A 54,639-nucleotide genomic window follows, 5' to 3' on the forward strand; every position below is an offset into this window, starting at 1 on the left:
GCGCAACCCAATGCATCCGCGTCCTCGGCGGTGTCGTCGATGATTCGGGTGAGCATCTCGGAGATCGTGACCGGCCCGTCCTTCGATGCAAAGATGCAATCGGTGCCGTAGCGCTGGGCGCGCCATTTATTCTCGACTGCAATGGCGCGCTCGACCACCGTGACCTGCTTCGACAGATGGGGCCGCAGATGGAGGTGGCGTGTCAGGCAGCGGTAGAGCGAGGCGATCGCGACGGCGTCCTCGACCAGCGTGCAGGTATCAGGCGCGCGCAGCTCCAGCGTCGGATGCTTCATGGACGGCCGCATCGCCCACCAGATGTGGCTTTCGTCGGGGATCACGCCGGAGCGCTGGAGGGCGCCGATATACGCATCGTAGTCCTGCCTGCTTTCGAACAGCTCGGGCAGGCCGGTGCGCGGCAATTCGGAATAGGCGGCGAGACGATAGCCCTTCAGCCCCGTCTGGTGCGAATTCCAGAACGGCGAGGACGCTGCGAGCGCGATGAACAGCGGCAGATGCGGCAGCATCGCCCGCATCACCGCCATCCGCTTCTCGGGATCCGGCAGTTGAACATGCACATGCATGCCGCACATCATGTTGCGGTGACCGATGCTGCGCAGGTCCTCGATCATCTCCTCGTAGCGCGGCTTCGGACTCGGCTGTGACATGCGCCAGACCGCGGTCGGATGCGTGCCGCAGGCCATGATCACGAAACCATATTGCGCGGCGACGTTGGCGACCTCGCGGCGCAGGAACCTCAGCTCCTCCCGTGCGTCATTGACATCGACATGCACGTTGGTCGCGACCTCGAGCTGGGATTGCAGCATCTCGCGCATGGCCTGGCCGCCGGTCGACCAGTTCGCCGATTCGAACAGTTCGTCCGGCGTCTGGATCGCGACCTCGAGGGTGCGGCGATCGGCGAGGAAATATTCCTCCTCGATGCCGAAGGAATAGTCCGCTGCCTTGCCGCGTCCGCCGGCCGAGCGGATGACGACGTGCTGCTTGTCGTCGGACGGATCCAGCCGCAGCAGTTTCAAGACGTCCAAAGCAAATGTCATCGAGCCACCCGGCGATGGTATTACCTGCGGGCAACAATCCGCCGGACAGGGGCCGGTTCCGCATCGGATCCACCGGAAATTGCAAGATTGAACGGAACAATTTTTGTGCTTTCGGATGCGCGCGCGATCAGGGCGTGGTTCGCAGGCACTTCCGTCCAGTCCGTTTCCTTGTCGAACGGCTCGGATACGACGACGACCTGATCGCCGGCCTCCCGGAAATAGAGCGTGTTGGCGGCATCGTTGACGGCAACGCGGAACGCGTAGAGATCGCGGCCGTTGGCGATCGCGCTGGTGAAGCGCAGCCGCTCGCGAAGCTGGCCTTCGTTGACGAGGCCGACAAGCGATTGCAGCACGGCCCGCGTTGCGCCAAGCGGATCGCGGTCGAGACCCGCGCCCATCATGGCGAGGAACACGGCTTCCGAGTCGGTCGTGCCGAGGCGCGAGGGATAATAGGCGTCGGGAATCAGCGCTTCGACCTTGCGCCGCAGCCGGCTCCAGCTGCCGACGAAGCCGTTATGCATGAACATCCATTGGCCGCAGGCAAACGGATGACAGTTCTGTCGCGTCACCGCGGTGCCGGTGGCGGCGCGCACATGGGCGAAGAACAGATGCGAGCGCAGATGGCGGCAGAGGTAGCGCAAGTTTTCATCCGACCAGGCCGGTCGCGTCTCGCGATAAAGGCCGGGCTCCGGATGCTCGCCATACCAGCCGAGACCAAAGCCGTCGCCATTCGATCCCGCCGTCGACTGCAGCGAGCGGATGCTCTGCGCGATCAGCGAATGCTCGGGCTCGGTGACATAAGGTTCGAACGAAGTGGTCTCGCCCCGGTATGCGATCCAGCGGCACATGCGGCGTTCCTGTCAGGATTGCGTGCTGAGATGCACCAACACGCCCGACAGGACGATGGTTCCCGGCCGTGAGTGCCGGGAAGTGCCTGTCAGGTTGGCAGCGGAATCAGTGGCGCGACTTCGCGATCAGCATGGTTCTCGCTTGCCGCAAGACCTCGCGCGACGCCGATGCGATCGGCCTCGGGCCGGTTCTGGCTCATCTTGCGCTTGCCTTCGAACCGCACGACCGGAATGCGCAGGCCGACGATCCCGCGCAGTTGCGCGGCGATAAAGTCCGCAGGCGCATCGCTGACGGCCCAGGGCTTTGCGCGCGCGCCTTCGTGCCTGCTGGTCAGCCGCGTCACGACGTCGAGCAGGCGCTCCGGCTCCTGAAAGAATTCCACCGGACCATAGGCATGAACAGCGATGTAATTCCAGGTCGGCACGACCTTCTCGGTCTCCCGCTTGGTCGCGTACCAGGACGGCGTCACATAGGCGTCGGGACCCGAGAAGATCGCGAGCGCATCGCCGATCGGCGGCAGCTTCCATTGCGGGTTGGCTCTTGCGACATGCCCGTACAGCACGCCATGCTCGCCTTCGCTCTCGTCGAGGAAGAGCGGCAGCGGCGTTGCGACCGGTCCTTCCGTGGTGGCCGTGACGAGGCTCGCGAGCCGCGCAGCGCGAATGGTCGCGCGGATGCTCTCGATGTCGTCGTCCTTGAAAGCCGGGGGGATATACATTGGCGTGTCTCCGTTCTTGATACGGAGATAGCTGGAATCTGGCCTGTCATAAACTGCCAGTTTCGTCGAATATCATCAGTCCAGTTCGGCAGCTGCCTGCGCGAGAAGCTTGCAGCCCCGTTCGATCTGCGCGACCTCCAGCGCCGAATAACCCATGACGAGGCCGACCGTCTTCCGGGCAGCGCGCGGGCCGGCGAACAGCGCAGAGACGGGATAGATGCCGACGCCCCTGGCGCGGGCCGCTCTTATCAACGCATCTTCATTCTTCAGCGGCAGGTCGTCGAACCACGCCACCACATGCAGGCCGGCGGCCGTGCCCTCGATCCTGACGCGATCGCCGAAGCGGCGGCGCATGGCGTCGAGCAGAGCTTGTTGTCGCTCGGCGTTGCGTCGCCGCACGCGCCTGACATGGCTGTCATAGGCCCCGCTCTCCAGCATCGCGGCCAACGCTCCCTGTTCGATCAGCGGCGTATGCCGGTCCATGATCTGTTTGGCGGCGGCGAACGTGGAGCGCAGTGCCGACGGCACCACGAGATAGCCGATCCGCAAGGTTGGGGAGAGCGTCTTGGAGACGGTGCCGAGATAGATCACGTGGTCGCTGCCTTCAAGCGCGTGCAGCGGCGGGATCGGCTTGGTGTCGTAGCGATACTCGCTGTCGTAATCGTCCTCGATCACGTAGGCGTCGTTCTTGCGTGCCCATGTCAGCAATTGATGCCGACGTCCGATCGGCATGACGCCGCCGAGCGGATATTGATGCGACGGCGTCACATAGGCGAGGCGGGCGGCGATGCCATCGAGCCGCTCGGTCTGAAGCCCTTCCGCATCGACGGCAACAGGCATCGTGGTCGCGCCCGTCGCCGCAAAAGTGTGCCGGGCCATCTGGTAGCCGGGATCCTCCATCACGAAGCGGTCGCTTGCATCGAGCAGCAGGCGCGCGCAGATATCGAGACCCTGCTGCGAGCCGTTGACGACGACGATCTGGTCGACCTCGCAGCGTACGCTGCGCGATCGCCACAGATAACCCTGGAGTGCGGTTCGCAGCCGCAGCGAGCCGCAGGGATCGTCATAAGCCAGCCGTTCGGGCTTGCGCGCCATCGCTGACGTCACGGCCTTCCTCCAGGCCAGCACCGGGAAGTCGGAGGGCGACAACTCGCCATAACGGAAATTGGCGACGAGCCCGCGCGGCGGTTCGGTCCAGCGCGGCGGGTCCTGCCGCAGCCGTTCGCCGAAGGCCGACAGCCGCACCTTGCGCATCGACGGCCGCGATGCCGCGCGCGTGCGTCCGCGCTCGACGACGGCGCGTGCGACGCGCGGCCGGGCACCTTGGCGCGTCTCGATAAAACCTTCGGCGGCGAGCTGCTCGTAGGCAACGGTGACAGTCGACCGCGCCACGCCCATCTCATCGGCCAGCGCCCGCGACGACGGCAACAGTCCGTCAATGCCGTACACCAGCGATAGGATCTGGTCCCGCAGCACCTCGTAGATCTGGCGTGCGCCCATGCGGCTGGCGCGGGGGGCGGGATCGGTTCTCTTCTGCATCATCCACATTCCAGGCCGGCATGCGTCCGGGCCGCCGAGGTAGGAATGTGTTTCTAGCCCTGTTCGCCCAGCGTTTCGACGAAAGCCTTGCCGTAGGGATAAAAATGCTCCTTGCGGCCCTGATCCCAGAGCGCCTTGAAGCCGGGCGCGGTGATATCCCAATCCGGACGGCAGGTCATGCTGACCGCCCTGAGATCCTGGCGAAGCTCTTCGACGGTCGGACGACCGAAGAACCAGTAGCCATTGTAGATCTTGTGGATGCGCAAGGACGGCTCCAGCACGATGACATGCGGAATCATCGGATTGTGGATGGGGTCGGTGTATTCGGCGATGTCGAGATCCTTCTGAACGATCCGCCGGGGATCGGAAAGGAAGGGCCAGTGCGCGCCGACGCCGCTGCGATATTCGTTGGTCTGGGTGATGGTATCGGTGGTGATGGTGACCAGCCGGCAATAGCCCACCTCCATTTCGCGATGGAGTTGGAGCAACCCTTCGGCCTGGCGGCGATCCTTCGGACAGAACCCACCGCGCCCGAGCACAAGCACCATGGGATCGCCGCCCTGAAGCGCGGAGAGCTTGTGATGCTTGCCGGTATGGTCGCTGAGCTCGTAATCCGGGAAGGTCGCTCCCGGCACCATGTCAGTTCGCATGAAGCCCTCCCATGTGTCGCGGCTACGCGGACGCCTTTAGAGATCAATGACGACATCGCCTTGCGGTCGTGCGCAGCAGATCAGGACATTTCCGTCCGCCGGTGTGTCGAGCGGATCGGGCTGATAGTTGACGTCGCCTGCAACGAGCCCGCTCTCGCAGTTGTGGCATACCCCGGTCCGGCACGACCAGCGCACCGGGATATCGCAGGCCTCAGCCAGTTCGAGCAGGCTGGCGTAGGAAGGACCCCAGCAGACATTGAGGCCGCTCCGGGCAAAGGACACCATGGGCCCCGGGCCCGGCTCTCCCGTCGGCACATGTGCAGGTCTCTTCGGTGATGCCGCGATGCCGGGGGTCAGCGATGGCCCGGCGCCGAACAGCTCGGTGTGGATGCGATCGGGCGTGACGCCCAAAGCAGTCAGACTGGCCGTGAGGTCGCTCATGAAGCGGGCGGGGCCGCAGAGATAGAAGTCGCCGTCTTGCGGCAGATCGAGTTGTTGGAGCAAGGGAAGATCGAGATGCCCGGCGCTGTCGAAATCGACCGCGGGACGATCCTCGGGATCGGGCGTGCTGTAGCAGACATGGCTGTGATGATGATCGAGCCGGGCCAGCAGTTCACGCGCCTCCGCGGCGAACGCATGTTCGCGGCCGTTGCGGGTGCCGTGCAGCCACCAGACATGTCGCGGCGATCCTTCCGCTGCGAGCGCCTGAAGCATGGCGAGCACCGGCGTCACGCCAATGCCCGCGCTCAGCAGGACAACCGGCCGCGTGCCTTGCCGTAGCGTGAAACTGCCGCGCGGCGCGCCGAGTTGCACGACGTCGCCGGGTTGGAGTTCGTCGGCGATGTAGGTGCTGGCGATGCCGTGGGCTTCGCGCTTGACGCTGAGGCGATAGGACGCCGGGTCGGCATGGCTCGATAGCGAATAGCTGCGTGTCATCGTTGTGGCCGCGGAGGGCCCGAGCCTGATGATGACGAACTGACCGGGTAGGGCGACCGCCGCGGGATGTCCGTCCGCCGGCTCAAGGGTCAGCGAAGTGACGTTCTCGCTTTCAGCGATCTTGCGCGAAACGCGAAATGGACGGAAGCCGCGCCAGGCCGGAGGCGGGGTCGCCGTCGGGCCGAGCCCGGCATTTCCCGTTGTGGTGGGTTGTGCGAGCATTGCCTCGAAGGAATGACGCCAGCCGCGGCTCAGTGCCGGGATTTTCAGCGCACGCTCCAGGCGCTCGCGCGGGTGAGGGGGCAGGTAAAGCAGCGCGTTGATCTCGGACACGCTCATGCTTTCGGGGCCGCTGGCGACTTTGGTGATCTCATCGCCGGCCTCGACGTCACCTTCGTCGATCACGCGAAAATAGAATCCGGGCCGGCCGTGCTTGACCAGCAGCGCGGCCATGTCAGGCTCGTCCATGCGAATGCCGAGCCGGTAGCAGGTGACGCGCGGTTGCGTCACCTCGAACAGGGCCGAGCCGATTTTGTAACGATCGCCGATGCAGACCTCGGTGTCGGCAAGGCCCGCGACGGTGAAATTTTCGCCGAACTGACCTGCGACGAGGTCCGACCGACCGAGATGGTCCTGCCAGTAACGATAGGCCTCGTCCTGGTAGACATACACGGCGCGCTGTTCACCGCCGTGACCGGCGGTATCGCCCTGGCCGTCGCCATCGATGTTGAGCCACCGTACCCTGCGCAAACCTTCGACCGGAGACTTCCAGACGCCGGTATGAACCGTCCTGCCTTGCCAGGCGATGTCGCGCGGCAGGCCGACATTGACGGACAGCAAACGTGCCATGTCTGTTTCCCGATATAGCCAGCGGTCCGGGAACCTCGCGAATGCCGGATCGCTGCAAGGCAAATCTGCACCCAGGCGCGCGTCCTGGCCTGTTAGTCGTTGTTAGACGTTGCGAGGCAGCCTTGCCGCCGGCGGTTTGCGCTCCGATGTTGGAAGCAGAAATCGCAAGACAGGAGATCGCGAGTGAGCGAATTCGTCCTGACTTACGACGACGTGCCGTCCTACGTCGTCAGCATCATGGAATTTCGCGACGGTTTGGTGGCGCACGAGACGCAGTATTTCGGCGACCGGTTCAATCCGTCGCCGTCGCGCGCGCATCTCGTGGAGCGGGTGGGGTAGCTGACGCGTACGCACACCGTGATGGCGAGCGGAGCGAAGCAATCCAGAGCTCTTCCGCGGTGGGAGACTGGATTGCTTCGCTCCACTCGCCATGACGGCATTCATCGTGGAACCGATGCGGCGGCTGGTCGCACGTGCGTCCCTTGATTCCTGCCCGGCTATCTTTATCTCTGGAGAGAACAAGAATCCGGGCCCCTCTGGCGAGGACGCTGACCATGTCAGCATAACCTCGCGATGTCGGATGACCTGTCCCGCGCGAATGCGATGGATCGGCCGATTGTCGGGCCTTCTTGAGTTCTCTCCGACCCAATCGTCCCCATCACAGCTCCGTGCGGCCATTTCGCAAGATAAGGGAGCATCGATGTCTGACGCCACTAGTTCAACCCCGATCGAGATCGAAATCACCGAGCCGCGCAGCTTCAACGAGCAGGCTGCGGCAGCGCTGGTGATATCAGGCGCGCTGGTTGCCGTGGCCGATCGGCGCGTGTCGCCGGTCGAGCGCGACGAGGTAATCCGCTTCATCAGGGAGCGCGGACTTGCGCCGCATATCGGCGACGATCGCCTGTCTGCGATGTTCGACGAACTGGCCGAACGGCTCGAGGAGCCTGATTTCGCCAATGTCGTGATCGAGACGCTGCGACCGGTCTCCGACCTGCCGCTGTCATCCCACCTCATCGAGCTGTCGGAACGCGTCGCGGCCGCGGACGAGGATGTGCATCCACATGAGGTGCAGGCGATCAAGCTGCTGCGCCTGCTGACGCTGGTGTTGCCGCGCGCGAAGCCGGTCGGATCGGTTGCGGTCAACGCGGCCGCCAGGGAGTAAGCATGAGCGCAGCCTCGGACGAGCAAAGCACGAGATCCCGGGACAACGGCAGCCAGCCGGCCGGCGGCGACCCGCGGCTCGATGCGCTCGTTCATCGCCTGCCGCCGCGACTTGCCGGCATCGTCGACTATCTCCTGCAACCGTCCAGCCGCTGGATCCGGATTCCCGCGGGCGCGCTGCTCGTCGTCGGCGGCGTGCTGTCGTTCCTGCCGGTGCTCGGCATCTGGATGCTGCCGCTCGGATTCGCGCTGCTCGCCGAGGACGTTCCGGCGCTGCGGGCCCTGCGTTCAAAAATCTTCGACTGGATCGAGCGCCGCAAGCCGCACTGGCTGGACCCGGCCGCTCCCAAGAATAACCAATCATGACTGAATTCATCACGACCGATGCGCTCACCGCGCTGCTCCAGGTCGTTCTGATCGATCTCGTGCTCGCCGGCGACAACGCCGTGGTGATTGGCCTTGCCGCCGCCGGCCTTCCGGCCGAGCAGCGCCGCCGCGCCATCGTCGTCGGCATCATCGCGGCCACGGCGCTGCGCATCGTCTTTGCCGGCGTCGCGACCCAGCTTCTGCAAGTGATCGGTCTGCTGCTCGCCGGCGGCGTGCTGCTGCTGTGGGTGTGCTGGAAGATGTGGCGCGAGCTGCGCGAACAGGCTGCGCATGCCAACCAGCTTGCGTTCAGCCATGGCGGCGGCGCGACCAGCGCGCCGGTATCGCGCAAGACGTTCAAGCAGGCCGCGCTGCAGATCGTTGCCGCCGACGTGTCGATGTCGCTCGACAACGTGCTCGCGGTCGCGGGCGCCGCGCGCGAGCATCCCTACATCCTGGTGTTCGGCCTGCTCCTGTCGGTTGCGCTGATGGGCGTTGCCGCCGATCTGCTCGGTCGCGTGCTCCAGAAGCAGCGCTGGATCGCCTATGTCGGTCTCGCCATCATCGTCTACGTCGCTTTCGAGATGATCTATCGCGGCTCGCTCGAGCTCGCGCCCGTCATCGCAAGCCTCTAAGTCCCACCTTCGTTTTCCTGCCTTCGCCTTCCTGGAGTGATCGATGTCGTCCGAATCCAAAGCAGCTTTGGCAAGTCCGCCGATCGGCCTGTTCCCGCGGCTGATCTTCGGCTCGCGCTGGCTGCAATTGCCGCTCTATGTCGGCCTCATCGTCGCGCAGGCGGTCTATGTGCTGCTGTTCCTGAAGGAGCTCTGGCACCTGGTCGCGCACTCGTTCGATGCCAGCGAGCAGCAGATCATGCTGGTCGTGCTGGGCCTGATCGACGTCGTCATGATCTCGAACCTGCTCGTGATGGTGATCGTCGGCGGCTATGAGACCTTCGTCTCGCGCCTGAATCTGCGCGGCCATCCCGACGAGCCGGAATGGCTGAGCCATGTCAATGCCAGCGTGCTCAAGATCAAGCTCGCGATGGCGATCGTCGGCATCTCCTCGATCTCGCTGCTCAGAACCTTTATCGAGGCCGGCAATCTCGGCACGGCCCGCAGTAACTTCACCGAAACCGGTGTGATGTGGCAGGTCTTGATCCACCTTACCTTCATCATCTCCGCGATCGGCATCGCCTGGGTCGACCGCCTCAGTGAGAATGGGCACCGGAAGGAAAACGGTCACGCCTGAGGGCGGACGCTGCGAAAGCAAGCAAAAAGCCCGGGCGCTCTCACTGATGCGCGAACGCGCCCGTAAAATCACGGCCTCGCGCCAGCGTCTCGGACGGCGCTTCGCCGAAAGCTCGCTTGTAGCCCATCGCAAAGTCGCCGAGATGCCAGAAGCCGTTGCCGAGCGCGGCGGCCTTCACCGTCAATCCGCTGCCCCCGGTCATGAGCTGGATGCGAACGGCCCACATCCGCTTGAGACGCAGGTAGTGGTGCAGGCTCACGCCGTGCACGGCTTGCGTCGCGATCTGGAGCGTCCGCGCGGACACGCCGAGCGCGGTGGCGAGGTCGTCGCTATAGAGCGGCTTGCTGCCGAACAGCTCGACGACTTCGTCGAGCTGTTTGATCAGCTTGCGGTGCTTGTCGAACGAACCGCGGCGCGGCGCGCGAGCCTCCGCCGGCACGAGGACCTCGTCGAGAGCTGCGAGCAGCGTCTCCTGGATCGGACGGTTGAGCGCTTCGAATTGCCGTGCATCCTCGCAAGCCGAAGCCAGCGCAAACGTCTTCTGAAAAATGACGCGCAGGCGCGCCATCGGATCGTCCTGCGTGCGGACATAGGCGAGACCGCTGTTGAAGTCCGCCCAGCCGCGATGCCGCATGTCCGAATTGAAGCGCAGCATGACATAGGTGTTGGGTTGCTGCTCGATGCTCTCAACAGGTGCTTTGCCGCGCATCACCGCGATCGTCGAGCTGTCGACTTCGGTGCCGTTGGTGATGGAGTGAAAGGAGAAGGGGACAACGAGGCCGATGCCGTTGTCGGTCCCGATCTCGGCGTCGTACCGCCGCGCAAAGGCGCGTTGGAGCACGAACAGCCCGGCCTGAAGCGGCAGGATCGCGCGCGACAGCGAGAACTCGCGCGGACGAAGCGGCGTCGAGGTGCCAAGGCCGAGCACCTCATGGGCGCGAAACTCGCTGAAATCCGAGAAGCGCTCGATGTGCAGGACTCGCGATGGCTTCAGCCGGTCGATCGGCATGTCGGATCCCTGGGGGGCATCGGTTGTTGGGGGCTGGAGCTGGAACAATTACCAGACGGCCAACCGCTGTTCCTATCCCGGAAACTACTGCCATTTCAGCAACGATTCGTGATGCGCGCGATTGCAGGGGACGCATGCAGTCGGGCGATGTGCGAAAACTTCGCGTTCTCGGATGCGTGGCGGGGCGCGTCCATCGGGGATTGCACACAGCCGCCTCTGCATCAGCCAGGCATTGATGTTAGCCGACACCAAGCTGCAGGGTTGCTTCACTTAAAAATTTCACAAACCGTCGGATGCCCATCGACGATGGGATCCGCATCCTGTGTTGAGACAGCGTGCCACCAGGCGTCCAGGGCGCTGCGGTCGCAGCCGAGCTTGACGCTCATGCCGCCGGCGAACTTGATCCAGTCGGCGAAGTGATCCTGCCCGACCGCGATCAGCACGGGAATGTCGGCATCGAGCGCGCGCTCGATCAGGTAAGACAGGCCCTTGCCGTCGCGCTCGCGCTTGCCGAAGCGGTTGATGATGACGAGGTCGGCGCCATGCGAGAGCGCGTCCGCGATCCGAGTGCCCGCATTCTGCAGCCGCGCGAGATCGAGGCGGCAGCCTTGAGCCGTCGGATCGAAATCCTGCGCGAGCAGAAGCTTCTCGCCGCTGTGAAGCAGAATGGCGGAGAGGCTGGAATCGGCGCATTGGCCGGCCTGCACCATGCCGATGACGCGCTTGCCTCGGGCGATCAAATCGGCGGCGAAATCGCGCAGGGCGGCGTCGGGGTCCTGATGCTTCTCGTAGACGAGGGCGGCGAGGTCGCATTGCGCATCGAACATGGTCCGCCTCCGTTTTGCTTATCAGAACAGATCGGGGCCGCGGCGGTTCCGCCGCGACCCCGGCTTTCGGATCAGGGCGCGGGCGGGCCGTTGATGATCTGGAGCTGGGTGAATTCGGCGAGGCCTTCCTCGGCGAACTCGGTGCCGATACCCGACTGCTTGGCGCCGCCGAACGGAATGTGCGGGGCCATGTCGAGATGCTTGTTGATCCAGACTGTACCGGACTCCAGGCGCGTCGCAACCTCATGGGCGCGGTTGATGTCGGATGACCAGACCGAGGCGCCGAGGCCGTAGGTCGTGGCGTTGGCGCGGCGGATCACGTCATCCTTGTCGGAATATTTGATCAGCGGCAGCACCGGCCCGAACTGCTCCTCGTCGACCAGCTTCGAGCCTTCCTTGATGTCGCGCACGATGGTGGGCTCGATGAAATAGCCGGGCCGGTCCATCGCGGCGCCGCCGGCCACCACCTTGCCGTTCTTGTGCGCGTCCTCGAGGAACGTCTTCACCTTCTCGTACTGCATCTTGTTCTGCAGCGGCCCGAGCTTGGTGCCCTGCTTGGAGCCGTCGTCGACCACGGTGCTCCTGGCGATCGCAACCAGTTCGTCGCAGAGCTCGTCATAGACGGACTCATGCACGTAGAGCCGCTTGATGGCGAGGCAGACCTGGCCGGAGTTCTGGAACGCGCCCTCGAAGATGCCGGGCGCGACCTGCTTCGGGTCGACGTCGTCGAGCACGATGCCGGCATCGTTGCCGCCGAGCTCGAGCGTGATGCGCTTGAGCGTCTGCGCCGCGCTCGCCATCACCTTCTGGCCCGTGGCGGTGGAGCCCGTGAAGGAAATTTTGCGGATGTCGGGATGCTTGGTCATCTCGCCGCCGAGATCGTTGGCGTCGGTGATGAAGTTGAGCACGCCCTTCGGCACGACGTCTTTGATCAACTCGGCGAAGCGAAGGGAGGAGAGCGGCGTGGTCGGCGCGGGCTTCACGATCAGCGTGTTGCCGGCGATCAGCGCAGAGGGCAGCTTGAACGCGAGGATCAGGAGCGGGTAGTTCCAGGGGATGATGGCGCCGACGACGCCGAGCGGGCGGCGATAAGCCTCGACCTTGCGGTCGCCGGAGGCCTCGATGACCTTCATCGGCAGATCGAGCGAGCCGAGATAGCGGAAGAACGCGGCCATGCCGAGCACTTCGCCGGTGGCGTCCGCCAACGGCTTGCCCTGTTCGCTCGTGAGCAGGCGCGCGAGCTCGCCCGAATTGGCCTCGATCACATCGGCCATCTTCATCACGACCTTGCGGCGATCCTCGATCGAGGTCGCGGCCCAGGCCGGGAAGGCGGCCTTCGCTGCGGCGACGGCGGTATCGAGCTGCGATTTCGAGGCGCGCGGGCACTGTGCCACCACCTCTTCGGTCGCGGGATTGAGAACCGGCATCATCATGTCGCCCGGCACCATCTTGCCGTCGATGAGAAGATTGAAGTCACTCATAGGCTTTGCGCTCCCTTTGCAAAACGGGCCGTTCGGGCCTCGTTATATCGAGGCATATATCACGATCGGGCCCGGCGGGCCATGGCGGTGGAATCGATCAATTCCGGAAAAAGCGGCTGGACGCGACTGGACTAGTCGATATATCGTAACGGATATAGCGAAGTGCGTTTCGGGACTGACGATGGAAATCAAGGTGAGGCAGCTCACGACCTGCGAGGTCGCAGCCGATGGCGGTGCGATCTCGCTGGGCTTCGAGGATGTGTCGGGGACCAACGCCGCCGTCAGCGTCTCGCTCAACCAGGTCGGCGCGCTGATCATGACGTTGCCGGGCTTGCTCGAAGCGGCGCTCAAGGTGCGCTACGGCGACCAGAGCCTGCGCTACGCCTATCCGCTGGCGTCCTGGGTGCTGGAACAATCCACCGACACGAGCCAGCGCATCATCACGTTGGAGACCGAGGACGGTTTCAAGGTTCGCTTCTCGATCCCCAGGGACGAGCAGAGCCTGCTGGGAGAAGCGCTGACCCAGCCAATGCCTGAAATGACCGTGCGGCCGAACTGACAGCTAGGAGGATTTGCGCGAACGGGTGATGTCGCCCTTGAGCGCTTCCAGATCCTTGTGCACCGCGCGTGCGGCGTCGCGCTCGATCTTCCGGTAGCGCGCCACCAGTTTTTCGCCGAACGCCGTCAGCATTGCGCCGCCGCCGTTCTTGCCGCCGGCCTGCGGCTCAACGGCGGGATGTCTGCAGATCCGGTTGATCTCGTCGACGAGATCCCAGGCACGCTTGTACGACATGTCCATGGCGCGGCCGGCTCCTGAGATCGAGCCTTGTTCGCGGATCTGCTCCAGAAGTTCGATCTTGCCTGGCCCGATCCGGTCCTCGCCGTCGAGGTCGATGCGAAGACTGAGCTGGGGAAGCGATTTGGCGCTCGCGCGCGGCATGCTGCGGTCTCTTGAATGGTTCTAAACGCAGATTGCCATTCTTGCCCGTCGCGAACAAGGTGAATGCGGAATGCCGCGCTCACCGCACGGCATGCATCTCCAGAAATGCCTTCACGCCGGTCACGGTGCCGGTGTCGGACGCCGTATAGCCGGGCAGGGTGGCGATCGCCGCGCGGAAATCGTGACTGCGGATGATGTCGAGGATGCGCCGCATCGGCTCCGTCTCGAGAAAGGCGCGCTTGCAGACGAAGAAATAATCCTCGGTGAGGATGCGAATGAAGTCGAGGCCGAATTGGCGGGCGGCCGCCTCGACACCGAAGCACGCATCGGCCATGCCGCTCGCGACATAGGCCGCGACCGCGGCGTGGGTGAATTCGATCTGCTGGGCGCCGTTGATCTTGCTTTCGTCGGTGCCGTTTGCCGCGAGCAGTTGATCGAACAAAAGCCGTGTGCCGGAATCGTGATCGCGGTTGACGAAGCGGACGTTCGGCTTGGTGAGATCATCGAGTGACGCGATGCGCAAGGGGTTGCCGCGCGCGACCATCAGCCCCATCTCGCGCGTCACGAAATTGATGACGCGATCTTCGCGCGGATCGAGCCATTCACGTGCGGCCTTGATGCCTTGCGCGCGCAATGCGCCGTGCGGCAGATGCAGGCCGGAGAGGTCGCAGGCGCCCTGCGCCAGCGAGACCAGCGAATGCTGGTTGCTGACATAGCGCAGATCGACGCCGATGCCCGGCTCGCGGTCGAGAAATTCGCGCAGCTTTGCCACCGCAAAGCCGTGGCTCGCATGCACCCGGATCACGGAAGGGCGCTGCTCGAGGAACGGCTTGATCTCGCTCGCGAGTTCCTGCGCGAGGTTTTCGAGCTGCGGGCCGAGCCGCGCCTGCATGCGCTCGCCGGCCCACACCAGCCGCTCGCCGAACGGCGTGAGCTTCGAGCCTTTGCCGCGCTGGGTTTCGACCAGAGGCGTTCCGAAGAACTCCGACCATTGCTCGATCAGATTCCACACATGCCGGTAGGACAGCTGTGCGTCGCTCGCCGCGCTCGTGATCTTCCCGGTCTTCCGGATCTCGTTGAGGACGCCCAGCATGACGACGACGGTGCGCGGGCTGCCCTCGCGGCGAAACCGCCAGACGGCCTCGATCTCGATCTGAAGCATCCGATCTCCTTATGAACTGCGCTTCATATATTGGGTTTTCATTTGCAAACCATATCATATTTACTCGCACAAATTGGCGCCTAATCTGGCATACCAGATCAGGAGGAAATATGATGTCTGTTGCATATGACTTTGTGCATTCCCCGGCCAGCGAGTTCATGGCCCGACCGCAGCATCTGCTCATCGACGGCCGCCGCGTCCCCGCCTGCTCCGGACGCATGTTCAAGTCCCTCAATCCCGCCACCGGGCAGGTCATTGCCACCGTCGCCGAAGGCGGCGAGGTCGATGTCGAGCATGCGGTCGCCGCCGCGCGCCGCGCCTTCGAGGGCCCGTGGCGCACGATGCGCGCCTCCGAGCGTGGCCAGATCCTGCTGCGCTGGGCGGATCTGCTCAGGCGTAACGCCGACGAGATCATCGAGCTCGAGTCGATCGATGCCGGCAAGCCGATTTCGGCGACAATGCGCCAGGACTTTCCGGCTGCCGTCGACACGCTGACCTACTACGCCGGCTGGGCCGACAAGATCGGCGGCGACGTCGTGCCGGTGCGCGACGATGCCTTGACTTACACCATGCGCGAACCGGTCGGCGTGGTCGCGGCGATCGTGCCGTGGAATTTCCCCCTGATGATCGGGATGTGGAAGCTCGCGCCGGCACTGGCCTGCGGCTGCACCATCGTGATGAAGCCGGCCGAGCTGACCTCGCTGTCGGCGCTGCGCATCGCCGAGCTCGCACTCGAAGCGGGCCTGCCGAAGGGCGTCTTCAATGTCGTGACGGGGCCGGGCCGCGTCGTCGGCGACGCTCTGGTCAACCACCCCGACGTCGACAAGGTGACTTTCACCGGCTCGCCGGGCGTGGGCCGCGGGATCATGAAAGGCGCCGCCAGCAACTTCAAGCGCGTGTCGCTCGAGCTTGGCGGCAAGTCGGCCAACGTGATTTTCGACGACGCCGATCTTGAAGCGGCCAGCAAGGCTGCGGCCTCCGGCATCTTCTTCAACGCCGGCCAGGTCTGCTCGGCCGGCTCGCGCGTGCTTGTGCAGGAGAAGGCTTATGACGAGGTCGTCGAACGTCTCGCCGCGCGCGCGAAGTCGATCAAAACGGGCGATCCGCTCGACCGCAAGACGGCGCTGGGACCTGTGATCTCCGAGAAGCAGATGAGGTCGATCCTCGACTATGTCGACATCGGCCAGAAGGAGGGCGCCAGGCTCGTCGCCGGTGGCGAGCGGGTCGGCGAGCGCGGCTATTTCATCAGCCCGACGGTGTTCGCAGATGTCGCCCACGAGATGCGGATCTCGCAGGAGGAAATCTTCGGCCCCGTCGTCAGCGTCATCAAGTTCAAGGACGAGGCGGATGCCTTGCGGATCGCCAACGGCACGGCCTACAGCCTCGCCGCCGGCGTCTGGAGCCGCGACATCGGCAAGCTGCAGCGCTTCGCCAAGCGGGCGCGCGCCGGCACGGTGTGGATGAACACCTATGGCTACACCGACGTACGCCTGCCCTGGGGCGGCGAGCGCGACTCCGGCCTCGGCCGCGAGCACGGCACTGCCGCGCTCGACAATTTCACCGAGCCCAAGGCTGTGTGGATGAATCTGGCCGTTTGATAACCTCCCGATCGGCCAATCCTGAGCCCGCCTGACCCCGGTCAGGCGGGCTCTCTTTTTGAAATCGATCAAATTGTCTGCATTCCGCTCAGCGGGGGCAAACCCTGCGGACAAGAAGGCCAGCGCCTTAAACCTCGGCTTTGGAACCGGCGTGCATCCTCACGCAAAAAGCCGGGGCATCAACATGTCTGTTCTCAAGGAGGTCGTCGCAGCGGTCGCGGGAGTCTACGCGCTCCTGTTTGTCTGCGACGCATTGTTCGGGGTTGGCGAAGCACGCTTCGACGATTCCTATTACAGCGCCAGCTTCTACGCGCCGAAGCCAAGGGAATTCCGTTTCGCAGACGGGACCACGCCGGCCGCACGCGTCAGCGACGCCTTCGCGCAATTCTCTGCAGCCGAGGCCAGGCCGAACAAGCGCTACTCGTCGCTGACGACGATCATCCGCTAGGCGCGTTCGGCCGCATGGCCGCCGGAATGCTGTCCGGCGCGCTGTGGGATCAGCAGCAGGCAGACCACCATGAACGCCGCGATCACGGCGGAGGCCAGCGGCCGGCTCAGCGCCAGCCCGCCATGATCGAGCGGCTTGTCGAGGAAATCGCCGACGGTCGCGCCGAGCGGACGCGTCAGGATGAACGCGATCCAGAACAGCGTGACACGTGAGATGCGGGTCCAGACATACAGCGCGGCGATGACGGCAAGCCCGGCCGCAAAGATCAGCGCGCCGCCGCGATAGCCCATGTCGCCGGTATCGGCGATCCAGTCGCCGAGCGCGGTGCCGAGTGTCTGCGAGAAGGTGATCGCGCCCCAGTAGAAGGCCTCGACCCGCGGACTGCTGACGCTGTTGACCGAGATCGTTCCCTCCGCGCGATACCAGAGGCCGAGCACCAGCACGAGACAGGCGAGGAGCAGCGTCGATCCGCCGGTGTAGCCGATGCCGAGCGAGCGGTCGGCGAAATCGGCCATCGTGGTGCCGAAGGTGGTCGAGGCCACGATGGTCGCCCAATACAACGCCGGGTGAAACTTGCTCGCGCGGATCTGCGCGGCGACGAGAACGATCATTGCCGCCAGGAACAGGCATGTGCCCGCGAGATAGCCCCAGTTCAACGTCATCGTGACGGTGTCGCCGCCAGTCTCGCCCAGCGTCGTGGCAGCGATCTTGATGATCCAGAAGCCGAGCGTGACTTCGGGGACCTTGCTTTCGCTGACGAGGTTGCTGTTCGTGTAATCGTCCATGATATCCTCTTTGCTGTGCCGACCGCGAACCTGTGCTTGCGGCTGGCAGGAAGCGATGTGTGCCAGCCTCAAGCCTTGGCGACGCCATCCATGACGGCGAGCAGATCGGTGATCGCCTGCTTGCACTTTGCGGCGTCCGGCGTGCTTGCGCGCAACGCTTCCAGCGCGCGGTCGATCGCCTTGTCGACGGTGTGCCAGTCGGCCGCCGCGCGCGGCTTCAAGCCCGCTTCGGCTTCGTCCCACTTGGTCTCGAGATCCTTGATCCTGGTCCTGGCGCCGGGGAGGTCGCCCCTGTCGATCAGCGCGGCGACATCGACAACGATGGTGCGGAAAGGCGAGAGGTCGCCGAGCTTCGCGGTCGCGGCTTTCGCGAGCGGCACGAAAACGAACCGCTGACTTGCACGCATGTTGGGTTCGCCGGTGAAGGTCGTGAGCAGGCCGACGGCTACGGCGGTAGCGAGTTTCATCACGCTAATTCTCCTGGTGTGGCTCCTGCACCATGCAGGCAGCGTTGAAGTTTGCGTTGGAATTACTGCGCTGGATCAGCCCGGCGTGCTCCTTCGCCCTCGAACGTCACCCAAGCGACGAGGCCGACGATCACGGTGAGGAAGACGATGCTGGTCTGGATGGTCCCGAGCCCGATGCCGCCATACTCGCGGGCCTGTGACAGAAGATCGCCGAGGGAGGCGCCGAGCGGACGGGTGAGAATGTAGGCGAGCCAGAAGGTGAGGACGGGGTGGCCACCGATGTAATAGGTCGCAGTGACTGCCACGATCAGCACGCCGAAGGCGACGACGCCGAGCTGGAAGCCGAGACCGAGCGCTTCCGTCGCAAGATCACCTGCCGCAGTGCCGAGCGCGAAGGTGAACAGGATCGCTATCCAGTAGAACAACTCGCGCTTGGTTGTGACGATGCTGTGAATCGACAGCGTGCGCTCGGCGCCGTACCAGACCGCAAAGGTCGCCGCGAGCGCGCAGGCGAAGGCGGCGGTGCTGATGTAGAGACTGATCTCGAGCTTGTCGGTGAGGAGATCGGTAAGCTGTGTGCCGACGATGCTGACGAGCACGACGGTGAGCCAGTAGATCCAGGGTATATAGGCGCGGCGGCTGAACTGAAGCAGGAGGGTGGCGATGAGCAGGCCGGTCATGAAGATTGCAGTCAGGCTGGCGCCGAGGCCGACATGTACCGCGAGATAGTCGGCGCCGGTTTCGCCGACGGTGGTCGATAGGATCTTGATGACCCAGAAGATCGCGGTGGCCTCTGGAACCTTGTTCAGCATCCGTCCTGCGCCAAGACCCGAATATTGCGACACGCCCAAATCTCCCGAAGCCAAAACGATGCGGGACCGTCGCGCCGCGGACTTAGGTCCGACTTAGGGACAGGAAATTTCCTGATAGGGTTGCTTTCGCCGCAATTTGGGCCGGCTGGCGCCTGCTAATTCTGCGCTAAGTCGGAATGGCCATGATTGACAGCCGGATGGTCCGGTGCGTTTTGAGGATCAATTTTTGCGGGTTCTGTTGATCGAGGACGACAGGATGGTCGGCGCAGCTGTCGAGCAGGCGCTGAAGGATGCTGCCTATGCGGTCGACTGGGTCAGAGACGGCGAGACCGCGCTGGTGGCGGCCGCAAGCGAGTCCTACGAGGTGCTGCTGCTGGATCTCGGTCTGCCGAACGTGGATGGCCGTGACATCCTGAGGCGGCTGCGCGCCGACGGTCGCAAGCTTCCCATTATCATCGTGACGGCGCGCGATGCCATCGACGACAGGATCGAGGGCCTCGACCTCGGCGCTGACGATTATCTCGTCAAGCCGTTTGAGATCCGCGAATTGCTGGCGCGGATGCGTGCGGTCACCCGGCGCGAGGCCAGCGGTTCGCCGGCGCTGCTCGGCAATGGCACGCTCAGTCTCGACCCCGCGAGCCGTGAGGCGTCGTATCTGGCAAAATCCGCAGTGCTCACCGCGCGCGAGTTCGCGCTGCTGCAGGCGCTGCTGTCGCGCGCCGGCACGATTCTGGCGCGCAGCGAGCTGGAGCGGCAGATCTACGGCTGGAATGAGGAGGTCGCGAGCAACGCGATCGAATTCCTGATCCACGCCGTGCGCAAGAAGCTCGGGGCCGACGCGATCCGCAACGTGCGCGGCGTCGGCTGGATGGTGGACCGCCCATGATCAGGTCTTTGCGGGGCCGTCTCTTCGCTGGCCTGACCGCAATCATTCTGCTGACGGGCATCATCGGCGGTCTGTTCGCCTATCATTGGGCGTTCAACGAGGCCATCGAAATGCAGGACTCCGTCCTGATCCAGATCGCGGGCCTCGTGCAGACGGGCAGCCTCCCCGGTGGCCGCGAGTTGCATGGTGTTGATGAAGATGCCGAGGTGTGGTTGATCGATCAGGCGTCCGAGAGCGATGCGAAGCTCTGGAGCCTCAAGGACGGTCTCTCACTGGCAAAGCGCAAGGGGCAACCGATCCGCGTGCTGCTGCGGACTCAGCCCGACGGCACCAGGTTCGCGGTGGCGCAGCGCACCTCCGTGCGCGATGAGATCGCGAGCGACATGGCGTTCCGCACCGTGCTGCCGATCGCCGCGCTCATTCCCTGCCTGTTGCTGGTCACCGCCATCGTCATCGCGCGCTCGCTGCGGCCGATGGTGCGCCTTGCCGATGATCTCGACAGCCGCCGCGCCGACGACATGACGCCGCTGCCGGCCGGGCAAATGCCGAGCGAGCTCCGTCCCTTCATCGGTTCGATCAACGGTCTGCTCGCGAGGGTGCGCGGCATGATGGATCAACAGCGGCGGTTCGTGGCGGATGCTGCGCACGAATTGCGCACGCCAATCACGGCGCTGAGCCTACAGGCTGAGAATCTCGATCCGGTCGATTTGCCGGCAAATGCGCGCGAGCGCGTCGCGGCGCTCCGGCAGGGCATCGGCAGGACGCGACATCTGCTCGACCAATTGCTCGCGCTCGCGAGACAGGATGCGGGGCGGCCTGACACCGCGACAATGCCTGTCGTGAGGCTGGATGATGTTGCGAAGCAGGTCGTCGCCGATCTGCTGCCAGGGGCGGCCGACCGTGGCGTCGATCTCGGCTTTGCGCGCGTCGAACCCGCGATGGTCCGCGGTGAGGCCGTGATGCTTGCGGCCGTGGTCCGCAATCTCATCGATAATGCGCTACGCTTCACGCCGCAAGGCGGCCGGATCGACTCGCGTGTTTATCGCGACGGCGATACGGCGATCCTTCAGATTGAGGACAGCGGGCGCGGCGTGCCTCCCGAGGAGATCGGCCGCATCCTCGAGCCGTTCTTCCGAGGGCAGCGGCCTGAAGGCGATGGTGCTGGCCTTGGCCTCTCGATCGTCAAGCGGATTGTCGATGGACTCGGCGGGTCGATTGAAGTCGCGAACACGACCGAAAGCGGACGGACCGGATTGCGTGTTCTGGTCAGGCTGCCCACTGCGTCTGCCTGACCCTCACTGCTCCTGGACCCATTCCGCGACGCCGCGCCACAGCGTGTCGCGGTGCTCGGGGCGGAAGAAGCCGAAATGGCCGATCGCCTTGGCGCCGACGTCGGACGGCTTCACCGTCACCACCTCCGGCTTGATCGCGGTGAAGCCTGATGTGAGCAGCTCGACGGCGGGCCGCGTCGCCCAGGGATCGTCGGAGAAACAGAGCGCGCGCAGCTCGCCCTTGAACTTCGCAAAATTCTCCAGCGCCGGCAGTTTGGAATCGAACAGATAGCGCGGGCTCGAGACCCACTCGGCCCATTGCAGGAAGACGCCCTTGGGCAAATCCTCGCCGATCCCGGCCCAGCCCGGCGCGTAGCCGAGCGCGTGGACGAGCGGCACGCCGACGAAATTCATGAACGCGAAGACGCGATATTTCTCCGGCGATGTCATCAGCCGCCATGTTGCGGCCTGCGAGGCCACGAACGCGGCGCGCGAAATCTCGCCGTTGTTCTCGATCAGCCCGAGCGCCTGGCCGCCATAGGAGTGGCCGACATAGGCAAGCGGCAGGGTATTGTAACGCTCGCGCATCCAGCGCACCGCGGCGGTGACGTCTTGCGCGGCCCAATCCGACATCGAGGCCTTGAAGCCGACCAGCGATTTCGGCTGGTTGTAGCCGACCATCGCCGGCTGCCGGGAGTCGCCGATGCCGCGATAGTCGTAAGTGAGAACCGCGCAGCCGCGATGGGCGAGGTAGGACGCAAAGCCCCTGTAGATCTTGCGCGGAACGGCGGTCGCCGAATTGATCAGGACGGCATGCCGCTTGGTGCCGCGCGGCAGGAATAGAGTGCCGGTCAGCGCATACCCGTCGGTGGCCGGGAAGCTGATCTCGTCGATGAAAACGTCGTCCAGTGGCGCGTCCATGGATGGAAGCTGTCTTGCCGGTTTCCTCTGCCACCCCTAGCAAATGCGAATTCAGCTTTGCCCGCAAGGGTTTGCATTGCGAAATGGATTTACAACTGGCGGTGTCGCGCCAGCCTGTGTATAAGGCGGCCCTCGCAACCCACAGATCAGGTTGCACTTTTTGCTTCACGGAGAGATTGCGATGTCCGAGCGGTGGACGCCCGAGTCCTGGCGCAGCAAGCCGGTGCTACAGGTGCCCGATTATCCCGACGCCAAGGCTCTGGCCGACGTCGAGGCGCAGCTTGCAACCTTTCCGCCGCTGGTGTTCGCCGGTGAGGCGCGCAATCTGAAGAAGGCGCTGGCGCGCGTTGCGGCCGGCGATGCCTTCCTGCTCCAGGGTGGTGATTGCGCCGAGAGCTTTGCCGAGCACGGCGCCAACAACATCCGCGACTTCTTCCGCGTGCTGCTGCAGATGGCGGTGGTGCTGACCTATGCCGGCGCCGTGCCGGTGGTGAAGGTCGGCCGCATCGCCGGCCAGTTCGCCAAGCCGCGCTCGTCGCCGACCGAGAAGGTGGGCGGCGTCGAGCTGCCGAGCTATCGCGGCGACATCGTCAACGACATCGCCTTCACCAGGGAAGCGCGCGTGCCGGATCCGCAGCGGCAGCTGATGGCTTATCGCCAGTCGGCCGCGACGCTGAACCTGCTCCGCGCCTTTGCGACCGGCGGCTTTGCCAATCTCGGCAGCGTGCATCAATGGATGCTCGGCTTCCTGAAGGATAGTCCGCAGTCCCGCCGCTACAAGGAATTGGCCGACCGCATCTCCGAGGCGCTCAACTTCATGCGCGCCTGCGGCCTCGATCTCGAGAGCCATCCGGAGCTGCGCGCCACTGATTTCTATACCAGCCATGAAGCGCTGCTGCTCGGCTACGAGCAGGCCATGACCCGCGTGGATTCCACCACCGGCGACTGGTACGCGACCTCGGGCCACATGATCTGGATCGGTGATCGTACCCGCCAGCTCGACCACGGCCATGTCGAATATTTCCGCGGCATCAAGAACCCGATCGGGCTCAAGTGCGGTCCGTCGCTCAAGCCCGACGAGCTGTTGAAGCTGATCGACGTGCTCAATCCCGACAACGAGCCGGGCCGGCTGACCCTGATCAACCGTTTCGGCTCGGACAAGGTCGCCGATCATCTCCCGAACCTGATCCGCGCGGTGAAGCGCGAGGGCAAGGTGGTGGTCTGGTCGTGCGATCCCATGCACGGCAACACCATCACCTCGACCACGGGCTACAAGACGCGACCGTTCGATCGCGTCCTGTCCGAGGTGAAGTCGTTCTTCACGATCCATGCTGCCGAGGGCACCCATGCCGGCGGCGTGCATCTGGAAATGACGGGCCAGGATGTCACCGAGTGCATCGGCGGCGCCCGCGCCATCACGGACGAGGACCTCAATGACCGCTACCACACGGTCTGCGATCCCCGCCTGAATGCCGAGCAATCCATCGACATGGCCTTCCTGGTCGCGGAGCTCCTCAAGCAGGAACGCGTCGGCAAAGCCAAGCCGATGCCGTTCGCAGCGGGGCTCTAGGACCTTGCTGCGCATCTGGAAGGCCACGATCAATTCCCGCAACGGTCTGGCCTTTGCGTTCCGCTCGGAACAGGCCGTTCGCGAGGAGATCTTTGCGCTGATCCTGTCGCTGCCGGTGGCCTGGCTGGTCGCGGCAAGCGCGACGCGCGCGGTCGAACTGGTCTGCTCGGTCGCGTTCGTGCTGGTGGTCGAACTGCTCAACACTTCGATCGAGAAGCTCGCCGACCGCCTGACGATGGATCACGACAAGCAGATCGGCCGGGTCAAGGACATGGGGTCGGCCGCGGTTGGCGTTGCGCTGCTGATGGCCGGCGCATTCTGGATCATCGCCATCATCGAGCGATTGGGGTTCCTCTAACTCGAGGACGGCGGCCATGACCGAACGTCTCAGCGCCTTCGCGGTCACGCTCGCCCAGCTCAATCCGACCATGGGCGACATCGAGGGCAACGCCGCGAAGGTTCGCGTCGCACGCGCGCGCGCCATCGCCGACGGCGCCGATGTCGTGCTGTTTCCGGAATTGTTCATCGCCGGCTATCCGCCGGAAGATCTGGTGCAGAAGCCGGCCTTCCAGGCTGCCTGCCGCTCGGCCATCGAGGCGCTCGCGCGCGAGACCGCCGACGGGGGCCCGGCGTTGCTGGTCGGCACGCCCTGGGTCGAGGACGGCAAGCTCTACAATGCCTGCGCGCTGCTCGACGGCGGGCGCATCGCTGGCCTGCGCTTCAAATGCAATCTGCCGAACTACGGCGTGTTCGACGAGAAGCGGTTGTTTGCGCGCGGTCCGGCCGCCGGCCCGGTGACCGTGCGCGGCGTGCGGATCGGCGTCCCGATCTGCGAGGACATCTGGCTGGAAGAGTCCGAGGATTACGAGAACGTGGTCGAGACGCTGGCGGAGACCGGCGCCGAGATCATTCTGGTGCCGAACGGCTCGCCCTATGCCCGCGACAAGAACGATGTGCGCTTGTCGGTGGCGGTGGCGCGGGTCACTGAATGCGGCCTGCCGCTGGTCTATCTCAACCAGGTCTGCGGCCAGGACGAGCTCGTGTTCGACGGCGCGTCCTTCGCGCTCAATGGCGATCTGTCGCTCGCCGCGCAATTGCCGGCGTTCGCAGAGAGCATCACCACGCTGCGTTTCACCAGGACTGGCGGCGATTGGCGCTGTACCGGACCAGTCGCCGAGCAACCCGAAGGCGACCGCGCCGACTATGCCGCCTGCGTGCTGGGCTTGCGCGACTACGTCGGCAAGAACGGCTTTCCCGGCGTGCTGCTGGGCATCTCCGGCGGCATCGATTCCGCGCTGTGCGCCGCGATCGCGGTCGACGCGCTCGGCGCCGATCAGGTGCACGGCGTGATGCTGCCTTATCGTTATACGGCCGCACACTCGATTGCCGACGCAGGTGAGCTCGCCGGTCATCTCGGCATCCGCTACGAGGTGCTGCCGATCGCTGAAGCGGTGGGCGGGTTCGAGACCATCCTGTCCGGCCTGTTCAAGAACCTGCCGGCTGATATCACCGAAGAAAACCTCCAGGCCCGCACCCGCGGCACGCTGCTGATGGCGATCTCCAACAAGATCGGGCTGATGGTGGTGACAACGGGCAACAAGTCGGAAATGTCGGTCGGCTACGCCACGCTCTATGGCGACATGAACGGCGGCTTCAATCCGATCAAGGACATCTACAAGACGCAGGTGTTCCGGATGGCGACGCTACGCAACGTGTGGAAGCCCGATGGTGCACTGGGGCCCGCGGGAGAAGTGATCCCGCCCGATATCATCACGCGTCCGCCGACGGCTGAGCTACGCGAGAACCAGACCGATCAGGATTCACTGCCGCCTTACGATGTGCTCGATGCGATCCTCGAGCGGCTGGTCGAACGCGAGGAGCCGCTCGACCAGATCATCGCCGCAGGCTTCGACCGCGAGACGGTGACCCGCATCGACCATCTCCTCAACGTCGCCGAATACAAGCGCCGTCAAGCCGCACCCGGCGTGAAGGTGACGCGCAAGAACTTTGGCCGCGACCGCCGCTATCCCATCACCAACCGCTTTCGCGATCGCGGCGAGAAGCTTCCCGCACCCGACGAAACGCTGGTGTCGCGCGGCAGCAAGGCGTCGATCGACGCGTTCGAGGGGTAGGGCAGGCTAATCTTGCGGCTTCCCTTCGTATCCGCGGGCGCGATGGGCGTTATTGCGCCTTCGCCCCTTGCGGGAGAGGGCAGTACCGCCGTTGAAGCGATCTCGATCGGGTGAGGGGTACTGTCGGCATACTCTCATGTGCATTTGTGAGCGCGGAGAGAACCCTTCATCCGGCGCTTCGCGCCACCTTCTCCCGCAAGGGGAGAAGGGAAGTAAGAAGTCCTGCTACTTCTGCTGCGGCAGGAAGGTCGGGCCGACCGAACGGATCGGCTTGTTCTCCGACGTGGTTGTGGTGCTCGATTCCGCAGGCGGCGTCGCGGCCGGCGCGGCGGCCGTTGCCGGTGCAGGGGCCGCGCCTTTCTTTGCAGGCGCGCCTTTGCCGAGCCGCTGCTGCTGCATTTTCTTGGCGCTTTCCTCGGTGACGATGATGTCACCCTGCTGCTCTGCCGCGGCCTTGTCGTCGGCCGATTTCAGCGCGTCGGCCCAGCTCTGGCCAGCCGCCTTGCAGGAGCAGGACGGGTTGAACTCGCTGCGGAATTTGAAGGCGGTCGGCAGCGACGTGTAGGGCTGGCCGCTGATGGAGACCGCGGAGTTCATGTCCTCGCCGGGATTGCGGTGGGCATAGAGAACGGCTTCCGCCGCCGGGCACAGCGCCTTGCAGGTCTTCTCGTCATCGGGGAAGCGCGCCGGCACGGTCGCAAACGAGATCGGGAAATAGGCGCCGTCGCAGGTGCGCACGCACACGGTACGATAGGTGCCGGACTGCGGGCCGAGATCGGCGGGCGGGACACCCGGCTGCTGATTGTTGGGGTTGTTGCCGCCGCCAAACAGATTGCTCAGGAAGTTGCCGCCGCCCTGTGACTGCGCGGCATTGGCGTATTGCGGGCCGCAATTGTTCTGCGCGAGCGCAACCAGCACCGAGCGGCGCTGGCTGTCCCGTTCAGGGCTGCCGCCACCGGGACCGCTCCGCAGGCGTTCGAGACTGCCGGTGATCTGATCCAGATTGGCCCGCATCTGCTGGATCTGGGTGTTGACCGGACCGCATTGCGCCGACTGGCCGTTGAACAGCGAGAAGAAGCCGGAGGATTCGCAGCCCATGCGCTTGGCCTGCATGGTGACGCGGTCGAGCTCGGCCTGCTGGCGGGTCTGCGATTCCTGGTAACGCCGGATCTGGTCCTCGCGCGCGGGATCGCCGTTGCCGCCGCGATCGAGCGCAACCAGCTGTCCTTCCAGCCGCACGCACATCGGGTTCGTTCCGGGCCCGCCCTGGGCGGGCGGCGGCGCGCCGGGCGGGCCGGCCTGTGCAAAGGCGTCAGTGGCGAGCACGACGCTGAGAAGCACGGTGCAGGCAAGGAGGGAGCGGGGACGGGACAGGGACAAAAATTCAGGCATATCCGCCATTCTAGCGAGGTCACGGCCGGGCGTGATTTGGGGGGCCGATGCGCGCCCTCCAATAGCCGCTTCCCGCGGCATCGTCACGTCGTTTCAGGGGCCGTAAACGGGTCCTAAGGTCCACCAGTTCCGAAGGAATTCAGCGCTGGCAGGTGATTGCGACATATTCGTCGCAATGGCCATGGGAGCAGTTTGCGCCGGATTTGGGGACAGAGCCGGTAATTTCGTCGGGATCGACCCGGCGGTAGGCCGATGCCTGCGCAAAGTCTCGTGACTGGCAGTAGGTGCGGGCAACGTGCGCGCCGCATTTCTCGCCCTTGGCCAGGCACTGGTCGACGCCATAGCCGTCGGCCTGGTTGGCGATGATGAAGACGCGGGTTTCGGCGAAAGCGCTGGATGCCGCAAGGATGGAGGCGCAGGACATGAGCGCGAGCAACGATCGCATGAAAACACCTTGGGGCAAAAAGCAGGAACTGCCGGTTCCAGAATGGGCTCAAATGGTTAAGGATGATGAACCATCAAGGCGGGCGGCCGCCCATTGTGGACATAAAGCGGCATTTTCGCGGCTCTCTTGACGCCAAGGCCCTTCGTGGCCCATATGACCGCCATGAACGGTCTCCTCGCCATCTGCATTATCTGCCGCGAGATTACGAGCTAGCGATTCGCTGGCTGGAGCCGTCTTTTCTCAACCACATTGAGAGCACTGGACGCCCGGCCAACAGCCGACGGGTGTCCATATGGAATTGCGTCTTTACGATACGCTGAGCCGGGAAAAGCGCAGCTTTGTGCCGCTCGATGCGAAGAACGTCCGCATGTATGTCTGCGGACCGACCGTGTATGACTTCGCCCATATCGGCAATGCGCGGCCGGTGATCGTGTTCGACGTGCTGTTTCGGCTGCTCCGCCATCTCTATGGCGAGGCGCACGTCAAATATGTCCGCAACATCACCGACGTCGACGACAAGATCAACGACCGCGCCGCGCGGGACTTTCCGGGCCTGCCGCTGAACGAGGCGATCCGCAAGGTCACCGAGCAGACCGGCAAGCAGTTCCACGCGGATGTCGATGCGCTCGGCGCGCTGCGGCCGAGCGTCGAGCCGCGCGCGACCGAGCATATCGTCGAGATGCGCGAGATCATCGAGCGGCTGATCAAGGGCGGGTTTGCCTATGCCGCCGAGGACCACGTGCTGTTCTCGCCGCAGGCGATGAACGCGGCCAATGACGGACTGCCGCGCTATGGCGCGCTGTCGAAGCGGTCACTCGACGAGATGATCGCCGGCGCACGTGTCGATGTTGCGCCCTACAAGAAGGATTCGACAGACTTCGTGTTGTGGAAGCCGTCGAAGCCGGGCGAGCCGTCCTGGCCGTCGCCGGCCGGCATCAAGACCGAGGGACGTCCGGGCTGGCACATCGAGTGCTCGGCCATGGCGTGGAAGCATCTCGGCGAACAGTTCGACATCCATGGTGGCGGCATCGACCTCGTGTTTCCGCATCACGAGAACGAGGTCGCGCAGACCTGCTGCGCCTTCCACCAGCAGCGGATGGCGAACTACTGGATGCATAACGGCTTCCTCCAGGTCGAGAGCGAGAAGATGTCGAAGAGCGTCGGCAACTTCATCACCATCCACGAGCTGCTCGCGGACTGGCCGGGCGAGGTGCTGCGCCTCAACATGCTGAAGACGCATTACACCTCGCCGATCGACTGGACCATGAAGTCGCTGGAGGAGAGCGCCAAGACGCTCAACGACTGGTATCGCTTTGCGGCCGACGTCGCGCCGTCGAAGCCGGCGGCATCCGTGCTCGATGCCCTGCTCGACGACCTCAACACGCCGCAGGCGATCGCGGCGCTGCATGGGGTGCGCAACGCGTCCGATGCAGCCGGCCTCTCGGCTTCGCTTCGTCTGCTCGGCTTCCTGTCCGAGAGCGTGGCGCAATGGGAGGGCCGCAAGCAGCAGGCGAGCGGTGTCGATGCCGGCGAGATCGACCGCCTGCTCGCCGAGCGCACGGCGGCGCGTGCGCGAAAAGACTTCAAAGAGTCCGATCGCATCCGTGACGAACTCGCCGCCAAGGGCATCGTGATCAAGGACGGCAAAGACGCCGACGGCAAGCCGGTGACGACCTGGGAGCTCGCGTGATGGCACAAGCGCACCCCAAGCCCGGCTTGCGGCCGTTCTTGCAGGCCGACGTGCCGATGCTGGCCGCGATCTTCGCTGCGAGCATCGGTGAGCTGACCGGTGACGACTACACCGAGGCGCAGCAGGAAGCCTGGATGGCGTCGGCCGACACCGAGGAGTTCGGCAAGCGGCTGGCGTCCGACCTGACGCTGATCGCCACGCTCGACGGCTCGCCCGTGGGCTTCGCCTCGCTGCGCGGCGCCGATCATATCCGCATGCTCTATGTGCATCCGGCTGTGAGCCGTCAGGGCATCGCGACCATGCTCGTTGACGCACTGGAGAAGCTTGCGGGCGGCCGCGGCGCTGCGGCGCTCACGGTCGATGCCAGCGACACCGCGCAAAACTTTTTCGCCAAGCGCGGCTATACCGCCCAGCAGCGCAACAGTGTCACCATCAACGACGAATGGCTCGCCAACACCACCATGAAAAAGACGCTCGGCAGCGGACCCGCGTCGGGAGCGCTGCAATGAGCAAGGAGCGTCTTTATCTCTTCGACACCACGCTGCGGGACGGCGCGCAGACCAACGGCGTCGATTTCACGCTGACCGACAAACAGGCCATCGCGGCGATGCTCGACGATCTCGGCATCGACTATGTCGAGGGCGGCTATCCCGGCGCCAATCCGCTCGATACGGAGTTTTTCGGCAGCAGGCCGAAGCTCAGCCACGCGCGCTTCACCGCTTTCGGCATGACGCGGCGGGCAGGGCGCTCGGTCTCCAACGATCCCGGTGTCGCCGGGCTGCTGGAAGCCAAGGCCGATGCAATCTGCTTTGTTGCGAAGTCCTCGGCGTATCAGGTGCGCGTGGCACTGGAGACGACGAAGGAGGAAAACCTCGCCTCGATCCGCGACAGCGTCGCGGCCGCGAAGGCTGCGGGTCGCGAGGTCATGCTCGACTGCGAGCACTTTTTCGACGGCTACAAGGAAGATGCGAGTTTTGCGCTGGCCTGCGCCAAGGCCGCCTATGAGGCCGGTGCCCGCTGGGTAGTCCTGTGCGACACCAATGGCGGCACCATGCCAAACGAGGTCGAGGCCATCGTCGCCGAGGTGACGAAGCACATCCCCGGCGATCACGTCGGCATCCACGCCCATAACGACACCGAGCAGGCGGTAGCGAACTCGCTCGCGGCTGTGCGTGCCGGCGCTCGGCAGATCCAGGGCACGCTGAACGGGCTCGGCGAGCGCTGCGGCAACGCCAATCTCTGTTCGCTGATTCCGACGCTGAAATTGAAGAAGGAGTTTTCGGACGCCTTCGAGATCTCCGTCACGCCGGAGAATCTGGCGACGCTCGTCAAGGTCTCGCGCACGCTCGACGACATGCTCAATCGCGTACCGAACCGGCATGCGGCGTACGTCGGCGAGAGCGCCTTCGTCACCAAGACCGGCATCCACGCCTCCGCCGTGATGAAGGATCCGCAGACCTATGAGCATGTGCTGCCGGAGACGGTCGGCAATCATCGCAAGGTGCTGGTCTCGGACCAGGCCGGCCGCTCCAATGTCATCGCCGAGCTCGATCGCGCCGGAATCGCTTACGAAAAGAGCGATCCGAAGCTGACCCGGCTGGTCGAGGAGTTGAAGGAGCGCGAGGCTCAGGGCTACGCCTATGAATCCGCCAACGCCTCGTTCGATCTGCTGGCGCGACGGACTCTCGGCAAGGTCCCGCATTATTTCGAGGTCGAGCAATTCGACGTCAATGTCGAGCAGCGCTACAATTCGCATGGCGAGCGTGTCACCGTGGCGCTCGCCGTGGTCAAGGTCGACGTCGCCGGTGAGCATCTGATCTCGGCGGCCGAAGGCAACGGCCCCGTCAACGCGCTCGACGTCGCGCTGCGCAAGGACCTCGGCAAGTACCAGAAGTACATCGAGGGCCTGACGCTGATCGACTACCGCGTGCGTATCCTCAATGGCGGCACCGGCGCGGTCACGCGCGTGCTGATCGAGAGCGAGGACGAGAACGGCGATCGCTGGACCACGGTCGGCGTGTCCCCGAACATCATCGACGCCTCGTTCCAGGCGCTGATGGATTCGGTGATCTACAAGCTCGTGAAATCGGGCGCGCCGGCGTAGGCTGCTGCGGTGGTGGTACCGGCGCCGTTACAGGGGCCGTCATTGCGAGCGAAGCGAAGCAATCCAGAATCTCTCCGCGGGGACAGTCTGGATTGCTTCGTCGCAAGTGCTCCTCGCGATGACGTGGAGAGGGAAGCCAAGGCATGATCGACCACATCTCCGTCGGCGTCAGCGATCTCGAACGCTCCGCCAAATTCTACGAAGCCGCGCTCGCTGCCCTCGGCCTCACGCGCCTCGTGGCGCGCCCGCGCACGATCGGCTTCGGCAAGACCTACCCGGAGTTCTGGATCAACTTACGCGAAGCGATGCCGCATGTGCCGCCGGAGAGCGGCACGCATATCTGCCTGCGGGCAAAAACAACGGCCGAGGTCGATGCATTCTATGCCGCAGCACTTGCGACCGGCGGCGCATCCGACGGCGCACCGGGCATCCGCCCGCATGATCGCGTCCGCTACTACGCGGCCTTCGTCCTCGACCCCGATGGTAACCGGATCGAGGCAGTGACGTTTCCGCAGGACTGATTACAGCTTGCGCGCGACGTCAGGGGCGAGCTGCTTTTCCGCCTCGGCAATCTGGGCCGCCGCCGACTTCAGCTTCGGCAGGATGTCCTCGACGCGATCGGCCTTGAGGATATCGACGGAAAGGCCGGCGCGGATGAACTCGGTCTGGCGCATGTGCGACAGCAGCGAGAACAGCGGCTCCCAGAAATTGTCGAAGTTGGCGAGCAGCACCGGCTTGGCGTGACGGCCAAGCTGCTTCCAGGTCAACTGCTCGACCAGCTCCTCCAGCGTGCCGACACCGCCCGGCAACGCCACGAACGCGTCGGAACGCTCGAACATCAGCCGCTTGCGCTCGTGCATGTCGGGGGTGACGATCATTTCCTGCACCCGGGTCAGCGCGTTCTCGCGCTTGCGCAGGAATTCAGGAATGATGCCGGTGACGGTGCCGCCGTGATCCAGCACGGAGGTCGCGACCGAGCCCATCAGGCCAAGCGAGCCGCCGCCATAGACAAGCCGGATGTTGTTCTCGGCGAGCGCCTTGCCGAACGCCTTGGCGCCTTCGGTGAAGTGGGGGTTGGTTCCGGGACCGGAGCCGCAATAGACACAGACAGTTTTGATCGTGCTCATTGGTGCCATGATGCATTGCAGCGAAGGGGCGTCAAGCCCCTCAGATGATTCGCGTCACCCGGGAATCTACCGGTAAACGACGACAAACAATCGAAGATTCGCCATCTGGCGGGGTGCGCTTCGGCCGGGAAGCTTCTATATGACGAGCGAAAATCGCAAATCGCACCGCGCCCGCATCCGGCGGGCCTTTCAGGTTTCTTGATGAGCCCACCCCCTTCGCCAGACGTCCCCGACGTGCCCGATCAATCCGGCGGACCGCTGGAGCGGGCCACCCTGATGGGCACGCTGGCGCATCTGTGGCCCTATATCTGGCCGGGCGACCGTTTCGACCTGAAGATGCGGGTGGTCTGGTCGATGGTGCTGCTGCTCGCCGCCAAGCTGATCACGCTGACGGTGCCGTTCAGCTTCAAATGGGCGACGGACGCGCTCACGGGCGCCAATACCGCGCCGGTGCAGGCAGGCAACTGGCATCTCTGGGTGGTCGCATCGCCCTTGCTGCTCACCGCGAGCTACGGCGTCATGCGCATCGTGATGGCGGTGCTGACGCAATGGCGCGACGGCATCTTTGCCCGCGTCGCCATGCATGCGGTGCGCAAGCTCGCCACCATCACCTTCGTCCACATGCACGAACTGTCGCTGCGCTTTCATCTCGAGCGCAAGACCGGCGGACTGACGCGCGTGCTCGAGCGCGGCCGCGAGGGCATCGAGGTCATCGTGCGCATGGTGATCCTGCAGCTGATCCCGACCATCGTCGAGGTCACGCTGCTGATGGCTGTGCTGCTCTGGCAGTTCGATTGGCGCTACGTGGTCGCGACCCTGATCACGGTCACACTCTACATGTACTACACCTACATCGCGACCGAGTGGCGGATCGGCATTCGCCGCAAGATGAACGATTCCGACACCGAGGCGAACACGAAGGCGATCGACTCGCTGCTCAACTACGAGACCGTCAAGTATTTCAGCGCCGAGGCCCGCGAGGCGCAGCGCTACGACAAGTCAGTCGCGCGCTACGAGGAGGCGAGCGTTCACACCTACACCTCGCTCGCGGTGCTCAACACCGGCCAGGCCGTGATCTTCACCCTGGGTCTGACCGCGACCATGCTGATGTGCGCGATCGGCGTGCGCAACGGCACCAACACGGTCGGCGATTTCGTGCTGGTCAACGCCATGATGATCCAGCTCTACCAGCCGCTGAATTTCATGGGCATGGTCTATCGCGAGATCAAGCAGGCGATCATCGACATCGAGAAGATGTTCAATGTGATCGGCCGCGAGGCGGAGATCAAGGACGTCCCCAGTGCGCAGCCGCTGGCAGTCTCTGCCGGCACGGTGCGCTTTGAGGACGTGCGCTTTGCCTATGAGCCGACGCGACCGATCCTGAAAGGCATCAGCTTCGAAGTGCCGGCCGGCAAGACGGTCGCAATCGTCGGCCCGTCGGGTGCGGGCAAGTCGACCATCTCGCGTCTGCTGTTCCGTCTCTACGACATCTCCGGCGGCAAGATCCTGATCGACGGGCAGGACATCCGCGAGGTCACGCAGGCAAGCTTGCGTGCCTCGATCGGCATGGTGCCGCAGGACACGGTGCTGTTCAACGATACCATCCGCTACAACATCCGCTACGGGCGCTGGGACGCCAGCGATGCCGAGGTCGAGGAAGCCGCGAGCTTGGCGCAGATCGACCATTTCATCCGCATGTCGCCGATGGGCTACGAGACCCAGGTCGGCGAGCGCGGCCTGAAACTGTCGGGCGGCGAGAAGCAGCGCGTCGCGATCGCGCGCACGGTATTGAAGGCGCCGCCGATCCTGGTGCTTGATGAGGCGACCTCGGCGCTCGATACCCACACCGAGCACGAAATCCAGGGCGCGCTCGATCGAGTCGCCAAGAATCGCACCTCGCTGGTGATCGCGCACCGCCTCTCGACCATCGTCGGCGCCGACGAAATCATCGTGCTGGACCAGGGCCGCATCGCCGAGCGCGGCACCCATGCCAGCCTGCTCGCGCAGGGCGGTCTCTACGCCAGCATGTGGAATAGGCAGCGCGAGGCCGAGGCAGCGCGCGAGAAACTGGCCCGGATGGCTGACAGCAGCGAGGCGCCCAACCGGCAGCCGCCGCCGGTCGAGGACGCCCTCACGGCGCAGGCGGCCGCGGAGTGAGCTTGTCTCCGGTCCCAACTCTGGCCTAAACAACCCCGGAGCGCGAGACGATCCGCGCCATCAACCCCTGAGCGGCAGATAGCGATGTCCATTCTCGATTCGATCCAGCGTCAGATCCCGCCGATTCACAAGGAGGGCTATCCCTTCATCGGCGGCTTCGCACTGGCAAGCCTGGTCCTGTTCTGGCTGTGGTCGCCGCTGGGATGGATCGGCACGATCCTCACCGTGTGGTGCGCGCTGTTCTTCCGCGATCCCATGCGCGTGACGCCGCAGCGCGACGGCCTCGTGGTGTCGCCCGCCGACGGGCGCGTCTCGATGATCACCATGGCGCTGCCGCCGGCCGAGCTTGGGCTCGGCGACCGGCCGCTGCCGCGCATCTCGGTGTTCATGAGCGTGTTCAACTGCCATGTGAACCGCAGCCCGATCGCGGGCAGGGTGGACCGCATCGCCTATCGGCCAGGCCTGTTCATCAATGCCGAGCTCGACAAGGCGAGCGAGGACAATGAGCGCAATTCGCTTGTGATCTCGACGCCGCAGGGCCGCATCGGCGTGATCCAGATCGCGGGCCTCGTTGCCAAGCGCATCGTGTGCTTCGTCAAGGAGGGGCAGGCGGTCGGCGCCGGTGAGCGGTTCGGCTTGATCCGCTTCGGCTCGCGGCTCGACGTCTATCTGCCTGTCGGCACCAAGGCGTTGGTCTCGGAAGGGCAGACCGCGATCGCCGGTGAGACGATCCTGGCCGATCTCACCGGGGACGACCCGAATCGCGCCTACCGCGCCAGTTAACCCGGAAGCCCGTGTTGGGGGCCTTCCGCCGCAATGGCGGAGAGCGGCACGGCTTGCTATATCTCGCCTGCAGGTGAGGACGAGCCAATGACGCCCTACGACGAGAGAGATCCCGACCTTCGCCGCCGGCGGTTCCGCCCGATCCCGGTGCGCATGCTGGTGCCCAACGTCATCACCCTGCTGGCGATCTGCGCCGGCTTGACTTCGATCCGGCTGTCGATCGAGGGGCGGATGGCGCTCGCCGTCTACGCCATCGTGTTCGCGGCCGCGCTCGACGGCATCGATGGCCGTGTCGCGCGCCTGATCAAGGGCCAGTCCAAGTTCGGCGCCGAGCTCGACAGCCTCGCCGACTTCGTCAATTTCGGCGTCGCCCCTGGCCTGATGCTGTACTTCTGGCAGTTGCACGAGCTCGGCAATGCGGGCTGGATCGCCGCGATGGTGTTTGCGATCTCCGGCGGCTTGCGGCTCGCGCGCTTCAACGCCACCATGGACGATCCGAACAAGCCTGCTTTCGCCGCCAATTTCTTCACCGGCGTGCCGGCGCCGGCCGGCGCCATCACCGTGCTGCTGCCGATCTATGCTGCGTTCCTCGATCTCGGCCGCGTGCCCGCCGCTTTGACCGCAGCCTATACGCTGCTGATCGCCTTCCTGATGGTCTCGCGGCTACCGGTATTCTCCGGCAAGACCAAGCGGATGCGCGTGTCGCCAGAACTGGTGCTGCCCGCTTTCGTCGCGGTGGTTGTCTTCATTGCGATCCTGATTGCCTATCCCTGGCATGTGCTGTCGGTCGGTACGGCGCTGTACCTGCTTGGCCTGCCCCTCGGCTACAAATCCTATCGCGATCAGGCGCGTGCGATGGCTGGCCCTGCGCCTGCGAGCGATGAGGTCTCGTCACCGCCGTCGGCCCCGACCATGGCGAGCCTGTCTGAGCCGCCGCACGACGATGGCCGGCCCGGACGATTGCACTGAGCGATCGCATGCGGATATCTGCCATGAGGGCGCCTGAGTTGGGTTGAGGCCTGATCTCGGCTATATCGCCCAGTGCCGGCGGCACCGCGTCAACAGCGGCCGCCAATCTGGGAGAGAACGCCGTGACCAAATCCGCGACCGGGCCGCTGCCCGCTTCCGTCATCGAAGCGCTGGGCCGCTACGACACACCGACGATCTGCAACGCCATGGAGGTCATCGCACCGGAGCGGCGGTTGATCGGTTTCACCACCAAGCAATTGGTCTGCCCGTTTCCCGAGCTGCCGCCGATGGTCGGCTATGCCCGCACGGTCACGATCCGCGCGGTACAGAAATCCCCACTGCCGGCGGCGGAACAGGCCAAGCGTCGCATCGAGTATTATGAATATGTCGGCACCGGCCATGGTCCCCGTATCTCGGTGATCCAGGACGTCGACGGCCCCGACATCGGCTATGGCGCATTCTGGGGCGAGGTGCAAAGCAACGTCCACAAGGCGCTCGGCTGTCTCGGCGTCGTCACCGACGGTTCGATCCGCGACGTCCCGCAATGGGCGCCGGGCTTTCAGGCGCTGGCCGGCTCGTATGGTCCGTCGCATGCGTGGGTGCACGCGGAAAGCTTTGGCGGGCAGGTCCGTGTCGCCGGCATGACGGTGAATTCCGACGACCTGATCCACGCCGACCGGCATGGCGCCATCGTGATTCCGCTCGATCTTGCGGCAAAACTCCCGGAAGCCGCCGAGCTCTGTGGCCGCCGCGAGACGCCGATCCTCGAGATCGCGCGCAGCCCCGACTTCTCGCTGGAGAAGCTCAAGGCCGCGCTGAAGCGCTCGGCGGAGATTCATTGAAGCGCGGAGCCACGCCATGGACATGCGCGGCAAGACGGTGCTGATCACGGGCTCGACGGACGGTGTCGGGCGCCATGTTGCAACCCGCCTTGCCGCCGAAGGCGCGAAGATCCTGATCCATGGCCGGAGTGCGGAGCGAGCCAAGACGCTGATCGACGAGATCGTGAAGGCCGGCGACATCGCGCCGACCTTCTATCAAGCCGATCTCTCCTCGATGGCCGGCACGCGCGAGCTTGCCGCGGCGGTGATCCGCGATCATCAGCGGCTCGATGTCTTCGTCAGCAATGCGGGCATCGGCTCGCAGAGCGATGGGCCGCAGCGGCAGGAGAGCCGCGACGGTCACGAGCTGCGCTTTGCCGTCAACTATCTCTCGGGCTTCCTGCTGGCCCATCTGCTGCTGCCGTCGTTGAGGGCCGGTGCGCCCGCGCGCATCGTCAACGTCGCTTCGCTCGGCCAGCATCCGATCGATTTCGACGACATCATGATCACGAAGGGCTACAGCGGCTCGCGCGCCTACGCGCAGAGCAAGCTGTCGCAGATCATGTTCACGATCGACCTCGCGGAGGAACTAAAGGGTGCCGGGATCACCGTGAACGCACTGCATCCGGCGACCTTCATGAACACCACGATGGTCCGTGCGGGCGGCATCACGCCGATCTCGACCGTGGAGCAGGGCGGCGCGGCGATCCTGCATCTCGTTGAGGGCGACGACGTCGCCGGCCGCAGCGGCCTGTTCTTCAACGGCATGAACGAGGCACGCGCCAATCCTCAGGCCTATGATGCCGCCGCGCGCAGGCGCCTGCGCACGCTCAGCCTGGAGCTGACCGGACTGTCGTCGTGACGCGCCTCATTTATGGTTAGCAAAGCGTTGAAATCCGGGTTCGCAGGACGGCAAGGCCGCCGTTCTTTCGGCCCACGCGCGCCGCTCCGTCGCATCGGCTGAACTTAACCTTTACGCGGCTTTAAGGGCGGCGCTCTAGGGTTTCCAATGCGGTTCGGGGTTGGGCCGCACCACCGGCCAGGATGGCCGTTGTCGCGTACGCGTTGGAGTCTCCCATGGATATCATGACGAGCGTCGGCCTCGTGGCGGGCATTATCGTCATCGCGACGATGATGCTGCTGGGTGGCGATCTTCACATGTTCGTCTCCGAACATGCGATGATCATCATCTTCGGTGGATCGACCGCCGCGACCATGATCCGCTTTCCGCTCTCGGCGCTGATGCACGGCCTGCCGCTCGGCGCCAAGTTCGCCTTCACCATGAGCCGTCTGTCGGCCCATGATCTCGTCGACGAACTCGCCCGCATCGCCGAGATTGCCCGCAAGCAGGGGCCGGTCGGCCTCGAAAAGGTCGAGACCGACGAGCCGTTCCTCGCCAAGGGCATCCGCTACGTCGCCGACGGCTACGACCTCGATTTCATCCGCGACAATCTCGAGCGCGATCGCGACAATTTCCTCATGCATCTGGACGAGGGCAGCAAGATCTATCGCGCCGTCGGCGATTGCGCCCCCGCCTTCGGCATGGTCGGCACGCTGATCGGCATGGTGCAGATGTTCGCCAACATGACCGATCCGTCCAAGCTCGGCCCGTTCATGGCGACCGCGCTGCTTGCGACGCTCTACGGCGCGCTTGTCGCCAACCTGTTCTGTATCCCGATCGCCGACAAGCTGCATGGCAAGCTGCTGGACGAAGAGACCAACCGCACCCTGATCATCGACGGCATCTTGATGATCCGCGACTCCAAGAGCCCGACGCTCGTGCGCGAAATGCTGCTGGCCTACCTGCCGGAGAAGCATCGCCACGCCGAAGGCGAGCCGGTTCCGGCTTGAGGCCGGACGCCGGGATCTAGGTCATGGCCAAGAAGAAGCGTGGCGATGCACACGGAGGCGGTCACGGCTGGTTCGTGACCTTCGCCGACCTGATGGGGCTGATGATGAGCTTCTTCGTGATGCTCGTCGCGTTCTCGACCCAGGACGCCAACAAGCTGAAGGTCGTCGCAGGCTCCATGCGCGATGCCTTCGGCGTTCAGAGCGAAGCGCGCTATGCCGGCATCGTCGAGTCGGACGGCCTGCCGACCCGGCCGCGGCTGAAGAATGTCGACCACATCGAGCCCGAGGACGCCTCCAACACGCCGACGCCGGACCAGGAGGATCGCGACCGCACCCAGGGTGCTAAGCTGAAGATCGATCGCAATTTTGCGCTCGCCGCCGCTTCGCTGCGCCAGGCGTTGCAGGACATGCCGGAACTGACCGAGATGTCCAAGCACGTCATGTTCGAGGAGACCAAGCAGGGCCTCAATCTGGAGATCGTCGACCAGGACGGCCGTTCGATGTTCGCGGACGGCTCCAAGGTGCCGTACGACCGCACCCGCCGCCTGATCGAGAAGCTCGCGGTCCCCCTCAAGGCGACGCCCTTGCGCGTCTCCATCGCGGGCCACACCGCGGCCGGCTTCGTGCCGACGCGCAGCGACTACGGCGCCTTCGACCTCTCGGCCGACCGCGCCAACGCGGTGCGCCAGATCCTCGAGCGCGAGGGCCTGCCGCCGTCGCATGTCTTTGCCGTCGCCGGCAAGGCGGACACCCAGCCGCTGTTCCCGGACGATCCGTCGCTCGCCGCGAACCGGCGCGTGACCATCACCTTGATGCGCGAAGATCCGCCGCTGCCGCCGAACTTGAAGCCCTGATCCCCTTGCACTACTATTTTACCTGAGACAATCAGTCGCAGAGGCGGCGAACGTGGCCGCACCGTCACAGCATCTGCCGCCGCGCCTGCTATGGTGGGGAGCCGATTGACAGGCGCGCCGGAAGCGTCAAAAGGCGCCGGATCAATTCCAGGGACGAAGCGTTTTCCACCCTCATGACGGCGAGCATCACATCGACCGAGACCCAGGACGGGCCGGTCACCACAGGCTTTTGGTCCCTCACGCTCGGGAGCATTGGCGTCGTTTTCGGCGACATCGGTACTTCGCCGCTGTACGCGTTCCACGAGGCGGTCCGAGGCGCGGCCCATGGCGAGCCGGTGACACGGATCATGGTGCTCGGTGTGCTCTCGCTGATCCTGTGGGCACTGCTGATCGTCGTCACCGCCAAATACGTGCTGCTGCTGCTGCGCGCCGACAATAACGGGGAGGGTGGCACGCTCTCGCTGATGGCGCTCGGTCAGCGCGCGCTGGGGCGTCGGAGCTGGTTCCTGCTCGCGCTCGGCGTGGTCGGCGCCTCCATGTTCATCGGCGATTCCATGATCACGCCGGCGATCTCGGTGCTGTCGGCGGTCGACGGCCTCAAGCTCGCAACGCCGGCGTTTGAGCACTATGTCGTGCCGCTCACGGTGCTGATCCTGGTGCTGCTGTTCGCGGTCCAGAGCAAGGGGACCGCGCTGGTGGCCTCGGCCTTTGGCCCGGTGATGGTGATCTGGTTTGCTGTCCTGGCGGTGCTGGGCGTCATTCACATCGCCGACGATCCCACGGTGCTGGCCGCGATCAATCCCTATTACGCGTTCCAATTCCTGCTGTCGCACGGCACGATCGGGCTGGTGACGCTCGGCGCGGTCTTCCTCGCGGTCACCGGCGGCGAGGCGCTCTACGCCGATCTCGGTCATTTCGGCCGCAAGCCGATCCAGTCGGCCTGGATGTTCTTCGTGCTGCCGGCGCTGCTGATCAACTATTTCGGGCAGGGCGCGCTGGTGCTGTCAAATCCGAGCGCGATCGAGCACTCGTTCTATCGGATGGTGCCGGAACATCTGGTGCTGCCGCTGGTCGGGCTCGCCACGGCGGCGACCGTCATCGCCAGCCAGGCAGTGATCACCGGTGCCTATTCGCTGGTCTATCAGGCGGTGCAGCTCGGCCTCTTGCCGCGCTTCGAGGTGCGCTACACCTCCGAGACCCATGCCGGTCAGATCTATCTGCCGCGCGTCAACCGGCTGCTGCTGATCGGCGTGATGCTGCTGGTGCTGTTGTTCCATACGCCCAGCAATCTGGCCTCGGCCTATGGCATCGCGGTCTCCACCACCATGGTCGCCGACGGCATCATGGGTTTTGTGGTGATCTGGAAATTGTGGAACTGGAAGGCCGCAACGGCTGCGGTCGTGATCCTGCCCTTCGTCATGGTCGACATGACCTTCTTCAGTGCCAATCTGCTGAAGCTGCTCGAAGGCGCCTGGGTGCCGCTGCTGTTCGGCGTGGCAATGGCAGGGACGATCTGGACCTGGCGGCGCGGCACGGGGATCCTGATCCAGAAGACACGCCGGATCGAGGTGCCGCTGGATGATCTGATCCGCAGTCTGGAGAAGCGGCCGCCGCACGTCGTCAAGGGCACGGCGGTGTTCCTGACCAGCGATCCCGCCTTCGTGCCGACCGCCCTTTTGCATAATCTCAAGCACAACAAGGTGCTGCACGAGCACAACGTCATCTTGACCATCGAGACCGCGCACACGCCGCGGGTCGATCTCTCCGAGCGCTTCAAGATGGAGAAGATCAGCGAGAAGTTCTCCAAGGTCCGGTTGCGCTTCGGCTTCATGGAGCAGCCGAACGTGCCCAAGGCGCTTGCGATCGCGCGCAAGCAGGGATGGCAGTTCGACATCATGTCGACGTCGTTCTTCGTGTCGCGGCGCTCGCTGAAGGCCTCGGCACAATCGGGCATGCCGCTCTGGCAGGATCACCTGTTCATCGCGCTCAGCCGGTCCGCCAACGATGCCACCGACTACTTCCAGATTCCGACCGGGCGGGTGGTTGAAGTCGGAACCCAGGTCACCATTTGAGGCTTCCGTCAGGACGCGGATGGCGGACCCATGCGGATTTGCATGCCAAGGGCCCAGAATCGGGCTAGGCTATGCCGCCAGCGCAGGACTATAAGCCGCGCGCGCTCCTCCGCCGTTGTGCAGTGAAGCATTTTTAGAGGCCACCAGGCTCTCCCATGACAAGTGACGTAGCGATTTCCGCCCCGGAAACGGCGGCGGCCATTGGGCATGGCGACGCCCATACCACCGCCCGTTTCGGTGCGCTGACGCTCGGCAGCATCGGTGTCGTCTACGGCGATATCGGCACCAGCCCGCTCTATGCGTTCCGCGAGGCCGTGATGGCTGCCTCGGGCGCCGAAGGGCTGCCGACGCCGGCCGCCGTGCTCGGCGTGCTCTCGCTGATCCTGTGGGCGCTCATCGTCGTGGTGACGCTCAAATACGTCGTGATCCTGCTCCGCGCCGACAACAATGGCGAGGGCGGCACGCTGGCGCTGATGGCGCTGGCCCAGCGGGCGGTCGGAACCGGCGGGGCGACCATCGTCCTGCTCGGCATCATTTCCGGCGCCCTGTTCTACGGCGATGCCGTGATCACGCCGGCGCTCTCGGTGCTGTCGGCGACCGAAGGCATGAAGGACGTCACGCTGCGGTTCGAGCCCTACATCGTGCCGCTGACCGTGATCATCCTGGTCGGCCTGTTCGCCGTGCAGTCACGCGGCACCGCCCGCGTCGCCGCCTTTTTCGGCCCGGTCATGTGCGTCTGGTTCGCGGTGATCGCGGCGGCCGCGATCCACCCCATTATCGAGCAGCCGCAGGTGCTGTACGCGTTGAACCCGCTTTACGCCGCGTCCTTCATGTTCCACCACGGCATCGTCGGCTTCATCACGCTGGGCGCCGTGTTCCTGGCGGTGACCGGTGCCGAGGCGCTCTATGCCGACCTCGGCCATTTCGGCAAGCGGCCGATCCAGATCGCCTGGCTGTCGATCGTGCTGCCGTCGCTGGCGCTGAACTATCTGGGGCAGGGCGCGCTCGTGCTCGGCGATCCCGGCGCGATCGTGAGCCCGTTCTTCCAGCTCTTCCCGCAAGGCTTTTTCCGCGGCTGCATGGTCGTGCTGGCCACCATGGCGACCGTCATCGCAAGCCAGGCCGTGATCACAGGCGCCTATTCGCTGACGCGCCAGGCGATCCAGCTTGGGCTGCTGCCGCGCTTCGAAATTCGCCATACATCAGAAGCTCATTCCGGCCAGATCTTCATCCCGCGCATCAACCAGCTGCTGCTGGTTGCGGTGGTGCTGCTGGTGCTGCTGTTCCGCTCCTCCAGCGCGCTTGCCTCGGCCTACGGCATCTCTGTCACCGGCACCATGGTGGTCACGGCGCTGATGGGCTTCATCGTGATCTGGAAGGGCTGGAAGTGGAAGCCGCTCGCGGCTGCCGCGCTGATCGCCCCGTTCCTGTGCCTCGATTTGACCTTCCTGACCGCGAACCTGCTCAAGGTGTTCGAGGGCGGCTGGGTGCCGCTCGCGCTCGGCTCGCTCATGATCATCATGATGTACACGTGGCGGCGGGGCAGCCGGCTTCTGTTCGAGAAGTCGCGCAAGCTCGAATTCCCGCTCGCCGAGCTCGTGGCGATGCTGGAGAAGCGGCCGCCGCAGCGGGTGCCGGGCACGGCCGTGTTCCTGACCAGCGATCCCCTGAGCGCACCGACCGCGCTGATGCATAGTCTGAAGCACTACAAGGTGCTTCACGAGAAGAATGTCATTCTCACCATCGAGACCGCGCAGACGCCACGCATCGACCTGGCCGAGCGGGTGAGGCTGGAACAGATCTCGCCGACCTTCTCCAAGGTGACGCTGAAGTTCGGCTTCATGGAATCGCCCAATGTGCCGAAGGCGCTGGCGATCGCCCGCAAGCTCGGCTGGCAGTTCGACATCATGTCGACCTCGTTCTTCCTGTCGCGCAGGGCGCTGAAGCCCGCCGCCCATTCCGGCATGCCCCGCTGGCAGGACCGGCTGTTCATCTCGCTCAGCCGTTCTGCCAACGATGCCACCGACTATTTCCAGATCCCCTCGGGGCGCGTCGTCGAGGTCGGCACACAGGTGACGATCTAGGGCCGGGATTCAAAGGCCGCACTTCAAGTCGCTGCAATTTAGCTTTAACTTGCGCAAGGCAGCCCAAGCCTTTGTAGCGCTTGATTTTCGCTGCCTGAGAGGCGAGGTTGCCGCCCGCCGGGATCGCCCCGGGACGCGCCCTGCGACGTTGGAGGATGATGTGGCAAATCAAGTACAGGATCTGACCCCCGAGGAGGTCTCCAAGGGTGTCGCGGAGGGCCGCTACCTGCTCGTCGACGTCCGAGAGCCGAACGAGGTCCAGGCCGAGGCTTACCCCTACGGCGTCGTCGTGCCGCTCTCGACCTTCGATCCCAAGGCGATTCCAGACCCCCAGGGCAAGGAGGTCGTTTTCGCCTGTCGTTCAGGCAAGCGCTCGGTGACCGCCTCGCTCGCCGCCCAGGCGGCGGGCCTCCCCTACGACAAGCATCTGGCCGGCGGCATGCTCGGCTGGAAGGCGGCGGGTCTTCCCAGCAAGGTCGGTGGCTGACCTCACGATGACGACCAAGAGCTCCTCACTGAACAAGGTCTTCGCCGACCTGCCCGTCACCATCTTCGAGGCGATGTCGCAGGCCGCGCGCGACAACAACGCCATCAATCTCGGCCAGGGCTTCCCTGATGATCCCGGCCCCGAGGACATCCGCCGTGCGGCCGCCGAGGCCTCGCTCAACGGCTACAATCAGTATCCGTCGATGATGGGCATCCCGGAACTGCGCCAGGCGATCGCTACGCACTACGGCCATTGGCACGGGCTCAAGCTCGATCCGATGAGCGAGGTCATGGTGACTTCCGGTGGCACCGAGGCGCTGACCTCGGCGATCCTCTCGGTGGTACAGCCCGGCGACGAGGTCGTCTGCTTCCAACCGGTCTATGATTCCTATTTGCCGATCATCCGCCAGGCCGGCGGCATCCCGCGCCTGGTGCGGCTCGAGCCGCCGCACTGGCGGCTGAATGAGGACATGCTGAAAAGCGTCTTCAATTCAAAGACCAAGGCGGTGCTGTTCAACAATCCCTTGAATCCTAGCGCCGTGGTCTATCCGCGCGAGGACCTCGAATTGCTGGCGCGCTACTGCCAGGAGTTCGACGTCATCGCGATCTGCGACGAGGTCTGGGAGCACGTCACCTTCGACGAGCACAAGCACATCCCGCTGATCACCATCCCCGGCATGCGCGAGCGCACCATCAAGGTCGGCTCGGCCGGCAAGATCTTCTCGCTGACGGGCTGGAAGATCGGCTTCGTCTGCGCCGCGCCTCCGCTGCTGCGCGTCGCCGCCAAGGTGCACCAGTTCCTGACCTTCACCACCGCGCCGAACCTCCAGGCCGCCGTCGCCTACGGCCTCGGCAAACCCGACGAGTACTTCCTGTCGATGCGCCAGGATCTGGTGCGGAGCAGGGACCGCCTCACCAGGGGGCTCGAGAGCCTCGGCTTCCCCGTGCTGAAGTCGCAGGGCACCTACTTCCTCACCGTCGACCTGTCGCCGCTCGGGCTCAACGAGAGCGATGCCGAGTTCTGCTGGCGGATCGTGAAGGACTACAAGGTCGCGGCGATCCCGGTGTCGGCGTTCTACGAGCAGGACCCCGTGACCTCCGTGGTCCGCTTCTGCTTCGCCAAGAAGGACCAGACGCTCGACACCGCGCTGGAGCGGCTGTCGGACGCGATCCGCGGGCGCAAGAGGTAGACGGGAGATGACGAACGTCAGCGGCTCCAGGCTTTGCTTTTCCGGGCGTTTCCTTGGTTTTGCAATCGCCGCCGCGCTGACGTTGCTCTTCGCCCCCGCAGGGGCCGAGGAGCGCGTCGTCAACTTCTACAACTGGTCGAACTACATGGCGCCTGGCGTCCTTGAGGCCTTCACCAAGGAGACCAGCATCAAGGTGGTCTACGACACCTTCGACGCCAACGAGACGCTTGAGACTCGCCTGATGGCCGGCAAGTCCGGCTACGACGTCGTGGTGCCCACGGCGTATTTCCTCCAGCGCCAGATCAAGGCAAACATCTTCCAGAAGCTCGACAAGTCGAAGCTGCCGAACCTCGCCAACGCCTGGCCGATGGTGACCAAGAATCTCGCGACCTACGATCCCGGCAACGAGTTTGCCGTGAACTACATGTGGGGCACGACGGGGATCGGCTACAACGTCGCCAAGGTGAAGCAGATCCTCGGGGCTGATGCGAAGATCGACAGCTGGGACATCGTCTTCAAGCCGGAGAACCTCGCCAAGTTCAAGGACTGCGGCGTGCACATGCTCGACTCCGCCGACGATATCTTTCCGGCGGCGCTCAACTATCTCGGGCTCGATCCGAACTCGACCAAGCAGGCCGACCTCGAGAAGGCCGCCGATGTCGTCGCAAAAGTCCGGCCCTTCGTCCGCAAGTTTCACTCGTCCGAATATCTGAGTGCGCTGGCGACCGGCGAGGTCTGCTTCGTGGTCGGCTGGTCCGGCGACGTCATGCAAGCCCGTGCGCGTGCGGCCGAAGCCAAGACCGGCATCGAGATCGGCTATGCGATCCCGAAAGAGGGCGCGCAGATGTTCTTCGACAATCTTGCGATCCCCGCGGATGCGAAGAACGTCAAGGAAGCCTACGAGCTGATCAACTACCTCTATCGCCCGGATGTTGCCGCCAAGAACTCGGACTTCCTGTCCTACGCCAACGGCAATCTCGCCAGCCAGAAGCTGGTCGATCCGAAAATCCTAGGTGACAAGAACATTTATCCTGATGAGGCGATGCTCTCGAAACTGTTCGTCATCACCGCCCGCGATCCCGCCACCCAGCGCATCATCAACCGGCTCTGGACCAGGGTGAAGACGGGGAGGTGAGCGGCGGCTGACCAGTCTGCTACCGCCAACGCCGGTGCAGCCACAGCCACTGCTCGGGATATTCGCGCACCCAGCCTTCCACCACATTGGTGATCGCCTGCGTCGTGCCCTGGATGTCGATCTTGCCTTCGGCATCGCGGACCGGCGGAATTTCTTCGGTCAGCTCCGCGACGAAACGGTTGCCGGGTTTGCGGATGATTCGGACGCCGTGGATCGGGCATTCGACCTGGCGCAGCAGGCGCGCCAGCATCGGATTGGCGCGGGTCTTGCGGCCGAAGAAGGTGACCTCGACGCCGCCGGTCAGATACTGGTCGACCAGCATGGCGACGTGCTTGCCGTCCTTGAGTGCCTGCGCGAGCCGCAGCGGCGCGTCGCGCCCCGCGGGGATCAGCGTGCCCATGTTGACCTGGCGCATCTCCTGGATGATGCGGTCGGCCGAGGCAATGTTCGGCCGGCGATAGAGGATCGCGGTATCCAGCCCGTGCGACACCGCCGCGAGCGCCGGCAATTCCCAATTGGAAAGATGCGCGGCGAAGATCAGCGCCGGCTTGCCGTCGTCCCGGATGTTGTCGAAGAGCTCGATCGTACGCTGAGGCAGTTCGATCCGGCTGTTCTCCGGATGGTCGCGGACATAGTCCCAAACATGATCCATATGGGCGAATTCGCCGCCGACGCGGCCGAGATTGTCCCACACGCCCATCAGGATCTGCTCGATCTCGTCGGGCGACTTTTCCGGAAATGCCGCGGTGAGATTGGCTCGGCCAATACGGTGCTCGCGCAGGCGCGGGCCGATCAGCTTGGTGACGCGCGCGAAAAAGTCTGAGGTCTTGACCGGATCGAAATAGCGCGTGGTGCGCAGCATGCCGACTGTGGCGGCACCGATCAGGCTGCCGCCGATCGACTTGGCCGCATTCCGCGCGCGAATCTTCGTGCTGATGGAAATCAGCGCCATGCGTCCGGTCAGGCCGGTTCGCGCGTCAGGATCAGCGAGGCGTTCTGGCCGCCGAAGCCGAACGAGTTCGACATGACGGCAGTGACGCGAGCGTCGCGCGCCTTGTTGCCGACCACGTTGAACAGGATCGTCGGATCGGGCGTCTCGTAGTTGATGGTCGGCGGAATGCGCTGATGCTCGAGCGTGAGCAGCGAGAAGATCGCTTCGACCGCGCCCGCGGCCGAGATGGTGTGGCCGACCATTGACTTGTTCGAGGTGACCGGAATCTTCTGCGCGAGATCGCCGAACACGGCCGAAGTCGTGTTGAACTCCATCTTGTCGTTCTCGGGCGTCGCGGTGCCGTGCGCGTTGATGTGGTCGATCTGGTCGGGCGTCATGCCGGCATCTGCCAGCGTCTTGTTCATGCAGCCGATGATCGGCTTGCCGTCGGGCGACGAGCGGGTGCGATGGAAGGAGTCGGTGAGCTCGCCGCAGCCGGCGAGCACGCCGAGGATCTTCGCGCCGCGCGCGGTGGCCGCTTCATAGCTTTCCAGCACCAAGGCGCCGGCGCCTTCGGCCATGACGAAGCCGTCGCGGTTCTTGGAGAAGGGACGGGAGGCCGCCTGCGGCGGATCGTTCTGGGTCGACAGCGCCGAGAGCAGCGAGAAGCGCACCAGCGCTTCCGGATTGACGGTGCCGTCAGTGGCGACGCACAACGCGGCATCGGTCTCACCGCGGCGGATCGCTTCAACGCCGAGCTGGATCGAGGTGGCACCGGAGGCGCAGGCCGTCGAGAGCGAGATCGGCGAGCCCTTGGTACCGAAGGTTTCGGCGAGGTGCGCGGCGACCGAGCCGAACATGAAGCGGTGGTGATAGGCGCTGTACTTGCCGCCGCCGGAGATGCGCAAGAGATCGTCGTACGTGAAATCGGGTGAGCCGACGGCGCGGCCGAGCTCGCGGCGCTGCGGCCATTCGACTTCAACAGGCGCAACCGCGAGGAAGAGGGGACCCGGGAAATCGGCCTTGGCGCCGATGCCGGCCTGCGCGAGCGCTTCCTGCGTCACGATCTCGGCCATCCGTTCGGAGAGGCCGGTTGATGAGAACGGATCGACGCTGACGAAATCGACCGTGCCGGCCATCGTGGTTTTCAGTCCGTCGACCGGAAAGCGCGTGATGGTGCGGATGCCGGATTCGCCGGCGACGAGCTTGGCCCAATTGTCGGCCTTGCCGTTGCCGAGTGAGGTCATGATCCCCATGCCGGTGACGACGACGACGGGACGCCCGAGTTTGTCGCGTGGTGCAGTCATGTCGATCCCCCGATAAAGCTAGAGCATTCAGCCAAAGCGCGCCGCGCCTTAGCTGACAGCCTCGACCAGCGCCATGCCTTCGCCGCGCCAGTGTCCCGCCCCCACCACAACAATCTGGGTGGGCGCCCCCTGCATTTCAATCTCGGTTCCGGTCGAGTCGTTCGCCGGGAACAGCGCGCCGCGCGAGATCGACAGCGCTGCGAGTGCGAGCCCCAGCGGGAATTGCGTTTCCATGGTGTGGCCGAACATCGTGCCGGTCGCGCGCACCGGGAAGTCGGGGTGTTGCTTCAGGAAGCCGCGCTCCTCCGACGTTGCAGGCTCCGCGCCCGACGCACCCGAGATGATCGCGCCCTTGCCCTCGCGCCTGGGCAGCTTGGCCCAGAGCTTCTCCAGCGTCGCTTCCATGTCGCCGGACTGCTTGCGGCGGGCGAGATCCGTCACCACGCTCGACAGCTTTGCGTACGGCTTTGCGCCGCGCGCTTCCGCATGCGCCCTGGATTCCAGCACCAGGAACGCGCCGGCCGAGCCGAGTGCGAAGCCTGCGTGGTCCTTGCGCGCCCAGACCGGAGCGAACTTGTCCTTCAGATTGAAGTCGCCGAATTCGTAGAGGACCATCAGGTCCTTGCGCTCGCCATTATGCGAGCCGCCGACGAGTGCGATGTCGCTCTCGCCCGAGGCGATGCGCGAAAGCGCGATGCGCGCGGCATCGGCGCCCGCAACCTCTTCGCCCATGAAGGTGCGCGAGGTGCCGCCGAGACCGTTGACGATGGCGATGTTGCCGGCGAGCAGGTTCGAGAGCTGGGCCAGGAACAGCGTCGGCCGGAGATCGCTCATCAGCCGTTCGTTGAGGAAGCCCGGCGCATTGGCGCCCTTGGCTTCGGCGGTGAGCACGCCGGTGTCGACATTGAGATCGCGCTCGCCGCCGCCGGCGGCCACGACCATGTCGATCTTCGAGAGAATATCCTTGTTGCCCTTGATGCCTGCGGAGTCGAGCGCGAGGCCCGCGGCGTAGACGCCGATGCGCTGCCAGGCTTCCATCTGGCGCTGGTCGCCCTTCTTCGGGATCTGGCTGTCGAAAGAGACAGGCAGCAGCGGGTGCACGATGAAGGGCGCAAAGCCCTCCTCGTCGACATTGATGCGCTTCTCGGAGAGCGCGGCCCAATTGGCGTCGAGACCTTCGCCGAGCGAGGTAGCAAGACCAATACCTGTGATCCAGACTTCCGTCTGGCCCGGCTTCGAAGCATTGTCAGTCATGGCGAGACGGCCTGTTGCGGAAAGCCGATGCGCTTGGCGAACGAATCCATGTAGCCGCGCATATCCGCATTGGGGAAGGGAATCTGCGTGAAGGTGAGCGTCGAGTTCGCGCGCAGCTTGCCGCCGACCCGGATCTTGGCCTCGGTCACGGCGTAGCCCGAGCCCTCGTGGGCCAGCGTCGCCTCGATGCTCATGAGATCGCCAGGGAACACCGAGCCGCGGACCTTGGCCTCCTTGACAGCGGCTAGGATCGGCATGCGCTCGAATTTGAGCACGCCGAGCTGCAGCCAGCCCGAGGCCTGCGCCATTGATTCGATCAGCAGCACGCCGGGCATCAGGGGATAGCCCGGGAAGTGCCCCTCGAAGATGGTGCTCTCCTTGGGGACCTGGGCCTCGACGACGATCTTCTTCTCGTCGACGTTGAGGTCGACGATGCGATCGATCATGTGGAAGTATTCGAGTTGCATGACCGCCCGATTAGGCGCTCGCGCCCTTGGCGGCAACCAGTTCGTCGATGCGCGCACACAGGTTCTTCAGCACGAAATACTGCTCGGTGGTCGCCTTGCCGTCGTTGACTTCCTGGGTCCACTTTTCCAGCGGCAGCTTGATGCCGAACTGCTTGTCGATTGCGAACGCGATGTCCAGGAAATCGAGGCTGTCGATGCCGAGGTCATCGATGGCATGGCTATCCGGCGTGATCGTGTCGCGCGGAATGTCGCAGGTTTCAGCGATGATCGTAGCGACCTGATCGAATGTGGATGACATCACTAAGCCTTTGATATATTGCGAGTATTTGTCGGGTATCCAGGAGTGGCACGGTGGGTGGGCATCGCGCCCCGATGACGCCCTCTAACACCCCTCTGGACGGGTCGAGAGCCCGTATATCGGAGCGTCGCCCTGAGTTCAATGGAGCCGGACGGGGCCGTGGACAGGCTTGGGGATGCCGGTCGGCGAGGCCCCAGCCGGAGATAACCGCCGCCGGCGGCCTTGGATGCCGGACCGGCCTAGATGTGCGGCGTCGTGATCTTGACGCAGTCCCGGCGGCCCATCAGCACGCAATCCTGGGTCCGGCGCAGATCGGCGATGCTGACCGCAAGCCAGATCCCGATTGCGGTCAGCGCGATGGTGAAGGCGAGCGCGGCGATGTTGGCGAGCATGCGATGGCGGAAATCGTCCGGCTCCTCGCGAGGCTGCTCGTAGCGGGAAAGGTCGAGCGGTTCAGGGGCTGCTGCATGCAATGGCTGTACGGTACCGCTGCCCCGGTGGATCACAGGGGAGGGCGTCGTCCGCGGCCTGAACTGGAGCACCTGGTGCTCGTCGTCCGAGGTTATGGGCCGCTGGGATTTCATGGGGCGGGGATCACTCCAAAGCAGCGAATTTTAGATAGCATAGGCGACACAGGCGTTGCAGAAAATCTTCTCGCCGCGCACGCCCGTTGCGGGTTCGCATGATCGTTCCCGACCATTTCCCAGGTGCGGCGAACGCCCCTCGCAACGGTTGTCATCCCGATGTCAGGGACGCACGGGTTGCGCTGCAGCAACAGCCCTGTGCCCATGTTGCCGCCGCAACGCCCATGGCATAATCGGGAACCCGGACCACAAGCTGCCACCAGACGAGAGGCCGTTCGATCATGACCACCAATGCGCGCGAGCCGAGAGTGCACCCGGTGTCGATCCTGTCGCTGCGGCCGACGCAGATGACCGTCGGCATGCGCGAGGTCAAGGAGAAGCGCAAGCGCTGGCGCGAGCACGGCAAGAAGAAGCAGTCCGATCTCCTGGGCACCCACATGATCCCCGTCGTCGCCGGACCCGACGGGCGCTACTACGTCATCGATCATCACCATCTCGGCCGCGCGCTGCACGACGAAGGCATCAAGCAGGTGCTGGTCACCGTCGTCGGCGATCTCCGCATGGTCGAGCGCGAAGCGTTCTGGGGCGTGATGGACAACAAGCGCTGGGTCTATCCCTACGATTCCAAGGGCGAGCGTCGCCCGTTCCGCGATCTGCCGAAATCGGTCGCCGACCTCAAGGACGATCCTTATCGCAGCCTTGCCGGCGAGCTGCGCCGCATGGGCGGCTTCGCCAAGGACACCACGCCGTTCTCCGAATTCTTGTGGGCTGACTTCCTGCGCCGAAAGCTCTCGCGCAAGGCCGTCGACGCCGATTTCGGCAAGGCGCTCGAGAAGGCCCTGGCCGCGGCCAAGAGCAAGGACGCGGTCTATCTGCCCGGCTGGTGCGGGCCCGCATCGGAGGATTGATGCGCTCGCGCGCGCATCAGTCGCGCTGGAAGATCTTGGCGCCGGGATAGACACGGCGGGCGTAAGTGACGACCAATGCGCGATCCTGGGTTTCCAGGAAGGGCGTACGGATCCGGCACGACCCGACAATGAGGTGCCAAAGACCATTGAGCCTTTGAATGACGATCTTCATCTCAGTGTTCCTCGAAGGCACGGCACGCAACCCAATGCTGCTTGCTGTGGTCGCCTTGTGACTTCCGATCGCGGCCGCGGGCAGGAAATTCCCGATAGCGTCCGCGTTCGCTGCAAGACTACGACCACTCTTATGAGTTGGTGATGGGATGCGGTCCGGCGAGGCGAATCCGATCACAGGCGCTTGAGCGAAATCATTTTGCGCGCCGACGAAACCGTCCTGAAACAGAGCGCCCCACCTAATGGCCGCAGTCGAGCTCAAACAGGAGGCTCACATGCGCCGTATGGTTTTCGCAATTGCCTTGCTCGCGGTCGCTTCAGCAGGAATCTCGGCCTCGTTCGCCGCGGTTCATCAGGCGAGGACACTGACGTTTGCAGAGCGCTTTGCGCCCGCACTTCCGCTGATGGTCAATCACTAGCAGCGCAGCGGAATCGGCGATCATTTCGGATTTTTCTGGTCCGGCGAGGACAGCAATCGCTCCATGTCGACGGCGGCTTCAGCGTCACGCACCTTCTGCAAGAGCGCGTGACGCTCGGCGCCGGCCGGTAGGTCCTTGGCCGCGGCGCGAGCATCCTCCGTGAACTTGTTCAGGCGCTCCTGGAGTGACAGGGCGGGACGCGTACGGTTGCGCTTCTTGGTCATGGTTTGCCCTTTCGAGGGTCGAGCACACCATGTGCAGGCAAGTGGCGTCCTTAACTTTTGTTGGAACCGGGCGAGGCGATCGCGGGTTTTTATCCGACGGCGCCACGGCGCCTTGAATTGCAAACAAGGTTCCAATTCACGCGACCGGAGTTTCAGCAAAGTGCCCAGCGATGCGATCCGCGCGGCGCTCATCAAGCGCTTGCGCATCTCGTCCGCGATCGCGGATGAGGACATCAAGGAGATTGAAGCCCTGCCGATCTCGGTGCGGCAGTACCCCGCAGAGACGGCGGTGGTGCGCGATGGCGAGCGCGCGACAGACTGCTGCCTGATCGCGGACGGATTCTGCGCGCGATCCAAGACGATCGCGAGCGGCAAACGGCAGATCCTGTCGCTCCACATCCCTGGCGAGATTCCGGACCTGATGAGCTTGTTTCTTCACGTGATGGACCATGATCTGTCGACGCTGACGCCGGCAACGCTCGGCTTCATCAGTCACGAGACGCTGCAAAAGCTGCATCGCCGCAGCCCCACCGTCGCCGAGATGTTCTGGCGTGACACGCTGATCGACGCTGCCATGTTTCGCGAATGGATCGTCAATGTCGGCCAGCGTCCCGCGCCGGCGCGGCTCGCCCATGTCATGATCGAGCTGCGTGAACGCCTCAGGCTGATCGGGCGGCTGGACGGCAATAGCTTCGAGATGCCGCTGACGCAGGAGCAGATCGGCGAAGCCCTGGGGATTACGGCGGTGCACGCCAACCGGGTGATCAGGCAACTGCGCCAGGAGGGCATCGTCGAACTCAATCGCGGCCGCGTCACCGTGCTCGACGAGCGGAAATTTCAGGAACTAGCGGATTTCGACGGCCGTTACCTCCATCAGTCGCCAACCCTTTGAGGCGCCCGATGCCGCTATTTCACTTCGACATCCACGAGGACAGCCGTCTCACCCCGGACGAGGATGGACAGAATTTTGCGAATGTGGACGTCGCACGCAAGGAAGCGATGCTGACCGGTGCGTCCATCGCGCGTGAGGCGTTCGTCGCTGGCAGCGCCGATCATGTCGTCGTGGATGTGCGCGAGGATGAGCATGCGCCGTGCCTGAAGATCTCGATCACCCTCGAGGTCGAAGAACTGTCGGACGGGTAGTTCAACGCGTTGGCGCGATACGCGGAGCAGGCGCCATTGTTCCTCCGGCATGCAAACTTATATGCACGGTCGCTGTAACCCAGGTTAGCG

General features: G+C 64.5%; 57 protein-coding genes and 2 pseudogenes (1 of these 59 running past the window's edge). 33 read left to right on the forward strand and 26 right to left on the reverse strand.

Translation table 11 applies throughout. The annotated features are described in order from the left end of the window. From JQ631_RS05395 to JQ631_RS05420, 6 genes are all read right to left on the reverse strand, one after another. A protein-coding gene (locus JQ631_RS05395) for a carboxylate-amine ligase (protein ID WP_212324612.1) crosses the window boundary here: on the reverse strand, positions 1-1,055 show its 5' portion. The gene continues 175 nt to the left of window position 1, outside the view; the window shows 1,055 of its 1,230 coding nt (coding positions 1-1,055); it begins with the start codon at positions 1,053-1,055; its stop codon lies beyond the left edge, outside the window. A gap of 20 nt (positions 1,056-1,075) precedes the next feature. Continuing rightward, entirely contained in the window at positions 1,076-1,903 is an 828-nt protein-coding gene (locus tag JQ631_RS05400) for a class II glutamine amidotransferase (RefSeq protein ID WP_212324614.1), read from the reverse strand. Between the two features lie 89 nt (positions 1,904-1,992). Further along, a complete protein-coding gene (locus JQ631_RS05405; protein WP_212324615.1) occupies positions 1,993-2,622 on the reverse strand; it encodes an FMN-binding negative transcriptional regulator in 630 nt (209 codons plus the stop codon). Positions 2,623-2,697: 75 nt separating this feature from the next. Beyond that, complete coding sequence (gene pdxR, locus JQ631_RS05410) at positions 2,698-4,164, reverse strand: MocR-like pyridoxine biosynthesis transcription factor PdxR (RefSeq protein ID WP_212324616.1); 1,467 nt, start codon at positions 4,162-4,164, stop codon at positions 2,698-2,700. A 50-nt stretch (positions 4,165-4,214) separates the two neighbouring features. Then, on the reverse strand, positions 4,215-4,811 hold the full coding sequence (locus JQ631_RS05415; protein ID WP_212324617.1) for a redoxin domain-containing protein: 597 nt from the start codon (positions 4,809-4,811) through the stop codon (positions 4,215-4,217). 36 nt (positions 4,812-4,847) lie between these two features. Continuing rightward, positions 4,848-6,596 carry an MOSC and FAD-binding oxidoreductase domain-containing protein gene (locus JQ631_RS05420; protein WP_212324618.1) on the reverse strand — a complete coding sequence of 583 codons (1,749 nt, stop codon included), beginning with the start codon at positions 6,594-6,596 and terminating at the stop codon, positions 4,848-4,850. 180 nt (positions 6,597-6,776) lie between these two features. Between JQ631_RS05420 and JQ631_RS05425 the strand changes: the two are divergent. The 5 genes and pseudogenes from JQ631_RS05425 to JQ631_RS05445 form a co-directional block, all read left to right on the forward strand. Then, positions 6,777-6,935 (forward strand): annotated as a pseudogene (locus JQ631_RS05425) (nuclear transport factor 2 family protein); the annotation flags it as partial. A gap of 361 nt (positions 6,936-7,296) precedes the next feature. Next, positions 7,297-7,758, forward strand: a complete 462-nt coding sequence (locus tag JQ631_RS05430; RefSeq protein ID WP_212324619.1) for a TerB family tellurite resistance protein — start codon at positions 7,297-7,299, stop codon at positions 7,756-7,758. Positions 7,759-7,760: 2 nt separating this feature from the next. Next, positions 7,761-8,123: a hypothetical protein gene (locus JQ631_RS05435; protein ID WP_212324621.1), complete on the forward strand. Its 363-nt coding sequence runs from the start codon at positions 7,761-7,763 to the stop codon at positions 8,121-8,123. Continuing rightward, positions 8,120-8,758: a TerC family protein gene (locus JQ631_RS05440; RefSeq protein WP_212324623.1), complete on the forward strand. Its 639-nt coding sequence runs from the start codon at positions 8,120-8,122 to the stop codon at positions 8,756-8,758. Before JQ631_RS05435 ends, JQ631_RS05440 begins: the two co-directional genes overlap by 4 nt. Before the next feature lie 43 nt (positions 8,759-8,801). Further along, the gene (locus tag JQ631_RS05445) at positions 8,802-9,374 is read left to right on the forward strand and encodes a TIGR00645 family protein (RefSeq protein WP_212324624.1); all 573 of its coding nucleotides are present in this window, start codon (positions 8,802-8,804) and stop codon (positions 9,372-9,374) included. Between the two features lie 40 nt (positions 9,375-9,414). Here the strand turns inward: JQ631_RS05445 and JQ631_RS05450 are convergent, their stop codons facing one another. From JQ631_RS05450 to JQ631_RS05460, 3 genes are all read right to left on the reverse strand, one after another. Beyond that, positions 9,415-10,383, reverse strand: coding sequence for a helix-turn-helix domain-containing protein (locus JQ631_RS05450; protein ID WP_212324625.1), 969 nt, complete (start codon positions 10,381-10,383; stop codon positions 9,415-9,417). Between the two features lie 266 nt (positions 10,384-10,649). Then, positions 10,650-11,210, reverse strand: coding sequence for a DUF2478 domain-containing protein (locus JQ631_RS05455; protein WP_212324626.1), 561 nt, complete (start codon positions 11,208-11,210; stop codon positions 10,650-10,652). Positions 11,211-11,281: 71 nt separating this feature from the next. Beyond that, complete coding sequence (locus tag JQ631_RS05460; protein WP_212324627.1) at positions 11,282-12,691, reverse strand: aldehyde dehydrogenase family protein; 1,410 nt, start codon at positions 12,689-12,691, stop codon at positions 11,282-11,284. A gap of 181 nt (positions 12,692-12,872) precedes the next feature. On the opposite strand from JQ631_RS05460, the gene JQ631_RS05465 reads away from it, so the two are divergent. Beyond that, entirely contained in the window at positions 12,873-13,250 is a 378-nt protein-coding gene (locus tag JQ631_RS05465) for a hypothetical protein (RefSeq protein ID WP_212324628.1), read from the forward strand. A gap of 3 nt (positions 13,251-13,253) precedes the next feature. Here the strand turns inward: JQ631_RS05465 and JQ631_RS05470 are convergent, their stop codons facing one another. Beyond that, positions 13,254-13,631, reverse strand: coding sequence for a winged helix-turn-helix domain-containing protein (locus tag JQ631_RS05470; protein ID WP_212324629.1), 378 nt, complete (start codon positions 13,629-13,631; stop codon positions 13,254-13,256). Between the two features lie 79 nt (positions 13,632-13,710). Further along, the gene (locus tag JQ631_RS05475; RefSeq protein WP_212324631.1) at positions 13,711-14,793 is read right to left on the reverse strand and encodes a substrate-binding domain-containing protein; all 1,083 of its coding nucleotides are present in this window, start codon (positions 14,791-14,793) and stop codon (positions 13,711-13,713) included. A 113-nt stretch (positions 14,794-14,906) separates the two neighbouring features. Here JQ631_RS05475 and JQ631_RS05480 point away from each other — a divergent pair, with 113 nt between their 5' ends. Then, a complete protein-coding gene (locus tag JQ631_RS05480) occupies positions 14,907-16,391 on the forward strand; it encodes an aldehyde dehydrogenase family protein (RefSeq protein ID WP_212328503.1) in 1,485 nt (494 codons plus the stop codon). Between the two features lie 184 nt (positions 16,392-16,575). After that, positions 16,576-16,839 (forward strand): hypothetical protein, encoded by a 264-nt coding sequence (locus JQ631_RS05485; protein ID WP_212324633.1) that lies wholly within the window; start codon positions 16,576-16,578, stop codon positions 16,837-16,839. Here the strand turns inward: JQ631_RS05485 and JQ631_RS05490 are convergent. The 3 genes from JQ631_RS05490 to JQ631_RS05500 form a co-directional block, all read right to left on the reverse strand. Beyond that, positions 16,836-17,624 (reverse strand): COG4705 family protein, encoded by a 789-nt coding sequence (locus JQ631_RS05490; protein WP_212324634.1) that lies wholly within the window; start codon positions 17,622-17,624, stop codon positions 16,836-16,838. The two genes, JQ631_RS05485 and JQ631_RS05490, sit on opposite strands and share 4 nt — an antisense overlap. Before the next feature lie 68 nt (positions 17,625-17,692). Beyond that, positions 17,693-18,091 carry a hypothetical protein gene (locus JQ631_RS05495; RefSeq protein WP_212324635.1) on the reverse strand — a complete coding sequence of 133 codons (399 nt, stop codon included), beginning with the start codon at positions 18,089-18,091 and terminating at the stop codon, positions 17,693-17,695. A gap of 62 nt (positions 18,092-18,153) precedes the next feature. Beyond that, positions 18,154-18,903: a COG4705 family protein gene (locus JQ631_RS05500; RefSeq protein WP_212328504.1), complete on the reverse strand. Its 750-nt coding sequence runs from the start codon at positions 18,901-18,903 to the stop codon at positions 18,154-18,156. Between the two features lie 226 nt (positions 18,904-19,129). Between JQ631_RS05500 and JQ631_RS05505 the strand changes: the two genes are divergently transcribed. Then, entirely contained in the window at positions 19,130-19,789 is a 660-nt protein-coding gene (locus tag JQ631_RS05505; protein WP_212324636.1) for a response regulator transcription factor, read from the forward strand. Further along, positions 19,786-21,081 carry an ATP-binding protein gene (locus JQ631_RS05510; RefSeq protein ID WP_212324637.1) on the forward strand — a complete coding sequence of 432 codons (1,296 nt, stop codon included), beginning with the start codon at positions 19,786-19,788 and terminating at the stop codon, positions 21,079-21,081. The genes JQ631_RS05505 and JQ631_RS05510 overlap by 4 nt, the downstream gene beginning before the upstream one ends. A 3-nt stretch (positions 21,082-21,084) precedes the next feature. On the opposite strand, the gene JQ631_RS05515 is transcribed toward JQ631_RS05510, so the two are convergent. Further along, complete coding sequence (locus JQ631_RS05515) at positions 21,085-21,981, reverse strand: alpha/beta hydrolase family protein (protein ID WP_212324638.1); 897 nt, start codon at positions 21,979-21,981, stop codon at positions 21,085-21,087. A gap of 181 nt (positions 21,982-22,162) precedes the next feature. Here JQ631_RS05515 and JQ631_RS05520 point away from each other — a divergent pair, with 181 nt between their 5' ends. Genes JQ631_RS05520 through JQ631_RS05530 form a run of 3 tightly spaced genes read left to right on the forward strand, consistent with a single transcriptional unit; the run spans position 22,163 to position 25,683 of the window. Next, positions 22,163-23,551 carry a class II 3-deoxy-7-phosphoheptulonate synthase gene (locus tag JQ631_RS05520; protein ID WP_212324640.1) on the forward strand — a complete coding sequence of 463 codons (1,389 nt, stop codon included), beginning with the start codon at positions 22,163-22,165 and terminating at the stop codon, positions 23,549-23,551. 4 nt (positions 23,552-23,555) lie between these two features. Continuing rightward, on the forward strand, positions 23,556-23,909 hold the full coding sequence (locus JQ631_RS05525; protein WP_212324642.1) for a diacylglycerol kinase: 354 nt from the start codon (positions 23,556-23,558) through the stop codon (positions 23,907-23,909). 16 nt (positions 23,910-23,925) lie between these two features. Continuing rightward, positions 23,926-25,683 carry an NAD+ synthase gene (locus JQ631_RS05530; protein ID WP_212324644.1) on the forward strand — a complete coding sequence of 586 codons (1,758 nt, stop codon included), beginning with the start codon at positions 23,926-23,928 and terminating at the stop codon, positions 25,681-25,683. 225 nt (positions 25,684-25,908) lie between these two features. Here the strand turns inward: JQ631_RS05530 and JQ631_RS05535 are convergent, their stop codons facing one another. Together JQ631_RS05535 and JQ631_RS05540 are read right to left on the reverse strand one after the other, a co-directional pair. Then, a complete protein-coding gene (locus tag JQ631_RS05535) occupies positions 25,909-27,084 on the reverse strand; it encodes a DUF2865 domain-containing protein (RefSeq protein ID WP_212324645.1) in 1,176 nt (391 codons plus the stop codon). A 130-nt stretch (positions 27,085-27,214) separates the two neighbouring features. Continuing rightward, complete coding sequence (locus JQ631_RS05540) at positions 27,215-27,520, reverse strand: hypothetical protein (protein ID WP_212324646.1); 306 nt, start codon at positions 27,518-27,520, stop codon at positions 27,215-27,217. A gap of 292 nt (positions 27,521-27,812) precedes the next feature. On the opposite strand from JQ631_RS05540, the gene cysS reads away from it, so the two are divergent. From cysS to JQ631_RS05560, 4 genes are all read left to right on the forward strand, one after another. Next, positions 27,813-29,210 carry a cysteine--tRNA ligase gene (gene cysS, locus JQ631_RS05545; protein ID WP_212324647.1) on the forward strand — a complete coding sequence of 466 codons (1,398 nt, stop codon included), beginning with the start codon at positions 27,813-27,815 and terminating at the stop codon, positions 29,208-29,210. Beyond that, a complete protein-coding gene (locus JQ631_RS05550) occupies positions 29,210-29,719 on the forward strand; it encodes a GNAT family N-acetyltransferase (RefSeq protein ID WP_212324648.1) in 510 nt (169 codons plus the stop codon). Before cysS ends, JQ631_RS05550 begins: the two co-directional genes overlap by 1 nt. Continuing rightward, positions 29,716-31,314 carry a citramalate synthase gene (gene cimA / locus JQ631_RS05555; protein WP_212324649.1) on the forward strand — a complete coding sequence of 533 codons (1,599 nt, stop codon included), beginning with the start codon at positions 29,716-29,718 and terminating at the stop codon, positions 31,312-31,314. The genes JQ631_RS05550 and cimA overlap by 4 nt, the downstream gene beginning before the upstream one ends. 143 nt (positions 31,315-31,457) lie before the next feature. Further along, a complete protein-coding gene (locus JQ631_RS05560) occupies positions 31,458-31,835 on the forward strand; it encodes a VOC family protein (protein WP_212324651.1) in 378 nt (125 codons plus the stop codon). On the opposite strand, the gene JQ631_RS05565 is transcribed toward JQ631_RS05560, so the two are convergent. Next, positions 31,836-32,441 carry an LOG family protein gene (locus tag JQ631_RS05565; RefSeq protein ID WP_212324653.1) on the reverse strand — a complete coding sequence of 202 codons (606 nt, stop codon included), beginning with the start codon at positions 32,439-32,441 and terminating at the stop codon, positions 31,836-31,838. A 201-nt stretch (positions 32,442-32,642) separates the two neighbouring features. Here JQ631_RS05565 and JQ631_RS05570 point away from each other — a divergent pair, with 201 nt between their 5' ends. The 12 genes and pseudogenes from JQ631_RS05570 (at position 32,643) to JQ631_RS05625 (ending at position 46,843) form a co-directional block, all read left to right on the forward strand. Then, complete coding sequence (locus tag JQ631_RS05570; protein ID WP_212324656.1) at positions 32,643-34,598, forward strand: ABCB family ABC transporter ATP-binding protein/permease; 1,956 nt, start codon at positions 32,643-32,645, stop codon at positions 34,596-34,598. 69 nt (positions 34,599-34,667) lie between these two features. After that, positions 34,668-35,381 (forward strand): annotated as a pseudogene (locus JQ631_RS05575) (phosphatidylserine decarboxylase); the annotation flags it as partial. Positions 35,382-35,468: 87 nt separating this feature from the next. Next, the gene (locus JQ631_RS05580) at positions 35,469-36,350 is read left to right on the forward strand and encodes a CDP-alcohol phosphatidyltransferase family protein (protein WP_212324658.1); all 882 of its coding nucleotides are present in this window, start codon (positions 35,469-35,471) and stop codon (positions 36,348-36,350) included. 122 nt (positions 36,351-36,472) lie between these two features. Continuing rightward, positions 36,473-37,192: an RraA family protein gene (locus JQ631_RS05585; RefSeq protein ID WP_212324659.1), complete on the forward strand. Its 720-nt coding sequence runs from the start codon at positions 36,473-36,475 to the stop codon at positions 37,190-37,192. 16 nt (positions 37,193-37,208) lie between these two features. After that, on the forward strand, positions 37,209-38,033 hold the full coding sequence (locus tag JQ631_RS05590) for an SDR family NAD(P)-dependent oxidoreductase (RefSeq protein ID WP_212324660.1): 825 nt from the start codon (positions 37,209-37,211) through the stop codon (positions 38,031-38,033). Between the two features lie 215 nt (positions 38,034-38,248). Next, positions 38,249-39,022: a motility protein A gene (locus tag JQ631_RS05595; protein WP_212324661.1), complete on the forward strand. Its 774-nt coding sequence runs from the start codon at positions 38,249-38,251 to the stop codon at positions 39,020-39,022. Positions 39,023-39,045: 23 nt separating this feature from the next. Continuing rightward, positions 39,046-39,876, forward strand: a complete 831-nt coding sequence (locus JQ631_RS05600) for an OmpA/MotB family protein (protein ID WP_212324662.1) — start codon at positions 39,046-39,048, stop codon at positions 39,874-39,876. Between the two features lie 173 nt (positions 39,877-40,049). Next, complete coding sequence (locus JQ631_RS05605; RefSeq protein WP_212324663.1) at positions 40,050-41,948, forward strand: potassium transporter Kup; 1,899 nt, start codon at positions 40,050-40,052, stop codon at positions 41,946-41,948. 155 nt (positions 41,949-42,103) lie between these two features. After that, entirely contained in the window at positions 42,104-44,032 is a 1,929-nt protein-coding gene (locus JQ631_RS05610) for a potassium transporter Kup (protein ID WP_212324665.1), read from the forward strand. Between the two features lie 160 nt (positions 44,033-44,192). Further along, a complete protein-coding gene (locus tag JQ631_RS05615; RefSeq protein WP_212324666.1) occupies positions 44,193-44,519 on the forward strand; it encodes a rhodanese-like domain-containing protein in 327 nt (108 codons plus the stop codon). 7 nt (positions 44,520-44,526) lie between these two features. After that, positions 44,527-45,708, forward strand: coding sequence for an aminotransferase (locus JQ631_RS05620; protein WP_212324667.1), 1,182 nt, complete (start codon positions 44,527-44,529; stop codon positions 45,706-45,708). Positions 45,709-45,715: 7 nt separating this feature from the next. After that, positions 45,716-46,843, forward strand: a complete 1,128-nt coding sequence (locus tag JQ631_RS05625; RefSeq protein WP_212324668.1) for a polyamine ABC transporter substrate-binding protein — start codon at positions 45,716-45,718, stop codon at positions 46,841-46,843. Positions 46,844-46,862: 19 nt separating this feature from the next. On the opposite strand, the gene JQ631_RS05630 is transcribed toward JQ631_RS05625, so the two are convergent. The 6 genes from JQ631_RS05630 to JQ631_RS05655 form a co-directional block, all read right to left on the reverse strand. Next, positions 46,863-47,795, reverse strand: coding sequence for a lipid A biosynthesis lauroyl acyltransferase (locus JQ631_RS05630; protein ID WP_212324669.1), 933 nt, complete (start codon positions 47,793-47,795; stop codon positions 46,863-46,865). A gap of 8 nt (positions 47,796-47,803) precedes the next feature. Continuing rightward, the gene (locus tag JQ631_RS05635; RefSeq protein ID WP_212324670.1) at positions 47,804-49,081 is read right to left on the reverse strand and encodes a beta-ketoacyl-ACP synthase; all 1,278 of its coding nucleotides are present in this window, start codon (positions 49,079-49,081) and stop codon (positions 47,804-47,806) included. 48 nt (positions 49,082-49,129) lie between these two features. Continuing rightward, a complete protein-coding gene (locus tag JQ631_RS05640) occupies positions 49,130-50,335 on the reverse strand; it encodes a beta-ketoacyl-ACP synthase (protein ID WP_212324671.1) in 1,206 nt (401 codons plus the stop codon). Then, a complete protein-coding gene (locus JQ631_RS05645) occupies positions 50,332-50,802 on the reverse strand; it encodes a 3-hydroxyacyl-ACP dehydratase FabZ family protein (protein ID WP_212324673.1) in 471 nt (156 codons plus the stop codon). Before JQ631_RS05645 ends, JQ631_RS05640 begins: the two co-directional genes overlap by 4 nt. A 10-nt stretch (positions 50,803-50,812) precedes the next feature. Then, the gene (locus tag JQ631_RS05650) at positions 50,813-51,100 is read right to left on the reverse strand and encodes an acyl carrier protein (protein WP_007592476.1); all 288 of its coding nucleotides are present in this window, start codon (positions 51,098-51,100) and stop codon (positions 50,813-50,815) included. A gap of 239 nt (positions 51,101-51,339) precedes the next feature. Next, complete coding sequence (locus JQ631_RS05655) at positions 51,340-51,684, reverse strand: hypothetical protein (RefSeq protein WP_212324675.1); 345 nt, start codon at positions 51,682-51,684, stop codon at positions 51,340-51,342. A 281-nt stretch (positions 51,685-51,965) separates the two neighbouring features. On the opposite strand from JQ631_RS05655, the gene JQ631_RS05660 reads away from it, so the two are divergent. Continuing rightward, a complete protein-coding gene (locus JQ631_RS05660) occupies positions 51,966-52,592 on the forward strand; it encodes a ParB-like protein (protein WP_212324677.1) in 627 nt (208 codons plus the stop codon). Positions 52,593-52,608: 16 nt separating this feature from the next. On the opposite strand, the gene JQ631_RS05665 is transcribed toward JQ631_RS05660, so the two are convergent. Further along, a complete protein-coding gene (locus JQ631_RS05665) occupies positions 52,609-52,764 on the reverse strand; it encodes a hypothetical protein (protein WP_212324679.1) in 156 nt (51 codons plus the stop codon). 274 nt (positions 52,765-53,038) lie between these two features. On the opposite strand from JQ631_RS05665, the gene JQ631_RS05670 reads away from it, so the two are divergent. Beyond that, positions 53,039-53,182, forward strand: coding sequence for a hypothetical protein (locus JQ631_RS05670; RefSeq protein ID WP_212324681.1), 144 nt, complete (start codon positions 53,039-53,041; stop codon positions 53,180-53,182). 20 nt (positions 53,183-53,202) lie between these two features. On the opposite strand, the gene JQ631_RS05675 is transcribed toward JQ631_RS05670, so the two are convergent. After that, entirely contained in the window at positions 53,203-53,406 is a 204-nt protein-coding gene (locus JQ631_RS05675; RefSeq protein ID WP_212324683.1) for a hypothetical protein, read from the reverse strand. 160 nt (positions 53,407-53,566) lie between these two features. Between JQ631_RS05675 and JQ631_RS05680 the strand changes: the two genes are divergently transcribed. Further along, the gene (locus tag JQ631_RS05680) at positions 53,567-54,298 is read left to right on the forward strand and encodes a Crp/Fnr family transcriptional regulator (protein WP_212328505.1); all 732 of its coding nucleotides are present in this window, start codon (positions 53,567-53,569) and stop codon (positions 54,296-54,298) included. A gap of 8 nt (positions 54,299-54,306) precedes the next feature. After that, the gene (locus JQ631_RS05685; RefSeq protein WP_212324685.1) at positions 54,307-54,549 is read left to right on the forward strand and encodes a DUF6894 family protein; all 243 of its coding nucleotides are present in this window, start codon (positions 54,307-54,309) and stop codon (positions 54,547-54,549) included. The last annotated feature ends 90 nt before the right edge of the window (positions 54,550-54,639 follow it).

The organism is Bradyrhizobium manausense, from assembly GCF_018131105.1.
Taxonomy (GTDB): Bacteria; Pseudomonadota; Alphaproteobacteria; order Rhizobiales; family Xanthobacteraceae; genus Bradyrhizobium; species Bradyrhizobium manausense_B.

What these genes read in the sequence shown, in the direction of transcription:
- JQ631_RS05400 (WP_212324614.1), bottom strand. Translation starts at nt 1,903, where the DNA reads ATGTGCCGCTGGATCGCATACCGGGGCGAGACCACTTCGTTCGAACCT.
- JQ631_RS05405 (WP_212324615.1), bottom strand. Translation starts at nt 2,622, where the DNA reads ATGTATATCCCCCCGGCTTTCAAGGACGACGACATCGAGAGCATCCGC.
- pdxR (WP_212324616.1), bottom strand. Translation starts at nt 4,164, where the DNA reads ATGATGCAGAAGAGAACCGATCCCGCCCCCCGCGCCAGCCGCATGGGC.
- JQ631_RS05415 (WP_212324617.1), bottom strand. Translation starts at nt 4,811, where the DNA reads ATGCGAACTGACATGGTGCCGGGAGCGACCTTCCCGGATTACGAGCTC.
- JQ631_RS05420 (WP_212324618.1), bottom strand. Translation starts at nt 6,596, where the DNA reads ATGGCACGTTTGCTGTCCGTCAATGTCGGCCTGCCGCGCGACATCGCC.
- JQ631_RS05430 (WP_212324619.1), top strand. Translation starts at nt 7,297, where the DNA reads ATGTCTGACGCCACTAGTTCAACCCCGATCGAGATCGAAATCACCGAG.
- JQ631_RS05435 (WP_212324621.1), top strand. Translation starts at nt 7,761, where the DNA reads ATGAGCGCAGCCTCGGACGAGCAAAGCACGAGATCCCGGGACAACGGC.
- JQ631_RS05440 (WP_212324623.1), top strand. Translation starts at nt 8,120, where the DNA reads ATGACTGAATTCATCACGACCGATGCGCTCACCGCGCTGCTCCAGGTC.
- JQ631_RS05445 (WP_212324624.1), top strand. Translation starts at nt 8,802, where the DNA reads ATGTCGTCCGAATCCAAAGCAGCTTTGGCAAGTCCGCCGATCGGCCTG.
- JQ631_RS05450 (WP_212324625.1), bottom strand. Translation starts at nt 10,383, where the DNA reads ATGCCGATCGACCGGCTGAAGCCATCGCGAGTCCTGCACATCGAGCGC.
- JQ631_RS05455 (WP_212324626.1), bottom strand. Translation starts at nt 11,210, where the DNA reads ATGTTCGATGCGCAATGCGACCTCGCCGCCCTCGTCTACGAGAAGCAT.
- JQ631_RS05460 (WP_212324627.1), bottom strand. Translation starts at nt 12,691, where the DNA reads ATGAGTGACTTCAATCTTCTCATCGACGGCAAGATGGTGCCGGGCGAC.
- JQ631_RS05465 (WP_212324628.1), top strand. Translation starts at nt 12,873, where the DNA reads ATGGAAATCAAGGTGAGGCAGCTCACGACCTGCGAGGTCGCAGCCGAT.
- JQ631_RS05470 (WP_212324629.1), bottom strand. Translation starts at nt 13,631, where the DNA reads ATGCCGCGCGCGAGCGCCAAATCGCTTCCCCAGCTCAGTCTTCGCATC.
- JQ631_RS05475 (WP_212324631.1), bottom strand. Translation starts at nt 14,793, where the DNA reads ATGCTTCAGATCGAGATCGAGGCCGTCTGGCGGTTTCGCCGCGAGGGC.
- JQ631_RS05480 (WP_212328503.1), top strand. Translation starts at nt 14,907, where the DNA reads ATGTCTGTTGCATATGACTTTGTGCATTCCCCGGCCAGCGAGTTCATG.
- JQ631_RS05485 (WP_212324633.1), top strand. Translation starts at nt 16,576, where the DNA reads ATGTCTGTTCTCAAGGAGGTCGTCGCAGCGGTCGCGGGAGTCTACGCG.
- JQ631_RS05490 (WP_212324634.1), bottom strand. Translation starts at nt 17,624, where the DNA reads ATGGACGATTACACGAACAGCAACCTCGTCAGCGAAAGCAAGGTCCCC.
- JQ631_RS05495 (WP_212324635.1), bottom strand. Translation starts at nt 18,091, where the DNA reads ATGAAACTCGCTACCGCCGTAGCCGTCGGCCTGCTCACGACCTTCACC.
- JQ631_RS05500 (WP_212328504.1), bottom strand. Translation starts at nt 18,903, where the DNA reads ATGCTGAACAAGGTTCCAGAGGCCACCGCGATCTTCTGGGTCATCAAG.
- JQ631_RS05510 (WP_212324637.1), top strand. Translation starts at nt 19,786, where the DNA reads ATGATCAGGTCTTTGCGGGGCCGTCTCTTCGCTGGCCTGACCGCAATC.
- JQ631_RS05515 (WP_212324638.1), bottom strand. Translation starts at nt 21,981, where the DNA reads ATGGACGCGCCACTGGACGACGTTTTCATCGACGAGATCAGCTTCCCG.
- JQ631_RS05520 (WP_212324640.1), top strand. Translation starts at nt 22,163, where the DNA reads ATGTCCGAGCGGTGGACGCCCGAGTCCTGGCGCAGCAAGCCGGTGCTA.
- JQ631_RS05530 (WP_212324644.1), top strand. Translation starts at nt 23,926, where the DNA reads ATGACCGAACGTCTCAGCGCCTTCGCGGTCACGCTCGCCCAGCTCAAT.
- JQ631_RS05535 (WP_212324645.1), bottom strand. Translation starts at nt 27,084, where the DNA reads ATGGCGGATATGCCTGAATTTTTGTCCCTGTCCCGTCCCCGCTCCCTC.
- JQ631_RS05540 (WP_212324646.1), bottom strand. Translation starts at nt 27,520, where the DNA reads ATGCGATCGTTGCTCGCGCTCATGTCCTGCGCCTCCATCCTTGCGGCA.
- cysS (WP_212324647.1), top strand. Translation starts at nt 27,813, where the DNA reads ATGGAATTGCGTCTTTACGATACGCTGAGCCGGGAAAAGCGCAGCTTT.
- JQ631_RS05550 (WP_212324648.1), top strand. Translation starts at nt 29,210, where the DNA reads ATGGCACAAGCGCACCCCAAGCCCGGCTTGCGGCCGTTCTTGCAGGCC.
- cimA (WP_212324649.1), top strand. Translation starts at nt 29,716, where the DNA reads ATGAGCAAGGAGCGTCTTTATCTCTTCGACACCACGCTGCGGGACGGC.
- JQ631_RS05560 (WP_212324651.1), top strand. Translation starts at nt 31,458, where the DNA reads ATGATCGACCACATCTCCGTCGGCGTCAGCGATCTCGAACGCTCCGCC.
- JQ631_RS05565 (WP_212324653.1), bottom strand. Translation starts at nt 32,441, where the DNA reads ATGAGCACGATCAAAACTGTCTGTGTCTATTGCGGCTCCGGTCCCGGA.
- JQ631_RS05570 (WP_212324656.1), top strand. Translation starts at nt 32,643, where the DNA reads ATGAGCCCACCCCCTTCGCCAGACGTCCCCGACGTGCCCGATCAATCC.
- JQ631_RS05580 (WP_212324658.1), top strand. Translation starts at nt 35,469, where the DNA reads ATGACGCCCTACGACGAGAGAGATCCCGACCTTCGCCGCCGGCGGTTC.
- JQ631_RS05590 (WP_212324660.1), top strand. Translation starts at nt 37,209, where the DNA reads ATGGACATGCGCGGCAAGACGGTGCTGATCACGGGCTCGACGGACGGT.
- JQ631_RS05595 (WP_212324661.1), top strand. Translation starts at nt 38,249, where the DNA reads ATGGATATCATGACGAGCGTCGGCCTCGTGGCGGGCATTATCGTCATC.
- JQ631_RS05600 (WP_212324662.1), top strand. Translation starts at nt 39,046, where the DNA reads ATGGCCAAGAAGAAGCGTGGCGATGCACACGGAGGCGGTCACGGCTGG.
- JQ631_RS05605 (WP_212324663.1), top strand. Translation starts at nt 40,050, where the DNA reads ATGACGGCGAGCATCACATCGACCGAGACCCAGGACGGGCCGGTCACC.
- JQ631_RS05610 (WP_212324665.1), top strand. Translation starts at nt 42,104, where the DNA reads ATGACAAGTGACGTAGCGATTTCCGCCCCGGAAACGGCGGCGGCCATT.
- JQ631_RS05620 (WP_212324667.1), top strand. Translation starts at nt 44,527, where the DNA reads ATGACGACCAAGAGCTCCTCACTGAACAAGGTCTTCGCCGACCTGCCC.
- JQ631_RS05625 (WP_212324668.1), top strand. Translation starts at nt 45,716, where the DNA reads ATGACGAACGTCAGCGGCTCCAGGCTTTGCTTTTCCGGGCGTTTCCTT.
- JQ631_RS05630 (WP_212324669.1), bottom strand. Translation starts at nt 47,795, where the DNA reads ATGGCGCTGATTTCCATCAGCACGAAGATTCGCGCGCGGAATGCGGCC.
- JQ631_RS05635 (WP_212324670.1), bottom strand. Translation starts at nt 49,081, where the DNA reads ATGACTGCACCACGCGACAAACTCGGGCGTCCCGTCGTCGTCGTCACC.
- JQ631_RS05640 (WP_212324671.1), bottom strand. Translation starts at nt 50,335, where the DNA reads ATGACTGACAATGCTTCGAAGCCGGGCCAGACGGAAGTCTGGATCACA.
- JQ631_RS05645 (WP_212324673.1), bottom strand. Translation starts at nt 50,802, where the DNA reads ATGCAACTCGAATACTTCCACATGATCGATCGCATCGTCGACCTCAAC.
- JQ631_RS05650 (WP_007592476.1), bottom strand. Translation starts at nt 51,100, where the DNA reads ATGTCATCCACATTCGATCAGGTCGCTACGATCATCGCTGAAACCTGC.
- JQ631_RS05655 (WP_212324675.1), bottom strand. Translation starts at nt 51,684, where the DNA reads ATGAAATCCCAGCGGCCCATAACCTCGGACGACGAGCACCAGGTGCTC.
- JQ631_RS05660 (WP_212324677.1), top strand. Translation starts at nt 51,966, where the DNA reads ATGACCACCAATGCGCGCGAGCCGAGAGTGCACCCGGTGTCGATCCTG.
- JQ631_RS05665 (WP_212324679.1), bottom strand. Translation starts at nt 52,764, where the DNA reads ATGAAGATCGTCATTCAAAGGCTCAATGGTCTTTGGCACCTCATTGTC.
- JQ631_RS05670 (WP_212324681.1), top strand. Translation starts at nt 53,039, where the DNA reads ATGCGCCGTATGGTTTTCGCAATTGCCTTGCTCGCGGTCGCTTCAGCA.
- JQ631_RS05675 (WP_212324683.1), bottom strand. Translation starts at nt 53,406, where the DNA reads ATGACCAAGAAGCGCAACCGTACGCGTCCCGCCCTGTCACTCCAGGAG.
- JQ631_RS05685 (WP_212324685.1), top strand. Translation starts at nt 54,307, where the DNA reads ATGCCGCTATTTCACTTCGACATCCACGAGGACAGCCGTCTCACCCCG.